46 protein-coding genes and 1 tRNA gene (1 of these 47 running past the window's edge) are annotated in these 57,671 nt (G+C 43.9%); 24 read left to right on the forward strand and 23 right to left on the reverse strand.

The window, feature by feature from the left end:
• Positions 1 to 61 precede the first annotated feature (61 nt).
• Positions 62 to 1,096, reverse strand: coding sequence for a cupin domain-containing protein (locus JMY08_RS09060; protein ID WP_201592975.1), 1,035 nt, complete (start codon positions 1,094 to 1,096; stop codon positions 62 to 64).
• Positions 1,097 to 1,766: 670 nt separating this feature from the next.
• Here JMY08_RS09060 and JMY08_RS09065 point away from each other — a divergent pair.
• The gene (locus JMY08_RS09065; RefSeq protein WP_201592976.1) at positions 1,767 to 3,026 is read left to right on the forward strand and encodes an alkane 1-monooxygenase; all 1,260 of its coding nucleotides are present in this window, start codon (positions 1,767 to 1,769) and stop codon (positions 3,024 to 3,026) included.
• Positions 3,027 to 3,144: 118 nt separating this feature from the next.
• Here the strand turns inward: JMY08_RS09065 and JMY08_RS09070 are convergent, their stop codons facing one another.
• The 4 genes from JMY08_RS09070 to JMY08_RS09085 form a co-directional block, all read right to left on the reverse strand.
• On the reverse strand, positions 3,145 to 3,906 hold the full coding sequence (locus tag JMY08_RS09070; protein WP_201592977.1) for an SDR family oxidoreductase: 762 nt from the start codon (positions 3,904 to 3,906) through the stop codon (positions 3,145 to 3,147).
• 172 nt (positions 3,907 to 4,078) lie between these two features.
• Positions 4,079 to 4,873: an SDR family NAD(P)-dependent oxidoreductase gene (locus JMY08_RS09075; protein WP_010198540.1), complete on the reverse strand. Its 795-nt coding sequence runs from the start codon at positions 4,871 to 4,873 to the stop codon at positions 4,079 to 4,081.
• Positions 4,874 to 4,876: 3 nt separating this feature from the next.
• The gene (locus JMY08_RS09080; protein WP_201592978.1) at positions 4,877 to 5,884 is read right to left on the reverse strand and encodes an NADP-dependent oxidoreductase; all 1,008 of its coding nucleotides are present in this window, start codon (positions 5,882 to 5,884) and stop codon (positions 4,877 to 4,879) included.
• Between the two features lie 221 nt (positions 5,885 to 6,105).
• Positions 6,106 to 7,911: an acyl-CoA dehydrogenase gene (locus JMY08_RS09085; protein ID WP_201592979.1), complete on the reverse strand. Its 1,806-nt coding sequence runs from the start codon at positions 7,909 to 7,911 to the stop codon at positions 6,106 to 6,108.
• A gap of 199 nt (positions 7,912 to 8,110) precedes the next feature.
• Between JMY08_RS09085 and JMY08_RS09090 the strand changes: the two genes are divergently transcribed.
• Positions 8,111 to 9,157, forward strand: coding sequence for a GlxA family transcriptional regulator (locus JMY08_RS09090; RefSeq protein ID WP_201592981.1), 1,047 nt, complete (start codon positions 8,111 to 8,113; stop codon positions 9,155 to 9,157).
• Positions 9,158 to 9,380: 223 nt separating this feature from the next.
• Here the strand turns inward: JMY08_RS09090 and JMY08_RS09095 are convergent, their stop codons facing one another.
• On the reverse strand, positions 9,381 to 10,622 hold the full coding sequence (locus JMY08_RS09095) for an LD-carboxypeptidase (RefSeq protein WP_201592982.1): 1,242 nt from the start codon (positions 10,620 to 10,622) through the stop codon (positions 9,381 to 9,383).
• A gap of 273 nt (positions 10,623 to 10,895) precedes the next feature.
• On the opposite strand from JMY08_RS09095, the gene JMY08_RS09100 reads away from it, so the two are divergent.
• Positions 10,896 to 11,372, forward strand: a complete 477-nt coding sequence (locus JMY08_RS09100) for a YkvA family protein (RefSeq protein WP_201592983.1) — start codon at positions 10,896 to 10,898, stop codon at positions 11,370 to 11,372.
• Between the two features lie 284 nt (positions 11,373 to 11,656).
• On the opposite strand, the gene JMY08_RS09105 is transcribed toward JMY08_RS09100, so the two are convergent.
• Entirely contained in the window at positions 11,657 to 11,962 is a 306-nt protein-coding gene (locus tag JMY08_RS09105) for a hypothetical protein (protein ID WP_201592984.1), read from the reverse strand.
• Between the two features lie 81 nt (positions 11,963 to 12,043).
• Positions 12,044 to 12,598 carry a hypothetical protein gene (locus JMY08_RS09110; protein ID WP_227679643.1) on the reverse strand — a complete coding sequence of 185 codons (555 nt, stop codon included), beginning with the start codon at positions 12,596 to 12,598 and terminating at the stop codon, positions 12,044 to 12,046.
• A gap of 386 nt (positions 12,599 to 12,984) precedes the next feature.
• On the opposite strand from JMY08_RS09110, the gene dnaQ reads away from it, so the two are divergent.
• The 8 genes from dnaQ to JMY08_RS09150 all read left to right on the forward strand — a co-directional run bounded on the left by dnaQ (position 12,985) and on the right by JMY08_RS09150 (position 21,741).
• Positions 12,985 to 14,616 (forward strand): DNA polymerase III subunit epsilon, encoded by a 1,632-nt coding sequence (dnaQ, locus tag JMY08_RS09115; RefSeq protein WP_201592985.1) that lies wholly within the window; start codon positions 12,985 to 12,987, stop codon positions 14,614 to 14,616.
• A gap of 147 nt (positions 14,617 to 14,763) precedes the next feature.
• A complete protein-coding gene (locus JMY08_RS09120) occupies positions 14,764 to 16,446 on the forward strand; it encodes a hypothetical protein (RefSeq protein ID WP_201592986.1) in 1,683 nt (560 codons plus the stop codon).
• Between the two features lie 106 nt (positions 16,447 to 16,552).
• Entirely contained in the window at positions 16,553 to 17,536 is a 984-nt protein-coding gene (gene nudC / locus JMY08_RS09125) for an NAD(+) diphosphatase (RefSeq protein WP_201592988.1), read from the forward strand.
• A gap of 99 nt (positions 17,537 to 17,635) precedes the next feature.
• Positions 17,636 to 18,469 (forward strand): RnfABCDGE type electron transport complex subunit B, encoded by an 834-nt coding sequence (locus tag JMY08_RS09130; RefSeq protein WP_201592989.1) that lies wholly within the window; start codon positions 17,636 to 17,638, stop codon positions 18,467 to 18,469.
• An 84-nt stretch (positions 18,470 to 18,553) separates the two neighbouring features.
• Positions 18,554 to 19,249 carry an endonuclease III gene (gene nth / locus JMY08_RS09135; protein ID WP_201592990.1) on the forward strand — a complete coding sequence of 232 codons (696 nt, stop codon included), beginning with the start codon at positions 18,554 to 18,556 and terminating at the stop codon, positions 19,247 to 19,249.
• Positions 19,250 to 19,354: 105 nt separating this feature from the next.
• Positions 19,355 to 19,951 carry a DJ-1/PfpI family protein gene (locus JMY08_RS09140; protein WP_201592991.1) on the forward strand — a complete coding sequence of 199 codons (597 nt, stop codon included), beginning with the start codon at positions 19,355 to 19,357 and terminating at the stop codon, positions 19,949 to 19,951.
• Positions 19,952 to 20,118: 167 nt separating this feature from the next.
• Positions 20,119 to 21,285, forward strand: coding sequence for a methionine adenosyltransferase (gene metK / locus JMY08_RS09145; RefSeq protein WP_010196152.1), 1,167 nt, complete (start codon positions 20,119 to 20,121; stop codon positions 21,283 to 21,285).
• 84 nt (positions 21,286 to 21,369) lie between these two features.
• Positions 21,370 to 21,741 carry a DUF3144 domain-containing protein gene (locus JMY08_RS09150; protein WP_201592992.1) on the forward strand — a complete coding sequence of 124 codons (372 nt, stop codon included), beginning with the start codon at positions 21,370 to 21,372 and terminating at the stop codon, positions 21,739 to 21,741.
• Between the two features lie 420 nt (positions 21,742 to 22,161).
• Here JMY08_RS09150 and JMY08_RS09155 read toward each other — a convergent pair whose 3' ends face one another.
• The 6 genes from JMY08_RS09155 to JMY08_RS09180 form a co-directional block, all read right to left on the reverse strand.
• Positions 22,162 to 22,500 (reverse strand): RidA family protein, encoded by a 339-nt coding sequence (locus JMY08_RS09155; RefSeq protein ID WP_040642715.1) that lies wholly within the window; start codon positions 22,498 to 22,500, stop codon positions 22,162 to 22,164.
• A gap of 56 nt (positions 22,501 to 22,556) precedes the next feature.
• Positions 22,557 to 23,807: an NAD(P)/FAD-dependent oxidoreductase gene (locus tag JMY08_RS09160; RefSeq protein WP_194618880.1), complete on the reverse strand. Its 1,251-nt coding sequence runs from the start codon at positions 23,805 to 23,807 to the stop codon at positions 22,557 to 22,559.
• A 361-nt stretch (positions 23,808 to 24,168) separates the two neighbouring features.
• A complete protein-coding gene (locus tag JMY08_RS09165; RefSeq protein WP_201592993.1) occupies positions 24,169 to 26,481 on the reverse strand; it encodes a DEAD/DEAH box helicase in 2,313 nt (770 codons plus the stop codon).
• A gap of 33 nt (positions 26,482 to 26,514) precedes the next feature.
• Positions 26,515 to 27,837, reverse strand: coding sequence for an ATP-binding protein (locus JMY08_RS09170; RefSeq protein ID WP_201592994.1), 1,323 nt, complete (start codon positions 27,835 to 27,837; stop codon positions 26,515 to 26,517).
• Positions 27,838 to 27,885: 48 nt separating this feature from the next.
• The gene (locus tag JMY08_RS09175) at positions 27,886 to 30,309 is read right to left on the reverse strand and encodes a TerB N-terminal domain-containing protein (protein ID WP_201592996.1); all 2,424 of its coding nucleotides are present in this window, start codon (positions 30,307 to 30,309) and stop codon (positions 27,886 to 27,888) included.
• A 128-nt stretch (positions 30,310 to 30,437) separates the two neighbouring features.
• Positions 30,438 to 32,618, reverse strand: coding sequence for an ATP-dependent helicase (locus tag JMY08_RS09180; RefSeq protein ID WP_201592998.1), 2,181 nt, complete (start codon positions 32,616 to 32,618; stop codon positions 30,438 to 30,440).
• A 445-nt stretch (positions 32,619 to 33,063) separates the two neighbouring features.
• Here JMY08_RS09180 and ychF point away from each other — a divergent pair, with 445 nt between their 5' ends.
• The 3 genes from ychF (at position 33,064) to JMY08_RS09195 (ending at position 36,625) form a co-directional block, all read left to right on the forward strand.
• Positions 33,064 to 34,155, forward strand: coding sequence for a redox-regulated ATPase YchF (gene ychF / locus JMY08_RS09185; RefSeq protein WP_189581133.1), 1,092 nt, complete (start codon positions 33,064 to 33,066; stop codon positions 34,153 to 34,155).
• A 173-nt stretch (positions 34,156 to 34,328) separates the two neighbouring features.
• Positions 34,329 to 35,750: a deoxyguanosinetriphosphate triphosphohydrolase gene (locus JMY08_RS09190; RefSeq protein WP_201592999.1), complete on the forward strand. Its 1,422-nt coding sequence runs from the start codon at positions 34,329 to 34,331 to the stop codon at positions 35,748 to 35,750.
• 191 nt (positions 35,751 to 35,941) lie between these two features.
• Positions 35,942 to 36,625 (forward strand): TetR family transcriptional regulator, encoded by a 684-nt coding sequence (locus JMY08_RS09195; protein WP_026037055.1) that lies wholly within the window; start codon positions 35,942 to 35,944, stop codon positions 36,623 to 36,625.
• 27 nt (positions 36,626 to 36,652) lie between these two features.
• Here JMY08_RS09195 and gspK read toward each other — a convergent pair whose 3' ends face one another.
• The 6 genes from gspK to JMY08_RS09225 all read right to left on the reverse strand — a co-directional run bounded on the left by gspK (position 36,653) and on the right by JMY08_RS09225 (position 41,829).
• Positions 36,653 to 37,750: a type II secretion system minor pseudopilin GspK gene (gene gspK / locus JMY08_RS09200; protein ID WP_227679644.1), complete on the reverse strand. Its 1,098-nt coding sequence runs from the start codon at positions 37,748 to 37,750 to the stop codon at positions 36,653 to 36,655.
• 42 nt (positions 37,751 to 37,792) lie between these two features.
• Positions 37,793 to 38,626 (reverse strand): type II secretion system minor pseudopilin GspJ, encoded by an 834-nt coding sequence (gene gspJ, locus JMY08_RS09205; protein WP_201593000.1) that lies wholly within the window; start codon positions 38,624 to 38,626, stop codon positions 37,793 to 37,795.
• On the reverse strand, positions 38,623 to 39,114 hold the full coding sequence (gspI, locus tag JMY08_RS09210; RefSeq protein ID WP_201593001.1) for a type II secretion system minor pseudopilin GspI: 492 nt from the start codon (positions 39,112 to 39,114) through the stop codon (positions 38,623 to 38,625). Before gspI ends, gspJ begins: the two co-directional genes overlap by 4 nt.
• 3 nt (positions 39,115 to 39,117) lie before the next feature.
• On the reverse strand, positions 39,118 to 39,930 hold the full coding sequence (locus tag JMY08_RS09215) for a prepilin-type N-terminal cleavage/methylation domain-containing protein (RefSeq protein WP_201593002.1): 813 nt from the start codon (positions 39,928 to 39,930) through the stop codon (positions 39,118 to 39,120).
• Between the two features lie 193 nt (positions 39,931 to 40,123).
• Positions 40,124 to 40,807, reverse strand: a complete 684-nt coding sequence (locus JMY08_RS09220; RefSeq protein ID WP_194618893.1) for a TetR/AcrR family transcriptional regulator — start codon at positions 40,805 to 40,807, stop codon at positions 40,124 to 40,126.
• A gap of 233 nt (positions 40,808 to 41,040) precedes the next feature.
• Positions 41,041 to 41,829 carry a TatD family hydrolase gene (locus tag JMY08_RS09225; protein ID WP_201593003.1) on the reverse strand — a complete coding sequence of 263 codons (789 nt, stop codon included), beginning with the start codon at positions 41,827 to 41,829 and terminating at the stop codon, positions 41,041 to 41,043.
• 310 nt (positions 41,830 to 42,139) lie between these two features.
• On the opposite strand from JMY08_RS09225, the gene JMY08_RS09230 reads away from it, so the two are divergent.
• Positions 42,140 to 42,805 (forward strand): acyltransferase, encoded by a 666-nt coding sequence (locus JMY08_RS09230; protein ID WP_201593004.1) that lies wholly within the window; start codon positions 42,140 to 42,142, stop codon positions 42,803 to 42,805.
• 53 nt (positions 42,806 to 42,858) lie between these two features.
• Here JMY08_RS09230 and JMY08_RS09235 read toward each other — a convergent pair whose 3' ends face one another.
• Entirely contained in the window at positions 42,859 to 44,646 is a 1,788-nt protein-coding gene (locus JMY08_RS09235; RefSeq protein WP_201593005.1) for a GspE/PulE family protein, read from the reverse strand.
• Positions 44,647 to 44,748: 102 nt separating this feature from the next.
• Positions 44,749 to 45,600, reverse strand: a complete 852-nt coding sequence (gene tsaA / locus JMY08_RS09240) for a tRNA (N6-threonylcarbamoyladenosine(37)-N6)-methyltransferase TrmO (RefSeq protein ID WP_201593007.1) — start codon at positions 45,598 to 45,600, stop codon at positions 44,749 to 44,751.
• Positions 45,601 to 46,220: 620 nt separating this feature from the next.
• On the opposite strand from tsaA, the gene JMY08_RS09245 reads away from it, so the two are divergent.
• The 9 genes from JMY08_RS09245 to infA all read left to right on the forward strand — a co-directional run bounded on the left by JMY08_RS09245 (position 46,221) and on the right by infA (position 56,103).
• Positions 46,221 to 46,994 (forward strand): ferredoxin--NADP reductase, encoded by a 774-nt coding sequence (locus JMY08_RS09245; RefSeq protein WP_010199805.1) that lies wholly within the window; start codon positions 46,221 to 46,223, stop codon positions 46,992 to 46,994.
• 140 nt (positions 46,995 to 47,134) lie between these two features.
• Positions 47,135 to 47,220: transfer RNA gene (locus JMY08_RS09250), tRNA-Leu, on the forward strand.
• A 258-nt stretch (positions 47,221 to 47,478) separates the two neighbouring features.
• Complete coding sequence (gene dinB, locus JMY08_RS09255) at positions 47,479 to 48,564, forward strand: DNA polymerase IV (RefSeq protein WP_201593009.1); 1,086 nt, start codon at positions 47,479 to 47,481, stop codon at positions 48,562 to 48,564.
• 178 nt (positions 48,565 to 48,742) lie between these two features.
• Positions 48,743 to 49,948 carry a tRNA preQ1(34) S-adenosylmethionine ribosyltransferase-isomerase QueA gene (queA, locus tag JMY08_RS09260; protein WP_201593011.1) on the forward strand — a complete coding sequence of 402 codons (1,206 nt, stop codon included), beginning with the start codon at positions 48,743 to 48,745 and terminating at the stop codon, positions 49,946 to 49,948.
• A gap of 147 nt (positions 49,949 to 50,095) precedes the next feature.
• Positions 50,096 to 51,862: a FimV family protein gene (locus JMY08_RS09265; protein ID WP_201593012.1), complete on the forward strand. Its 1,767-nt coding sequence runs from the start codon at positions 50,096 to 50,098 to the stop codon at positions 51,860 to 51,862.
• Between the two features lie 57 nt (positions 51,863 to 51,919).
• Positions 51,920 to 53,614, forward strand: a complete 1,695-nt coding sequence (locus JMY08_RS09270) for a FimV/HubP family polar landmark protein (RefSeq protein ID WP_201593013.1) — start codon at positions 51,920 to 51,922, stop codon at positions 53,612 to 53,614.
• Between the two features lie 161 nt (positions 53,615 to 53,775).
• Positions 53,776 to 54,876 (forward strand): asparaginase, encoded by a 1,101-nt coding sequence (locus JMY08_RS09275; protein WP_201593014.1) that lies wholly within the window; start codon positions 53,776 to 53,778, stop codon positions 54,874 to 54,876.
• A gap of 44 nt (positions 54,877 to 54,920) precedes the next feature.
• The gene (gene truA, locus JMY08_RS09280) at positions 54,921 to 55,760 is read left to right on the forward strand and encodes a tRNA pseudouridine(38-40) synthase TruA (protein ID WP_201593015.1); all 840 of its coding nucleotides are present in this window, start codon (positions 54,921 to 54,923) and stop codon (positions 55,758 to 55,760) included.
• Between the two features lie 121 nt (positions 55,761 to 55,881).
• The gene (gene infA, locus JMY08_RS09285; RefSeq protein WP_021814850.1) at positions 55,882 to 56,103 is read left to right on the forward strand and encodes a translation initiation factor IF-1; all 222 of its coding nucleotides are present in this window, start codon (positions 55,882 to 55,884) and stop codon (positions 56,101 to 56,103) included.
• Between the two features lie 403 nt (positions 56,104 to 56,506).
• On the opposite strand, the gene JMY08_RS09290 is transcribed toward infA, so the two are convergent.
• Positions 56,507 to 57,671 carry the 3' portion of a L,D-transpeptidase family protein gene (locus tag JMY08_RS09290; RefSeq protein WP_201593016.1) on the reverse strand. The gene runs 98 nt beyond the window's last position, so the window shows 1,165 of its 1,263 coding nt (coding positions 99-1,263); its start codon lies beyond the right edge, outside the window — the gene reads right to left on this strand; the stop codon is at positions 56,507 to 56,509.

The raw sequence follows: 57,671 nt of genomic DNA on the forward strand, positions 1-57,671 counted from the left end.
TAACACCATTAGAAACAGAGAGACGCTATTTTAACAAAAACCTCTTATCAGGTGTCCTAAATTAGTTGACCACTACAAACCTTGCTGCCAGTCGCAAGCGATAATGACTCAGATATGCCAGCGGCGTGATGCCAACTGACTGTTTAAAGCGCTCATTGAGTCCTGAGCGCGACAGCCCTGATGCTTTCGCTAAACCCTGTAGCGTCCAAGCATCTTCTGGGTAGCGATGCATCAGATAGAGGGTATTTGATAGATAAGGATCTTTTAGGGCAGCCAGCCAATTACCGTTTTCATCTCCATTGCTAGTGGCATTATTTTCACCGCTGTGGTCAGCATCATTGTCTCTTTGCCACGGATGGTTAATCCACGATGGCGTCCTGTCTAGGGTATTATCCGTAGTGTGGTTTATGCTGTCTTTAGACCCTGATGCCATTTCTAGCTGTTCGACATACTCGCGTATACATTCAATCATCAACATGCCAGCCAAGCGCTCAAGCATCGTGGTCTTGCCGGGGCGCTGCAAGCCCACTTCTAATAAGAAAAACTGCAAGCCAATATGCACCACATCATTATAGGCCGAGTGCTTTTGGGTCACTGGCGGTAAACTGGCAGGCAAAGCGGATAACAAAGGTCTGGCCATATCAGCGTCAAACTGACTGCGTACCACAATAAATTGTGCCTCATTATCTTGCACATGCTTACTTTGAGCATGATTACTTTGAGCATGATTACTTTGAGCATTGTTAGTTTGAGCAATAACTTTATGACCGCTATCTGTATTGTCAATCTCTAAGCCAATCTGACCTTCAGTGTGTGCAGGCATGATTGTTTTAGCCGTAATCTTAGACACCGTTGGCGCTGATTGACACGCATAGCTGCCTTGTGTGGTCAACATCATCATATTGTTGGCTGTGATCACTTGCCTGTCATTATTATCATTGCCATAGCACAGATGCACCTCGCCACTGATAACCACGATAAAGGTCAAATAATCCTGTCTACTCTGTACCAGTTGCCAAGAGCCGCGCGCTTTGACAGTGATATATTGCACTTTTTGCAAATGCATCTCATCAAACAATCGACTTAAAATATCCATATTTTAGACCAATACTAGGGTGTGTCATCATTTAGATTGTGAGGCTTAAAATGAGGAAAATTGCAGCCAAACAAGGAAGGAATTACCGTAAATATGAACATATTGACAAGATTTCTGACGATGTTTGGCAAAATTTAGCCATTTTAAGACCACTAAATGTATCCATGTGCTAATTGATGACACGCCCAAACTACTCGCTTTAAAGAGCGTTATCAACGTTAATTACTATAGTAGATACTAAATAAAATGGGTACACGACATTATAATGCGTGACTGATATAAATTTTTTGTAGCCTCTGTATGCGTAGGCACAGCAAGCAAGAAAAATTTTACCAGTCACGCTGGATCTCTTTTATATTGCCCTGACTATATCTATTTATACGCTATACACGCACCTCTAACATAACGAAGTCCGACAATTAAATCTGAATATATTTGCATTTTTGGACGCAAAGTGAGATTTTTTTGTCAATCAACGCCGTTTTAAATGTTATCAAAGATCATAATAAATGATCAGAATCTTGATTGATAATACATAAACGAAATCGTTAAAGGTGGCTATCAAGGAAAGTAGTTATCAAGCACCGCGTAAAATCACGATAAATAATAGACTAGGTAAGTCTGAGACCGTATCTGATTTACAGAGGACTGACTATACAAGGACCGTATAATGACTAAGACATTAGGCGCTAAAGAACATGCCATCATTCAAGATGCAATGGATAACTCACCATGGCGCGACCCAAAAAGGCGGTTTTGGCTGTGTAGTCCATCACTGCCTCTATTAGGCTGCTTGTTCGCGTTAGGATTACGAGATCAAAAGGGCTTTGAGCTTAAAAATACAGCGCTGGCTTGGGGAGGCACTATCTTGATCCACGGTATCATCCCGTTAGCGGATGTGTTGGTCGGTCGTGATGATAGCAACCCACCTGATAGCGCTATGCAAGCGCTTGCCCAAGACCCCTATTATAAGTGGATTGCTCATGCTTTTATACCGCTACAATATATGGCTTTTGGTCTACTAGCCTATCAGTATGGTCAGCGAGAGTTGCCTTGGTATAATCGCTTGGGAGTGGCATTGACGGCAGGAGTCGGCAGTGGTATTGCGATTAATACCGCGCATGAGCTTGGCCATAAGTCTGACCACCTAAACCGTACTTTGGCGCGTATCAGCCTTGCGCCAGCGGCTTATGGACATTTCGCCATCGAGCATAATTTCGGTCATCACCGCTGGGTGGCGACCCCAAAAGATCCAGCCAGTAGCAAGTACAACGAGAGCTTTTGGCAGTTTTTGCCACGCACAGTGTTTGGTGGTCTACGTTCCGCCATAAATATTGAAACTGAGCGGCTCGCCCGTCGACATAAAGGCTTTTGGAACAAAGACAACGAGTTGTTGCAAGGTTGGGCAATGTCGGTGGTAATTTATGCCACTCTTTATAAGGCGTTTGGCAAAAAGATCTTACCCTTTATTGGGTTGCAGGCAGTATATGGCTTTAGTCTGTTAGAAGTGGTGAACTATCTAGAGCATTACGGTCTGCTCAGGGAACAAGACGACAACGGGCAATTTGAGCGCACACAGCCCGAGCACAGCTGGAACAGCAATCACACGGTGACCAATTTGTTTTTGTATCAATTGCAGCGCCATTCTGATCACCACGCGCATCCAAGCCGCGCTTATCAATTGCTCAGGCATTTTGAGGAAGCACCGCAACTGCCGATAGGCTATGCCACGATGATTATGCCTGCCTATATCCCGCCATTGTGGTTTGCTATTATGAATAAGCGTGTCAGAGCACATTATGACAACGATATGAGTAAAATTAATATGCATCCCAAACCATTAAGTCCATTAATGCAGCGGACGACGAATATCATTGAAAAAGGCTTACAGCGATTAAATCGCCTCACATCAAAACGTGCGAGTAGATAAATTTAAAGTAATGAGTTGAAAGTAGTGAACTAAAAGTAATGAACGTTGAGACATAAAAAAACACGTTACTAATGAACGTGTTTTTTATTATAAAAATATAGCGATAGTGATAAACGGATTAAGCCAACATGCCGCCATCAACGACTATCGTTGCGCCCGTGGTATAACTTGAGGCGTCAGAGACTAGATACAATACCGTGCCAGCCATCTCGTCAGGATTAGCCACGCGTCCTAATGGAATCGAATGTAACGCCATTTTTAAGACTTTATCATTGGTGGTCAATGCTGAGGCAAACTTAGTATCAGTTAAACCAGGCAACAACGCATTGACGCGAATGTTCAATGGGCCACATTCTTTGGCAAAAGATTTGGTCATGCTAATCACCGCAGCTTTGGTGATTGAATAGATGCCTTGCTTGTCACCTGCGACCAAGCCATTGACGGAAGCAGTATTTAAGATAACCCCGCCGCCCTGCTCGCGCATCATCTTGCCTGCTGCCGTCGACATAAAGAAATAACCACGAATATTGACTTCGACAGTTTTATCAAAAGCCGCTAAGTCCGTATCTAAGATATGACCATAATAAGGGTTAGCTGCGGCATTATTGACCAAGATATCGATTTGACCGAACTCACTTTTGATGTGCTCAAAAATCGCATCAATCTGATCCATATTTCCGACATGGCACGCAAAGGCACTGGCTTTGTGACCATCAGCGACAATGCTATCGGCGACTGCTTGGCAAGCATCAATCTTGCGGCTAGAGACAATGACGTGCGCGCCTCTTGATGCCAATAGACGGGCGATAGATTCGCCAATACCGCGACTAGCACCTGTGACCAAAGCAATCTTGCCTGTTAAATCAAATAAATCTTTCATTATTATTCCTTATGTTTTGAATTAGCTATTCAGTTTTCAATTTTTTATCGTAAATACTTAATAAATTATAGTCAAAAAACTACAAGCTCATTACAAGGCAGCCGAGCGTAGATAGTACGCATAGTACATCGAGCGAGGCTAACACCGTAATGATTTAGCAGTTATTTGACTATTAAGCCAACATGCCACCATCAAGGGTAAACGCATGACCATTCATAAAGCTGCTTTCATCGCTCGCGAGCCATGCAATCGCGCCGGATACTTCATCAACTGTCCCTAAACGGCGTAGCGGGCTGGCATTAATTGTTGCTTTTTGCGCGCGCTCGCCCATCTTCGCCATGGTATTTTGCACCATAGGGGTGTCAATAAAACTTGGGCATACGGCGTTAAAGCGAATATTGACGCGCGCATATTCATGAGCAGCAGACTTGGTCAGCCCCATCACGCCATGCTTCGCGGCGCTATACGCTGACAGTAATGGTGCAGAACGCAGCCCTGCGATAGAGGCGACATTAATCACATGACCGCCGCCATTGGCTGCCATACAAGTAACAGCAGCACGCATGCAATGCCAGACGCCTTTTAGATTAACGGCAATATTACGGTCAAAGTCCTCATCGCTTAGCTCATGCATCGGTGCAGGCTGATGGTCGATGCCCGCATTATTTACCACCACATCAAGACCACCCAACGTTTCCATGGCAAAGACAAATAATGCACGTACTTCATCACCGCTAGTGACATCGACCTTTTTAAAGACGATACTATTGCCAGCATCTTGACCTTGCTTGGCAACGGCTGCGCCCATCTCTTCGGCCATATCACCGATCACGACTTTTGCGCCGCGACTGGCTAGCAATAACGCACTTGCCGCACCAATGCCAGACGCACCGCCTGTGATTAAAATACGTTTACCAGAAACGTTACTGGCTACGTCTGATGCAATTCCATTTGTATTCAGTGTCATGATTTATCCCTCTACCTTAAGTACCAGTTTGCCGAAATTTTCACCTTTAAAGAGCATCATCAGGGTATCTGGGAAAGTCTCGATACCTTCAACGATATGATCTTTTACTTTCATATCACCTGACTGAATCCAGCCAGCAATTTCTTTCATCGCGATTGGATATTCTTTGATATTATCAAAGACAACGATGCCTTCCATACGGGCACGATTGACCAATAATGACAGATAGTTTGACGGCCCTTTTACCGCTGTGGTGTTGTTATATTGGCTAATCGCACCGCAAATCACGATACGCGCGCGCAGATTAATTTGGGTAAGGACGTCATTTAAGATATCGCCGCCTACGTTGTCAAAGAAGACATCGACACCGTTTGGACAGGCTTGCTTTAAGCCTTTTTTGACATCCTCATTTTTATAATCTACCGCAGCATCGAAGCCTAGCTCATCGACTAAGAATTTACATTTCTCAGCACCGCCTGCGATACCAACGACACGGCAGCCTTTTAGTTTTGCAATCTGTCCAACCAAGCCACCGACCGCACCCGCAGCACCAGAGACGACCACTGTCTCGCCAGCTTTTGGCTCACCTGTTTTTAATAAGCCAAAGTAACCAGTCATACCCGGCATACCGAGCACGCCTAAGTAATAAGATAAGGGTGCAAGGTTTGGGTCGACTTTGTATAACCCAGTACCATCACTGACCGCATACGACTGCACGCCATTATGACCACAGACATAATCGCCGACGGCAAACTTCTCATGCTTACTTTCAATCACTTCGCCCACGGTACCCGCACGCATGACATCACCAATTTGTACCGGCTCGATATAAGATTTGGCATCATTTAGCCAGCCACGCATCGCTGGATCCATCGAGATATATTCAATTTTTATCAGCAACTGACCATCGGTAATAGTCGGTATTTCTGTCTCGGTATAATCCCAAGTCTCCGCACTCGGTGCGCCAACAGGTCTTTCTTTTAAACGCCACTGCTTATTCATTGTTGTCATTATTTATTCCTTTAAATTTTTATAAAAAGCCATTGGTATCGTTTGCTTAAAAAGAGTTTATTCAAAATAAGACAAATATATTAAAAAGCGTTCTTCTGGGATAAATTTTTCTCGCTTGCTGTGCGCTTTGCACTCCAGAGGCTTCGAAAAATTCATCCCAGCATCACATTAGTCGTATTGTTCAGGCATGTTCTTATGTTGAAAACATTCCAAACAATCACTTAAAACCATTCTGCTTGCATATTGGTACATACCGCATTGTCGTTATTTAACAGCTCGATATCGCGATTGATTAACGGCAACTCCCAATCGATAAAGTATTTGGCTGCTTGTAATTTGCCATGATAGAAATTCTGCTTTTCAATATCTGTTGTCTCGCTTAGCAATTGCTCAGCTTTACTGGCTTGGCGAATCCAAATCCAGCTGACCACGATAGAGGCAAAAATATTCATTAGTGCTTGTGCGTTACCCGTTAATGTAAGTGCTTTTTCCGTTTGCAGAATTTTACTTAAATGCACCAATACTTCATGCAGATGACCCATATAAGGCATCAATTTACCGGCAAGTTTAGCAGTCTCGGGCGTGGTAATGCTTTCTAAGTCTTGGGTAATTTCACGTTTTAGAATTTGAATACCAAGACCCTTGTTTTGCCATAACTTACGGAATGACAAATCTAACGCTTGCACACCATTTGTGCCTTCATGAATGGGATTAAGACGATTGTCACGCCAGAACTGCTCGGCTTGATACTCACGCGTATAGCCTGCGCCGCCCAATACTTGAATGCCTAAATCATTGGCTTTGGGACCATATTCAGAGGGCCATGCTTTTAATACTGGCGTGAGTAAATCCAGCAGTTCTGATAGCTCAGCTTTTAGTGTTGCATCTTCACAAGTATTGATACGGTCAATCAGGTTTGAGCCATATAAACACAGCGAGATACCGCCCTCGCTATAGGCTTTTTGCGCCAGCAGCATACGCTTCACATCGCCATGCTGGATAATCGCCGTTGCTGCATCTTCAGGTTTGTTATTCGGTGCAATTCTGCCCTGTGTTCTGTCTTTGGCATAATCGAGCGAGTATTGATAACCACGATAGCCAATCATCGCTGCACCAAAGCCAACCGCGATGCGCGCTTCATTCATCATCTTAAACATATAACGCAAGCCGAAATGCTCTTCGCCGATAAGATAGCCATAGCACTCACCTGCATCGCCAAAGCTTAACGCGGTAGAAGTCGCGCCTCTATAACCCAGTTTATGAATAAGTCCGGTTAAATGCACATCATTACGCTCGCCTACTGATGAATCATCATTCAGACGATACTTCGGCACGGCAAATAAAGAGATACCTTTGACGCCACCAGGACCGCCCGGCACTTTAGCTAATACCAAATGCACGATATTGTCAGACAATTCATGATCGCCTGCTGAGATATAAATCTTGCTGCCTTTGACACGATAGCTGCCGTCGTCTTGTTTTACTGCCGTGGTTTTGATATCGGCAAGCGATGAACCAGCATGTGGCTCAGTTAATGCCATTGTGCCGGTAAATTCACCCGTTAGCATACGCGGCATAAAGGCATTTTTAATCTCATCACTGGCGAAATGTGAGATAACATTAATCGCCGCCGTGGTCAAAAATGGATAAGCCGTCGTTGAAGGATTGGCAGCCATAAAATAGCCTGCCACTGCGGTCATAACCGTTTCGGGTAATTGCATGCCACCATCGTCAAAGCTATAACGACCAGCGATGAAGCCCGACTCACGAAACGCATCAAAGGCGACTTTTACATCACTTATCATGCTGACTTTTTTGCCATCGAACTGTGGCTCGTTTTTATCTGCCACATGGTTATGGGGCAAGAATAAATTGGTCGCGATTTTATTGGCGGTGTCGAGTACCGCATCGAAGGTTTCGCGGCTGTGTTCTGCAAACTTCGGATGCTCGGTTAAATGTTCAGTGCCCAATACATCGTATAGTTGGAACGGTAACTCAAAGTCATTGATAAGCGTATCTGCTGCCATAGTATTCTCGTTAACTCATTAAATTTGGTGATTCATTGATATTAATCTAATTTAACGCCTTGCCGTATTGTCATTTATGACATAATTATGGTCAAATAAGACACCCTCTCTAACCTATAGTGAGTGAGTTTCAAATTACGTATCGTGCAGCTGGTGAATATCAGCCATAAATTTGCATATACTTAAAGGAAGCCAAATTTTGCCCTACTTCAAACCGTTTAAAGTGATTATCGTTGGCTTCGATGGCGTGCTCGGCAGTGTGCTCGCTGGGGCGCTAGATTTATTTTCATTTACTGGCGTCAGCTGGCAACGGTTTTTGGATGAGGCAGTAGAGCCTAGATTTAATGTGCAGATTGCCAGTCTTGGCGGTGTAGATATCAGATGCAGCAACCGTTTAATTATGCGAGCGCATTGCGATATTCAGGAAGTCACAGAGTGCGACTTACTATTAATTCCAACCATTGGCGATTCAATTGATAAAGTATTGAGCCAAAATAGCGATTTAATTCCACACATCAAGCGACTGGCGAATACCAAAGCGGATATCGCTAGTAATTGTAGCGGGGCTTTCTTTTTAGCAAAAGCAGGCTTGCTCGATGGCAAAGTAGCGACCACCCATTGGGGCTATGCCAGTAAGTTTAAGGCAGATTTTCCACTGGTTGATTTGCAAGAGAATCAATTTGTCACTCAATCAAAGAACCCATCAAAGAACCAGCCAAAAAGTGATTCAGCACACCAATCAGGCAATATATTTTGTGCGGCAGGTGGTAGCGCCTTTTATGACTTGGGATTGCTATTGATAGAGCGATATTGCGGGCGTGAGATTTCTACCCAAGTGGCAAAAACCCAGATTATTGATAGTAAAAGAGGCAATCAAAACAGCTATACCAATGTGACGTTGCATAAACCACATTCAGATCAACTGGTTAAGCAAGTACAAGAGTTTATCGAGGAAAACTTCAAGCAATCTATTCAAGTTAGCGGCTTGGCAGACATGGTAAATATCACCCCACGCACGCTAAACAGACGCTTTCAATCCTGCGTTGCGATGCGCCCGATTGAGTATATTCAAGCGGTGAGAATTGAGCAGGCCAAGCGCTTACTGGAATTGGGCGATGTGACGATAAAATCGCTAGCGGAGCAAGTTGGCTATGATGATATTTCCTCATTCACTAGGCTTTTTAAACGCGCTACTGAACTGACCCCGAAAGAGTATCAGGATAAATTTTCGAGACTGGCGATTTAACTTTATAGTAAATGTCTTTTGAAAGTAATACATTGCTGCAGCAAATTTATCACAGCAAAAATTTTATGTAGTTAATTCAATATAAAAACGATACAGCGAGACGAAAAGTTGTTTTGCGCAGCATCTGTCGGCGTAGGCACAGCACGCAAGAAAAACAACTTTTCATTGAGCAACTTGATAGCCATGTAACTGATTTATTTGGATTCGACTATAAACCTAAATTTTATTGCCACAAGCCTTCGACATGAATGGCATCGGCTTTAATCGTTGGATAATCACTAAATACTAACTGATAGCCATCGACTGTATTTGGACTAATCTGACACATCGCGCCAAGTGGAAAGCTGTATTTTTGTCCAATATGGCCAAAGCGCATGCCGCTATAAATCGGCAATCCTGTCAGCTTATGCAATTGACGAATCACGGTGGCGACATCATAACGCTTGTCATAGCTGTCCTCACCTGCACCTGATAACGCGCCAAACACGATGGCTTGCTGACCTTTAAACACACCTGCTAAATACAAATCATACAGCATGCGCTCAATACGATAGGCTTGCTCGCCGACATCTTCTAAAAATACGATACCGCCAGCAATTCGTGGCAAATACTCACTGCCTGCCAGCGCTGACACCACGCTTAGATTGCCACCCCACATAGTGCCCATTATCGTTTTTGGCTCAGAGCTTGCCAAGATACTCGGTAAATTCGGACTGGTTAAAGAGGCGTCTGGTATATTGATAGCCAGATTTGGATTGGTTAATGCTTCCACAAATTGTCGACAGCTGACTTGGTCGGGTTTGGTTTTGCCAAACTCACTATAAAGCATCGGGGCAGCAAGCGAGCTCATGCCTCCTTTTGCCAGTAGCGCACACTGAATAGCGGTCACATCGCTAAAGCCCGCCAGTATCGTGCCACGCTCCTTCATAATACGTCCCAGCGTCGACCAATCCACCATCGGCAATAAACGCACAGCACCATAGCCACCGCGTACCCCAAGTAGCAGTTTCGGTGCTGCGATCGCACCCGTAGCGATGTTTTGCAAATCACTCGCGCGCTGCGAATCCGTACCCGCAAAGCGCAAATATTGGCGCTTAGTAATCATAGGATTGTCCACCTTAAAACCCGCACAAGCCATGCGATCTAACGCCAATTCATTACGCTCGTCACTACCACCGACGTTGGAGCTGGCAAAAAGCCGCGTCTCAATATTCGGCGTGATACAACTCGTTTGCGCCTGCAACGTTTCGGGCGCTGCTTGTTGTGCTTGTCCTGATGGCAGGCTCTCATCCATCAACGCCGTTGGCAGATCATCTTTGGTCAGTTGCGTACTGCTATTTTGCTCAGTAGTATTAGCAGCCAGCGCTTGAGTGATGCTTTGGGTCGCTAACAGCCCTGCCCCTGCGCTGATTCCGACTTGACGTAAAAACTGGCGACGATTCAGCTCAGAAAATTTCTTGGTCATTACTCTACCTTTTATGCCATGCAGTTAAGGTCTGTTGAACAGACGTCTTTAGCACACGTTAAATATTTATTTTTATAACATCTCATAAAACTGGATTATAACGCAGGTTTGGACAATATCGCGTTTTAGGATGGTTTAGCTAAGCTCAACCTATCGTTTCTATAGTCAACAAAACGCTACAGAATCACTCACAGCCTTATTTGGATGAAGTGACGACTCTTGTTATAGTAAAGGGCGTTCAATAGTCTTTAACAAAAAATAAGGAATATAAGTATGGCTGACAAAGAGAAAGATGATAAAAGTCTGATAGACAGCATCAAGCTCATCTTGGGTAAAGAAGATAAAATAAATGACCAGCTCGAAAACGGTCGCGGCCTTGAGCGTTATACCAAGGATTTGCTACTGCTGATGAGTTTAGTTAAAGATTATTATCAAGGCAACTATCGCAACATTCCCTACAAGACCATTTCTGCGGGAGTGGTCGGTCTGCTCTATGTGCTAAATCCTATTGATATTATTCCGGATTTTATTCCCTTTATCGGTCAAATCGATGATGCGTTGGTGCTGAAATTTTGTCTTAAGCTCATGGAAAAAGACTTACGCAAGTACAAAACTTGGAAAGATCAACAAACAGCCTCTAAAGATGAAGAGTCTAGTAAAGACGCTGCCTCAAAGCCGACCAATAAAAAGCTAGAAGATAAAACTAAGGACACTGAAAAAAAAGCCACAAATAAAGAGTCCAAAAAGTAGTGATAGCTTTAAATTAACATTAATACGAAGAAACGGTCAATGAGCTATTCATTGACCGTTTCTTCGTATTAGGGCGTACCCTCAATTCAAGCGATTGTATCTAAATGAGCTAAAAATGGCTAAATTTTGCCAAACATCGTCAAATAGCTGATCAATATCCCGATATTATTTGCGCTATTTTCCTCGTTTTACTGCAATTTATCTCATTTTTATGACCATTTTTAAAATGAGGACACGCCCTAGATTAACGACATCTTTATCTATTTTACTTTTTCAAAATTTTATCAATCCGGCACATCATAACGGGCTTTTTCTGGATTAAGACCGAATGAATATACAAAAGTCGCAACGAGGCTGTTTATAATGATGAACGGCAAATCGATAGCGGTATGTCCAAGCACGTAGCGACCAATGAGCCATGAGACAATCAGCATAACAATAAAGAACCCGCCCAAATACGCCAAGATAGCTGGATGCTTAAGATTGTAAGGCTGCTCAGGTTCAGGTTTTTTGTTTAATACATAGGTTCTTATCGCCCAACCAGCCGCATAAGAAAACCCACCCAACACCACATAACTAAAAAAATTCATATTACCTGACTCTAATGACTTGACTACTTATGAGAAAAGACTGCTTATAACAAAAGATTGTCTATAATCGATGATGTATGCTTAGCTGCTTGTACCGACATTGTCAATAATAATATTGGCATGCGGATTGGCTAAAATATCAGTATTAACATCATCACACTCTACACGATAGATAGTATTGGCACCGCGATAAATATACGACAAATACTCACTGTCCAGTAGCGGATCGATATTGGCATAGACAGGCTTCACATGAGCCAGTACCAGCACTCTATCGGGACGGCCAATGACAGCGTCAACATTATCAGGATCTATAGAGAAAAACGTGGGTATCTCGCTATTTTCAAGCACTTCTAACGGCTCGGCGTCATCCCAGACGCGCCCGCTACTTGCCGGCTCTTTCATTTGCATCATCCATGTGCCACCCTGCTGACTGACTTTTATTTGCGCAGGCTCATCATGACTGACCGTATAGCAGCCTTCAAAGACAGACAGATCTGCTGCCGCTTCAACTACGTCGGTATCGGCTTGGGTGCTAGTATCATTGCAAGCGCTCAACAGTAACGCGCTACTCGCAGTGATACTGACCATCAACAGCGTTAATCTTTTATAAAAAACGTTTGAGCGTAAGGACATAATAGGGTTATCCTGCATTCGTGCATTAAAACTTTTAGGAAGAAAGCTGTCGTTAATCAGTGCCGTTCGTAAATTATGAGGAAAAAGCAGCCACTAAAACTGCCCTTTAAATGACTATCCACGCTACTTTAGGATGTGAGTAGGCTGATACTCATGCCGTCAGAGGCTCGTTTCCTTACAGCAATTCTGCCTATTTTAACAGAAAACGAAAGGCGTACTATTATGATATGTGGTTTTGCGATTTTGTGCATTACGATTGCCCATATCAACGATAGATTTGTTATACTCAAACGCATTTGAATGATGCGCCACCACTGTTTTGATGGCGCTCGAAAAACCGCTTAATTCTATCCTACGTTAATCACTTATTAGGTCATACATTTTTTATGTCAGACAATCGCACTTCTACGCCACATAGCCATAAAGACCACGCGATTGATCCGTTGGCCGCCAAAACAAATACCACGGTGGCCTACACTGACGGCGCCTGTAAAGGCAATCCGGGTGCTGGTGGTTGGGGCGCACACTTGATATTTAGTGATGGGCACACGCAGGATTTATATGGCGGCACGAAAGAAACCACCAATAATCGCATGGAGTTAATGGGTGCGATACAAGCATTGACCCATAGTCCACATGAGCACAATCTCGAGATTTGGACAGACTCTAGCTATGTCAAAAAAGGCATTACTGAATGGATTGAAGGCTGGAAAAAACGAGGCTGGAAAACAGCCAGTAAAAAACCCGTTGCTAATCAAGACCTTTGGCAACAATTAGACGCGTTATGCCAACAGCGCGACGTTGACTGGCATTGGGTGAAGGGTCACGCTGGACATGCAGGCAATGAAAAAGCGGACCAGCTGGCAAACTTAGGCGTAACGTCCAGCAGTGAAGGTTTATCGACAAGAGATGCGCAAGAAATGGCTAAAAAAAAAGAGCAAATAATGCCTAATAAATCGCAAAATACCTCTAATCAAAGCATCTCTAATCAAAGCGCCTCTAGTAATGATGACTGGCTAAAATATGATCCGTTAGGTCTTGATATAGATGACGAGCTTGACGAAGAAGTGTTCGATGAAGAAGTACTTGACGAAGAAGTTCACAATGATGAACCATTCGACAACCCTCTATTAGACGAACAAAGCCATAACAATGCTAGCAAACCAATGAGTACCACAGACATGCCAGAAGCCCAGACGATGACGACTGACACCATAATGAATAATGATAATCCAGACACGCCGACTGATGAGCCAAAATTTGACGGTGACACCAGCCGTGCCAATCCATACTTTAAGCCATTGCTACCCAAGCCAATAAACCGTCACCAATCTGATCGTCAGCTGATTATGGATACCGAGACTACGGGGCTGGATCCGCAAAAAGGCGATCGTGTCATTGAAGTCGGTATTGTCGAGATGATCGGGCGCAAATTCACTGGCGAAAAGCTACACGTTTATATCAATCCCCAGCGCGGTATGGATGAAGAAGTGATTCGCATTCATGGTATCTCTGAAGCGTTTTTAACCGACAAACCCACCTTTGATCAAGTCGCTCAGTCGCTTTACGACTTTATGGACGGTGCCGAAATCATCGCTCATAATGCCACCTTTGATATGAACTTCTTAAATATGGAGTTTGCTAAAGTTGGGATGAATGACTTTGCACAGCGGGTAAAAGTCACTGACTCGCTAGTCATGGCCAAGCAACAATATCCGGGGCAAAAAAACACTCTAGATGCCCTCGTGCGCCGCTTAGATGTTGGTAAACAAGACCGTACATTCCATGGGGCATTATTGGACTCCGAGATTTTAGCCGAAGTCTATCTGGCGATGACTGGTGGACAGGTCACCCTCGCTATCGAAGAAGACTCTCAAGCAGACGGTGGACAGACAGCGCATGCTCACTTTGCCAACTTGGCCTCTTTATTACTAGCATCACCCACTGATGAGACGGCCAATCAGAGTTGGTATAACGAGTTAGCCGAAGAATATTCTGAATTAAAAGCCAACATGTAGCATGTGATTAAAATAACCTTTTATACTGACATTTGGATACTGTATAGTTTTGATTATCATCATGAGCGTTATCGGTTACTCATAAACGCCTGTTAAATCATCGTCTAAATGATCGCTATTTCATCAGTACGTTATGGAAAAATAACTATGAACCAGTCTGCACAAATGAAATTAACTGCCCCAACGCTTAGTGTTACTGACTTTAATCTGCCATCGCTACATCTGTTGCATGATGAAATTATCGTCACCCTTAAAGACACTGAGATTCATCTGAGCGAATTTAACGATGACAATAGTCAATCTCCTTTATTATTAGACTCTATTACTGTGCTAAAGCAGCTGTCTTGTATTTTTGAGTTGATTTCTTTGGTTGGTGCAGAAGTGTTGAATACCGCCATCGTCAATGGCTTACAGCGCCTTTATGACAGTGGTGATAATAACGATACTGCGTTGATTATGGATCTGTCAGAAGCCATCATGACTCTGGATCGTTATGTGGAATTTGTGCTATTGACTGAGTCAGTAGAGCCAACTTTGCTATTACCTATCATTAATAAGCTTAATGCTCATGGACAGCTCACGCCTATCGAAGCAGACTATTTTGCGACATTTGGTAGTAGTAGTGTCATTATTGCCAACCCTGAAAAGAACTTTCAGCCCTTGCACGAGCTTAATCTCGACAGTGAGCTGCTGACCTATGCCTATCGTAGTGGTCTTGGGATTGCACTGCTCAATCAAGATGGCGTAGTGAGCCAAGATGCTCAACAAAATCTAGATGCCATGAGTGCTGCGTGTGCGTTGATAGCCGCTCATAGCAACAGTCTATTTTGGCAAGCCGCTACTGCTGCGGTCACTGATCTCGCGACCATTTTGCCGCTTAACCTCAGCCAGAAGCATACGCTCATTTATCTAGAGCAGCAGTTCCAAAGCTATCTACCCATCATGGACACACGTTTTGCTGATTTAGTCAGTTTTGCTTGTCAGCGCGATAACGAAGCAGCAAAACTGCTGCGTGAACAATATGCGGCCAATCAATTAGAAGGCCCACAGCGCGAGCAAATGAAGCGCTTTTTATTCGGTCCTAATCGTGCGCTGACGGACACGTTGAATGCTATTATTCAGACGCAAATCAATACGATTAAAGAAGATGTCGATAGCTACGCGCGCGGTGATTCACTCAATCCTGCTGACATGCAGACAGCACAAATTATCGAACAGCTGACGGTACTGGGTTCAGCATTACGCTTGTTGGGACTGTCAAATGCGGCGACCAGCCTGAATGCAGCAGCAGATGCAGTAAGCAAATGGCGCATACCCTCACCTGAAGATTTTGATTATCTACTCTTGGCATTGATGCATGCTGAAAACGCTACTATCGCCATGGCCGAGATGCATACCCCAGGGGCGATCTACTTGCCACTCAATAACCCCCATATCTCGTTGCATCAGCTCAATACAGCTTATGATACTTTAATACAAGAAAGCCGTACTGCCATTGCCAGTGCCGAGCAAGCGATTAACGATTACTTATCTGAGCCTGAGCGCGATATGCTCAACATTCAAAACATACCTGAAATGCTACGTCAAGTAGCAGGCGCGGTACGCTTTTTACAACTGCTAACACCAGCCAGTATGCTGAGCCAATTGGCCAACTACATACAGCAACGTATCGAAAGTGGCAAGCGCATTGACGACAGCACCTTAGCTTATATCGCTGACGTGATTATGGCTGTTGATCATCATTTAGATGGTTTTGAGCACAACCGTCCAGTGAGTAAACAAGCGCTTAATGTTGGTCAACGAAGCTTAAGCCAATTACTTGCTGCTTAATGATTTTAGCGGCATCTGTGCTGACGAGTGATTTAAAACTTTTACTTTAAACAAGTTCGTACCTTATTTGCTACGTACTTGATTTAGACCGTTTGGAAACCTGCTTATGACTCGCGCTTTTGTATTTAGTGATGATACTGTACTCTGCCATCAAACGATCAACGGCTGGTGGCCATTGCACATCCAACTACCAACGTTCAATATCAGTGATAGTAACAGTGGCAAAGAGCCACAGCCTACCTATCAAATAGGCAACGTAGCACTACTCGAAAGCCTAGCACCAAGTCACTGGCAGTCTGAGGCTAATAATAGTATCAATGATGGTACAGAGAGTTTGGTTGCGACTGAGTCTGATTCTGGAACTACCGAGGAAGCTGCCACTTTCACTGCGCAAGCAGCCAATGCCATTACCTATGATTATGCAGTAGCGCATGATATCGCACTGCCTATGATTGCAGAGGGCAGCGGGAACGCTTTTGTGCCGTATCGACAGCTTATCACGCAGTTACCTGCCGCCTTATCAGCTCAGATTAGCCAAGCCATACAGCTGTTACGCTGGCAGACAGATACGCAGTTTTGTAGTCGCTGCGCATCCCCAGTTGTTCATGCCACAGCAGATGAGCGTGCCATGGTCTGTCCGGTATGCCTATTACGCCAATATCCCCGTGTCCAGCCTTGTGTTATTACGGCTATCACTCGACCCAATCCGCAGACGGGAGAGATGCAAATTTTGCTCGCCCATCATCACCGCTATGGAGAACAAAAGCGTCCCCTAATGTACGGCTTGATTGCAGGTTTTGTAGAAGTGGGTGAAAGTTTAGAGCATGCGGTCGTGCGAGAAGTAGCAGAAGAGGTCAACATCAGCCTATCAGATATTCACTATGTGAGCAGTCAGCCATGGCCATTTCCTTCTAATTTAATGCTTGGTTTTCGCGCTTCTTATGCGGCTGGCGATATTGTAATACAAGAAGAGGAGCTGTCACACGCCGATTTTTTTGATCTCTCTGATTTGCCCAAAATACCGTTTAAGGGCAGCATTGCCTACGAGCTGATCGCCCAGATTGCTCATGAACAAGGCATCGCACTATAGTAGATTGAATATCTACTATAATACAAGCGCCTCACTTTAATGTCTCTATCCATGTTAATAACGCCAGTCTTGATGACCGATGTTAAGGTTTTTAATTAAATGCAAAGCAGTAGTAATATTCGCCTAATCAATCTGCCCATACTGTTCGATACCTTGAATATCGAAACATTGCCTGCTGATATGCAAGCAAAAATTGCCCTTATTGATGCCTGTCTGCCGCAGACGCAGTGCGGTCTGTGTGAGCATCCAGACGGTTGCCTGCCTTATGCTACCGCTATCGTAGTAGATAACGAGCCGTACAATAAATGTGTGCCGGGCGGTCAACCGGTTACTGATGCTATTGCGCAAATCGTGACTCTTGACATTGATCAAACAACCCTCAAAGCCGCGCCATCTCAGTGGCCGATAGACGCCACATCGACGCGGCCTACCGAGGTACGCGCCGTCATCCGTGAAGATGACTGTATCGGCTGTACTAAATGCATACCCGCCTGCCCCGTCGATGCTATCGTTGGTACTGGCAAGCACATGCACACTATCTTTACGGACTTGTGCACGGGCTGTGAGCTTTGTATCGCACCTTGCCCAGTTGATTGCATTGATTTGGTCACGATTGAGCGCGAGCTGTCTATCTCTGAGCGCGAGGTAGAACAAGAAGACTTAAGGCAGCGCTATCATACTCATCTTAGACGCGTCACCGAGCAGCTTGCTGATAGCAGCAATAGTAGACCTGTAGTCAGTATGGTCGAGGCAAAACTAAATAATGCCGCCAGTCAATCGCTGAATATCAGCGAAGCACAAGCAAAAAACACCATTGCAGCAGCCAAGCTACGCAGTAAAATCAAAAAGCTAGAAAAACAATTAAGTGTTCGTCCAAATGAGAGCAAACAAACGGATCTTGACGCATTGCAAGCCGAGCTTGCGCAGCTATGACCATTTTATAAATACGTGCGTTATATAGTGGATTCACGTTAAAAATGTTCAACAGATCCTAGACTAATTAATAGTAAAAATACCATGAGTAAAACCGTCAAACACAAAACTGCCGATACCCCACCATCGCGGCGCATGCCCAATCGTGACGTCCGTCCCTTCTTTGAAAAGTTGGCAGCGACGATTGATGAGCCAGTGACGGAATTACATTATAAAAGTAATTTTGAACTACTGATCGCAGTCATCTTATCTGCGCAAGCGACAGATGTGAGTGTCAATATTGCCACCCAGAAATTATATCCAGTGGCGAATACCCCTGAAGCAATCTTGGCATTGGGTGAAGAGGGTTTAAAATCCTATATAAAAAATATTGGCTTATATAATGCCAAAGCCAAAAACGTTATCAAAACCTGCCAAGATTTGATTGAGAAGTTTGATAGTACCGTTCCTGATAATCGTAAAGACTTAGAATCGCTCGCTGGCGTTGGACGCAAAACCGCCAATGTGGTCTTAAATACTGCTTTTGGGCAGCCAACTATGGCCGTCGATACGCATATTTTTCGTGTGGGCAATCGTACTGGTCTTGCCACGGGCAAAAACGTATTAATCGTTGAAAACAAGCTGGTCGAACGTATCCCAGACGACTTTATCGTAGATGCGCATCATTATCTGATTTTGCATGGGCGCTATACTTGTCAAGCACGTACACCCAAATGCGGTGCTTGCCCTGTCTATGACGAATGTATGTTTAAGGACAAAGCCAAGTTTTTGGAACTGTAGTTTTAAGGACTATAGCTTTCAAAATTATAGCTTTCAGAATTATAGTTTTAAGGATTACAGCTTTCAGAATTACAAACACTCTTTATTTAGAATTGAGGAAGCCCAATGCATACGCTGACCGCCCTACTATTTGACGATTTTGAGACCTTGGATCTGTTTGGACCTATCGAGATGTTTGGCTGCTTGCCTGAGCATTATCGTCTGCAATTTGCCTCGCTGAGTGGTGGTATCATTCACAGTAAACATGGCGTTGCGATGCAGACGGTCGCTGTCACGGAATTGGCGTATCAGACTGATATTGTATTGATGGTTGGCGGAATGGGTACTCGCCAGCAGATCAATCATAGACCGTTTTTGCAGGCGCTTACCACACTGGTTGAACACGCTGATTGGGCGCTTAGCGTTTGTACGGGTAGCGCATTATTGGCTAAAGCTGGTGTCTTAGATGGCAAGCGTGCAACGTCTAATAAGCTCTCATGGCAATGGGTAATAACGCAGTCTGATAAAGTCCATTGGGTAGAGCAAGCGCGCTGGGTCATCGATGGCAAGTTTTATACTTCTTCAGGGGTTAGTGCTGGCATGGATATGGCGCTTGGCTTTATCGCTGACAGACATGACATAGAGACGGCTCGTCAGATTGCTAACTATACTGAATATCGCTGGCAAGAAAATAGAGATATTGATGACTTTTACCATGGTTAATCCAATCCATGCCCAGTTACTTCATAATACTATCCATCGCTAGAGTTTTAACTCGATTCACGGTAAAATGTCATAATTTTTTGATTCAATTTTGCCTTATTTTTCCGTTAACATTTAATCCTGACTGAGTTTATAGATTACAGTCCTTGCCATTAAGCGATCCAACTATGCGCGAATACAACTTATTTACCTCAGAATCTGTGAGCGAAGGTCATCCTGATAAAATGGCTGACCAAATCTCAGATGCTATTCTTGATGCCATCTTACGTGAAGATCTCCATGCCCGCGTTGCCTGCGAAACCTTGGTTAAAACCGGCGCCGTGATATTGGCTGGTGAAGTGACCACAACGGCAAATATCGACGTCGAACGTATCGTGCGTGATACTGTCAACGGTATCGGTTATCACCATTCTGACTTGGGTTTTGATGGCGAGACGTGTGCAGTTATTAACATGCTGGGTAAGCAATCTCCAGAAATTGCCCAAGGTGTCGATCGTAGCGATCCTGAAGAGCAAGGTGCAGGCGATCAAGGCTTGATGTTTGGCTACGCCAGCAACGAGACTGAAGTATTGATGCCAGCCGCTATTGAATATGCTCATCGCTTGATGGAGCGTCAGTCTGAGCTACGCCGCGCAGGTGATCTGCCATGGTTGCGTCCCGATGCCAAGGCGCAAGTTACCTTAAAATATGATGGCACTCGTCCCGTTGCTATCGATGCTGTCGTCCTATCGACCCAGCATGATCCCAGTATCTCGCAAGCAGATTTGCAAGAAGCGATTATGGAATCTATCATTAAGCAAGTATTGCCAGCAGACCTACTGCATGCTGGCACACGCTACCACATCAATCCCACGGGCAAATTTGTCATTGGTGGGCCGGTTGGTGATGCTGGATTGACAGGTCGTAAAATCATCGTTGATACTTATGGCGGCATGGCACGTCATGGCGGCGGTGCCTTTAGTGGCAAAGACCCTTCAAAAGTAGATCGCAGCGCCGCTTATGCTGTGCGTTATGTTGCCAAAAACATCGTCGCTGCTGGGCTGGCTGATCGCTGTGAAGTGCAAGTGAGCTATGCCATTGGGGTCGCTGAACCGACATCTATCTCGGTCAACACCTTTGGTACCAGCAACATCAGCCATGACGAGATCATTCGCCTGATTCGTACCCATTTTGATCTGCGCCCTTATGGCATTACCCGTATGCTGAACTTATTGCAACCTATGTATCAGCAGACTGCGACGTTTGGGCATTTCGGTCGTCCCGGCTCTGAAACTGCCTTTACGTGGGAAAAAACGGACAAAGCTGAAATCTTAAAAGCAGACGCAGGCTTGTAAAAATACCACGTTATGTCCCTTAGTCTCTTATAAACAGACCGTCTTTATAAATCTAAAATTACCGATACTTATTAGGAGTCGCTTATGTCTCAAGACAATATTCAAGATAACAACATTCAAGACAGCAATGTTGATGCTAGCGTTGAAATCACCCCCGAAATGCAGGCGTTTTATCAACGTGCAGATGCCATCATCGGTATCGCCAACAGTCAGTTGGGTTCTGATGCTCATTCAGGTCAAGTAGGCGCGTCTTTGTTGTATGCTGCCGCACGTTATAGCGCGTCAGTTGCGTCTATTGGCTTTGTAAAAGGTGACGACTTTGCCAAAGAAAAAGACGATATTGTCGAGTTCTATGTCAAACAGTATCGCCAAATGCTAAGCGACAACTTAACCGATTATGCACAAAATTTTGACAAATATGTACAGTTAAACCAAGATGATAAAGTCGATAAATAAGTCTTTTTAAACGCATAAAGCATAGCAATTATGATTTATAGCAGGCTTAAAGATCATTAAACATTAAACCCAAGCCTAATTGTAGGCTTGGGTTTTTTATTAACCCTGAATAGTTAAGCATACAGTCCATTCAATTTAAAAGAAATACAAGGCGACCGAGTGTAGATGTAATACTTCAAGCGAGGCTAATGCTGTCACTCTTTTATATAGTAAAAATACCCCAAAAACACTACGATACTGCTGATATTAATTTTTGTAGCCTCTGCCTGCACAGGCACAGCAAGCAAGCACAATTGATATCAGCCGTGCGTGATGTATCAATATTACTTTTCACTGACTACATATTGAGCACAACACAAAAAAGGACATGATATCGCTATCATGTCCTTTTTATTTAATACAAATACTACGTTCAGTCTACTACTCAGCAGCGATAGCGATCATCTCAACCAATAGCTCAGGACGTGCTAGTGCTGACTCGCCACAAGCACGGGCTGGAGGCTGAATGCCTTCAAACCATTTGTCGTAGACTTCATTCATTGCTGCAAAATCCGCCATATCTTTGATCCAAACCGTCACTGATAGTAGTTTTGATTTATCACTACCGACTTCTTCTAACAACGTTTGGATTTTTTCTAAACACGTTAAAGTTTGTGCTTTGATATCGTCTTCTGCGTTGCCCACTTGACCACATAAATATACGGTCTGGTTGTGGACGACAATTCTGCTCATGCGCTGAGTGCTGTGTAGTTTTTTGATCATTTTATATACCTTCAAATTATTGATTTAAGTCTGTGCTAAATCTATCAAATGCACTATTTTTTCGAAAAACGCTGGGCGCTAAATGGCGCAACATCTACCAATAACGGCTTGTCATGAATCATCTCTTCAACGAGACGTCCTGTCATAGGCCCTAAAGTGAAGCCCTGATGACTGTGACCAAACGCAAACCATAATTTGTCATGCTTATCCGCAGGACCAATTACTGGCTTCATATCAGGCATACAAGGACGTGATCCTGCCCAAGCTTCAGATTCTACTGCGTCTTCTAATGGTAAGATTTTGCGAGCTAGCTTCAATACGGTTTTTAATTGTCCAAAATTCTTTGGCGCATCCATCGTCGTCATCTCAGCGCCCGTCGTGATACGGATACCTTGCTGCATCGGCCCCATCACAAAGCCTTTGTCCATATCAAACATACTGTGATTGATGGTGTTTTTTTCCGTCACTTTGAAATGCTGATGATAGCCACGCATTGGGAACAATGGCAGATTATAACCCAATGGTTTAATCAAGTCGTTCGACCAAGGACCCGCGGCGATGACCAATTTATCACTATAGTACGTATCGTTATCAGTGATAACTTTCCAACCTTCGCCGTCTTGTACGATTTCTTTGACATCGCTTTCTTTGATCGTGCCGCCCATCTCTTGGAAGTTTTTCGCATACGCTTTGACTAGCGAGCTTGGGTTCGATACTTGCCAAGAGTTTTTCCAATGAATCGCCCCAACGAAACCTTCAAAATTGGCGCTAGGTTCCATTGCTTTTAGCTCTTCAAGGTTTAGGACGTTATGTTCAACGCCTTGATTGCGAGCATCAATGGCTGACGCTTGTGCTTCTTTAAACGTCTCTTCAGAACGATGCAACTGTAACCAGCCATCACGCGTGATTAGCTCGTCAGCACCAGATGCTGAAATCATTGTCTGATGCTCACTGGTACAATGCGCGATCAGCGTCTGCCACTCTGATTCGATTTGTTTGACAGTCGCAGGCACAGAGTATTTCCAGTACTGTAGCAGCGCTTGATGGTAACGCAGAATCGCTGGGATACGATAGCGAATGTCAGTGCCTTGGTTCGGTAACACTCTGATCATTTCAGTCAATTGACGAGGAAAAGGATGGGTATGAATGGCTTCACGCTGAATCAACCCAGCATTACCATATGAGGTCTCTGAACCTGGCAGTTTCTTGTCTAGCATCAGTACTTGTGAACTATTTTTTTGTAGATGCCACGCAACTGACGTGCCAACCATGCCTGCACCGATAACGATCACTTCATAGCGCATAACCTATCCTTTTTTTAGGGTGTTAATACAGAGTATCAAATATAAGGGTCTAACAGAATTAGGTGGTAATAGTAACGCATTGAGCCAAATTTTAAACCCTTATCTGACGGACTTTTTTGTTATCTAATACTTTTGGTTATATGTTCGCTAGATAAGTATTTTTAAATGGAATAATGTGGCAATTAAGTGGTCATTGACGGGTTATACGAAAATATATCTAATGAATTAAGGCATCTTTAAAGTCATGAGTAGCAAGTTGCTTAGAAAGTTTAGTCAGTGGAAATTGCATCTTTGTTAGCTTGGATTGGCTATTTATCTGACAATCACATAATTTAAATAATTAAAGAACAACTACATTCTATTATTCATGTTTAGAGAGTCGCTGCAACCAGTCATTGAGACCATTAATATCAAGTGCTTGCGCGCCATAACCAAGCGTTAGTAAATATTCAGGTAAGTATTCATCGAATTTCTCAATCATCTTATTCGGTATATTTTCAGCAAGCTCGGTCGCAGTTGGCAAAGGCTTATGAGTTAAAGCTTTTAAGAATCTTATAACTTGAATCGAATCGACTTTATTAACACATATCACGCCTGCATACACCTCAGTGGAGAAATCATGCTGTATCAGCAAGGCTACCAAGGTATTGACGACTTTATCACCGCGCCACATAAAGATATAAGTATTGCCGTCTTGGTCTATAAGCGGTCGATGACGCAGTTGACACCTATCAAAAGCATCAAGACTCTCTGTGAACAGCTCACGTGCTGTTTTGTCAGCGAAATCTACTTTTTTATCGCCAACTGAAATACGATAATCGCCATGACTTAATATGTCATACATCTCTTGGCGCACTCGGTCATGTATCGACAAACCGCCGCTGTCAAAAGCTGGAGGCACACCGCCACCTTTAGCAGCAATGACATAGACGACTTTTTTATCCATATCTATGTCTGCTACTTGCCAGCGTCTACCCCCAAAAATAATATACTGTTTAGGTATTAGCATAGTTGTAACAGGTAGCGTGCCCAGTGTTTTACTACCTGCCACGAGACGATATTCCTCTGGCGTTTTAAACACCGCATAAAAGGTATAGTGATCAACGATACGCTCGCCTACTATTCCTAACACCAATTGTTGATTGCCAAGCTGGGTAATAAGTTGCATCGCACCCATTTGTGATAATAATAATTTAAAATGAGCTGGTGTTATCTTTTGAAAAGGCCCTTGTCGACATAGCAAGGTATAAATCTGGTCAGCGCGAATACCGCCCCATTGACCGATGGTTGCTAGCACTTGATGCAATAGCGTTGAGAAATGATAGAGGGAAGTATCAGCAGGCTCAAACCATCTACTAGCGATAAGCAATCGTATCATGGCCATTGACTGCACCAGCTCTAAGCGTAGCCTATCCACCAAGCTGGTATCTACATCGATTTGTTGTTCGGTAATAAGCATGCGCAGTACCGACGAACCTCCACGCCTACCCGAGCGCCCAAGTCGTTGTCGCAAGCTTGAAACCGAATGCGGTGCGGTCACTTGTACGACAGAATCGACTTTACCAATATCAACACCTAGCTCCAAAGTCATAGTACAGACGGCGGTAGTTGGTAAATCGTCCTTTTGCAAACGTTGCTCTAAACCTTCTCTCCATTCTTTAGCTAATGAGCCGTGATGAGGAAAAAACTCATTAGGGACAACATTGTGCTCACACTTCTCACTTAGCATCGTGGCTATGAGTTCGGTACGTGCACGGCTATTGGCAAAGATGAGATGATTACCACCACGACAGAAGCGATATAAATCCGCGCATATTTGCGTTAGGGCATCATAGGGAACATCTAGGCTAGTATCTTCAGTATCAAAACTCTCAATATTAATACCTGCAAAACCTTTTTGTTCAGCATCATGACTATCAGAATCGGCCTCAATGTCATCGCTTTGGCGTGTCGACATCACCTGATTAGGCTGTATATATCCTTTTAGCTGTACTTTGACACTTGCGGTCGATTCAACGTCCTCAATAATGACGCAAGGTAAAGCGTTATTGGGGCGTAGCGATAAAGGGACGGTTTCTAAATTGCCCAAAGTGGCGCTAAGCGCGACTCGCGGAATAGGCGCATCTAGCCGTCCAGCCACATGCTCAAGACGGGTCAAGAGTGACAATAGATGCTGCCCACGCTCGCTGCCCAAGAAGGCATGAAATTCATCAATGACAATATATTTGAGCTCGCCAAAAGCTTGTTTTACCCAGCCTACATCTCGTACTAGTAAAGATTCAAGCGACTCAGGAGTGATTAGAATAATCCCTGATGGCGACTTTTTCTGTTGCTTCTTTTTACTCTGTAAACTATCACCATGCCAAGGAGTCACTTGCATATCGAGTAGCTCCGCTAGACTTTGCAAGCGTCGATACTGGTCATTAATTAATGCTTTCAGCGGGCTGATATAAAGAATACCAACGCCCTTGTCTTGATGAGCGATAGCGCTACAAGCAGGCAAAAAGAAAGCTTCTGTTTTACCCGCAGCAGTTGCCGCACTGATAAGCACATCTGTTTGTCCTGATAAAATAGGTGCGATAGCTTTGGCTTGTACTTCGCGTAATCCGTGCCAGCCTTGGTTAAAAATCCAGCGTTGCACACGTTTATCAAGCTCGGTATGGGCATCTCTCAAAGTAATTTTCCGTCCTAAAGTGATATATCAAACTTATAAGCTAAAGTCTGCAAGTCCATCATCTTCATCCATGTCACTAAGGTCGCTCATATCGATGTCCATATCGGATGGCGTCTCAGGGTCGATAGCTACCGAATGAATGAGATGATCCCATGAGATCGTAGGGTTTTGGTCGATGACAGCTAGCATATCTAAAAATGCCTTGATGGTATTACGTGGCGTTCTAAAATAAGCATCACCAATCGTTTGGCTACAGTGTTGCAAAAAAGCTTGTAGTGACTCATCAGGCACTAGATATGCAGACTCATCACCGCCCGCATAAACGTGACGTAGATTTTTCAGCAAGATATAAAGCTCCTCTGGCGTTAGACTAGCTAAATGTAATGCGGGAGATGAGTAATCGATAACCCCTGCCTTCTTGGCAAAGCTGTTGTCCGCTAAACGAGTTTGTAAGGCGTCGTAGCTGTATAAACCCTTGCGCGGATCGAGTAAAAACTCAGGCGTACCCCCTAACAAGAACCCTAAATGCTCAGCTGTACCTTGCAAACAATCATTTAAGATACGCAAGATTTGCTCATAGTTACCTTGACGTGCTTGCGTACTATTAAGCTTGTATAGATTAACCATCTCGTCTAAATTAACGAGCAATCCTTTATAACCAGCTTGGCGGACGAATAAACTCATGATTTTTAGGGAATCATAAAAGGAAGCATCAGAGATAATCGTACGCACGCCTAAGTCTCTTTTGGCATCAGTCTTAGTAGAGTATTCTGCACGTAGCCAACGAATAGCGTTGACTTTTAACTCGTCATTACCTTCTTCGTGTCCTTGCCAATAAGCTTCAATGACTTTTGCAAAATCATAACCGCCTACCAACTCAGTCAATTCAGCTAAATTTTTCTGGATAACGTCACTGATAGCTTCTCCGCTACTGTCCGCTTGTTTGCGTGCTTCAGTAATAAAACGCTCAACTACACTGGCAAGTCCATTGCCATCAGGCTTATTGCGCGTTGATAAGTTACGCATCAGCTCAGAATATAAATTCCTCGCTTGGCCTGACGATGCTTGAATACGTCTGTCAGGCGATAAATCCGCATTCACCGTGACCAATTTACGCTCAAGTGCGATGGCGCGAACCACGCTCAAAAAGAAAGTCTTCCCCGACCCATATTCCCCAATAATCAGCCGAAATGCAGAACCGCCATCAGCCACACGTTCAATATCATCTATCAAAGCTTTGAGCTCATTAATACGTCCCACTTGGATATGCTGAATACCAACTTTGGGGGTAACACCAGCCTTGAGCGACTGGATAATCGCGTCGCGTTCTTTGGCTCTAATTTTTTTACCACTCATCTTTATTCCTTTTTAATCTACTATTTTTAGTGTGCTAGCTTTTATGTGCTATGAATTCAACGCTTTTAACTCGTCTACAATCTCAAAATCAACGACCACTTCATCATCATCTTCTAATACGGGTGCATCAACTTTATCGTATGCCCAGTCGTTAATAGTTTCAATAGCGCCATTTATCATTAGATTTAACGATTCGCATAATTTGTTGACGGCTTCACGTTGCCATACCTCGGCACTAATAAGCTCTTGATACAGTTGACTGTGACTACTATCTAGTCCGTTTATGATCGCCTCATTACAACTATGATTGTCAACAGGCGCGTTACTCTGATGCTCAGTCGCCGTCTTACTGCTTATCTTTAATAGTACACTCTCTTTTATATCATCTTCGCTTTCTTCATCTTCTACAGCAAAGATCTTACTTAGCATCGCTTTAGCCACTGCGGTCTCACGTTCATGTAGCGCCAATAGTTCGGCATCAAAACTAAATGAGCGGCTATTTTTGCCGCTATTGTCTTTGGTTTCGGGTGCATTATTTATGCGCATGTTTACTTTTTTATTCGTCGTCAGCTGATGAATATCACTAGTCACTAACGTTTTATCCAGACCTAAAGCTTGATATAACTTTTCTATTTGTTTAATTTGACTGGGTTCAATATTGCCATTCGCTAAAGCAACGGTAATGATAAAACGGCTAATAAAGCCAATATATTGCGTGTCAAGATCAGCCAATGTCGCTTTTAGACCTGCCATATTTGCTGGGGTATTTAACTGCCATAGCAAATATGCGGTCAGCGATTCTTTTTCAATAGTGGTCAGTTGACTGTCTTGATTGAGCAGCGTCAATAGTGTATCCACTTCCCTTTTATCAACATAACCATTAATAGTCGCTACCATTGCCCCTAATCTCATAGCTAGGCTGATTTGATAGAACGACGAGCTCGGTTCGAAACCTTCACAATGCGCACCATGACCGCAAGCAAATAGCACGGCATAACCGTCCGATTGCAGGCGCGTCTGATGATAACGTTGGTCTGGAGCAATACCAAAACCAGCAAGCTCTACCAAATTAATAATCAGCTCATTTTGCTTTTTACTCAGCGCTTTGCTAGATGTTTGCGGCAAAGTTTCATCCAAATATACCCATAACTCTTTAGTCGTTGTCAGCCCTTCATCGTTTTCTATAATGGACTGTGCCCATGTTTTAAATTTTCTGATAGTAGGGTTGTCACTTAGATAATCTTGCTGATAAATAAGCGTCTTAGGTAATAGCATGATAGCGGCAATATCGTCAGCCGAGCTATCCTCCTTGCCCAAATAACGACTGTAAGCATCTAAAGCATCATTGCATTGTTCAGCGATAGTTATAAGTTTTTTGACAGGCGCTCGCAGGACACTTGGGTCTGGCAAGTCATCAAGCGTAAGCTCTACGCTAACGATAGAACGACTGGCAGCGTTATAGCTGAGCTTGAGCCTAGTTTTATTGGCAGAAACTACGAAACCATTTTGGTAAATATCTTGGTAAAGGATTTCGAATAACGATTTAAACGCTGTTTCACAGCGCTTGGCGGGAGTTTTAAAATTGTATTCATTAGAATATACCAACCACTCCCATGCTAATGACGCAGGAATAGGCAATTGCAACGCTACAGTCTTTGCTAAATGCATCTTAAATTTTAGGTTTTGGCTAGTGAAAGGCGGTGGCGATAAATGCCCTGTTTGCGCTTTATCTTCAAATAACAAGGAGCGGATAAGGGTCATAAATGCTAAGAAATGTGCTGAATAACTGTCGAATGAAGCAGACTGACTGCCATAGACACGATTGAGTCGGGTCACTTCTTCATAGATAGCCATAAACTCAGTGTCAGAGACGACATCATCATTAATGTGCTCAATAATACGACGCTCAAAACCGCTAAAATAAATGAAAATATAGCCAATAGGCGTACTCGTGTGCGCGCGATTTGAGGCTAACCAATCAAGATAAGTTCCTCGGCACTTAGTGGACAGGCGCTCAAAACTTGGCCAATAGCCAAGCGACTCATCAACATGAATTTGCGAGAGACTATGAATAATCTTTGGCGAGCTGGCAGGTAAACTGTCATCGACTAGCGAAGGTTCAGTACCTAACCCCGTTAGCATTTTGAGCTGACCACCAAGATAATAAAAACCGCGCTCAATAGAGCGACCGTTAATATTCAAAGATTCGTTTTCTTTAACCCAACGTCCCAACTGTTTATTGGATGAAGTATTCGAAGCTTTGGATTTAGCAGATGAGATAATAAATGACGCAAACTGATCTGATTCATCATCTTGAGTAGAGCGACTGTTTCTACGTGGTTTGTGAGGATAATCAGGCTTGATATCAGGTGGCAAATCTATAAAGACGGGCTTCGCTGTTTTATTGCCTTGAGCGTCGGCATCATGTTTTTGTCTAAAGAGTGCCTTCACATCTGCAATAAAATTTTTCATTGATGATAAAATCCATACTGAGTAGTGCCAATGTCGTTGTAAAAGAGCGTGTAAACCATATCTATTCTAACAACAAACGTGCATTATTTATGCCTGTATTTTTATATTTATTTATCAAAATAATTGACCTACCACCACACTGGATCGTCACTTTCCCTACTAAGTTTTTTAACGGTCTCTACTGTCACCTCATCTGCTGACAGCTCCGCGATAAATCTTGAAGGCTTATCGAAATACCCTGAATAACTGGCGAAGTAATCAGGTGCGGTTAGATACAATCTGGTCTTGGCTCGACTACAGGCGACATAAAATAATTTTCGTTCCTCTTCTAAATCCTCAAAGTCATCCAACGAGCGATGATGTGGCGTGATGCCATCGACCAATGAATTAACAAACACCACTGGCCACTCCAGCCCTTTGGCACTGTGGATAGTCGAGATAGTGACTTTGTCGCTGCCATTTTCATCCGGCTGACTGGTTGTCGCTACCGAATCATTGGGCGGATCGAGTGCCAAATTTTCTAAGAAATCATCAAGGCTACTGTGCTCTGTTGCCAAATTTTTGAGCACCCGAAAATCCTCGCTACGCTCACGCCAATTCTCTTCAATCGTCTTTAGGATAGGAATGTAAAAATCAAGTACCAGCTCAATGATAGCCTCAACCGACTCCGCTTGTTGCGCTTTGGTCAAAGTCGTATGAAGCGATTCTAACTGCGGACTTTTTTTGCTAAATTTCGGTAGTAATAATGGCTCAAAGGAATTGTTATCAGCATTAATCGCTTGAGTCAAACGCGTCGCGGTGACTGCTCCAACTCCTTGGAACAAGGTCAAAATTCGATGCCAAGCAATGGTGTCATTAGGATTATAAAGAATTTTTATAAAAGCTAAGACATCTTTGACATGACGGCGCTCAACGAACTTAATACCCCCTACCACGATAAATGGAATATGGCGCTCCATAAATTCTAACTGTACATAATTAGACTGAAAAGACGTGCGGCACAGTACCGCAAAATCATTGTAATCGTAGTCTGTCTTGTGCTCGATAATCTTATCGGCTATATATTTGGCCTCTTTCGTTTCATCACTTAAACGGCTAAAGGTTGGTTTGTTGCCCGTTATGCTCGCGTTTGAATACAGCTGCTTTTGATACCCTAATGTGATTTGCGCGGACAAAGCATTGATATAATTTAAAACAGCAGGCGTACTACGATAGTTTTGCTCAAGCTTAATGAGACTCGCCTCAGGATAGGTCTCACCGAAGAGCAAGATATTCTCGTAATTAGCACCGCGAAACGCATAAATACTTTGATTATCATCACCGACTACCATCAGCGAGACCGAGGCTGGCGCACAAATAAGATCAATCAGCTGCTTTTGCGGAATATTCGTATCTTGATATTCATCAACCATAATATAGCGGTAATTTTCTTGTAGCAGCTGACGGAATTTGTCGTTAGACTTTAGATGACGCACCACTTGACTGATAATATCGTCAAAATCATACAAATGATTGGCGCGTTTATACTCATGAAAGTCGACAGCCAATTGCTCAATGATAGGAATATGAATAGCAATATCAGGATAATTATCTTCGATCAAATTACGAATAGGAATGCGCCGATTTCTAGAGGTTGAAAAGATATTCTGTAAGGTTTTCTTGCGTGGAAAGGCCTGTTTCTTAGTTTGCGCAGGGTACTTCTTTTCTTTATAAATCAAGTCAATCGCGTCCTCAGCGTCCCCTGTATCTAGAATCGTGAAGCGCGGATTGATACCCAGTAGCCCTGAATATTGACGCAGCAGCCTATTGCAAAACGAGTGAAAGGTGCCACTGGTGATATCGTTTAGCGCTTTGCTGGTCGGCAAAACATCCTCGGATAACTGCTCGTCAGATAGGGTGTTAGTGAGCAAGGTTTTCGCGCGACTCTTAATCTCATTGGCGGCTTTTCGAGTAAAGGTCAGTAGCAATATTTGCTTAGGAGGCACACCGTTCTCTAATAGATAACTGGTGCGATACGTCAAGGTTTTGGTCTTACCAGAGCCAGCACCAGCGATGACCAATACCTTGCCATCGATAATAGTGGCTGCTAACAATTGGTCAGGATTTAGCTCACTGGCGTAATCTACTTTTAAGCCTAAATCACTATTCAACCTTTGCTTCAGCAGCGCAACATTTGCAGCATCATCAGCGTCGATTAGATTTTCCTCTAGCTTTTTAATCGCTTTTTCAAGACGCGCAAGCTTGGGCTTAATCTCCATAAAGTTCTGCGGATAGTGGTAGCGGTGCGTGTCAAAAATAGTGGGTGTCATTATAGGAATTTGCCTTTCATTTTATTTTAGCCGCCTTTATCTGTATAAAGCACCTAATACGTAGCAGTTCAGAAATTTAGCTAAGAGGTTTTGATGTTAATGATTTTTGCTGCTAATGATTAAGATTGTTAGTAAAGTTTAGCGAGTTATAGGTACTCACCTTTAATGCGCTTGTCAGCCAAATTATTATTTTATAGTACAGCTTACCATAATTGATAAAACAGCAAAATTGCCAGCGATGACTAGGACAGACTCGGACAAAATCTTAGTATACCGCACAACAACCTCACCCCTATTCCGGTAAATTTGCTACAATATGCCCAATTTTGATTTACCATTTAACTAAGTTTTATAATGACTAATTACTGAGTTCTATGGGGACTAAGTAGCAAGTCTTATATTGACTAAGTACCAACTGATTTTATTCATATATTGAGAGCATGTTATGGGTTTTAATTGCGGCATCGTCGGCCTACCAAACGTGGGTAAATCTACCTTGTTTAACGCCTTGACCAAAGCGGGTATCGCCGCTGAAAACTTTCCGTTTTGTACCAAAGATCCCAATACGGGTATCGTACCAGTACCAGACCTACGCCTAAAGAAACTGGCTGACATCGTCAATCCTGAACGTGTACTACCGACGACGATGGAGTTTGTGGATATCGCAGGTCTAGTCGCAGGCGCGTCAAAAGGCGAAGGCATGGGTAACCAGTTCCTAGCCAACATCCGTGAGACCGATGCGATTGCCCACGTGGTACGCTGTTTCGATGATGACAACGTCGTCCACGTCGATGGTCGCGTCAGCCCTATTGATGACATCGAAACCATCAATACTGAATTGGCATTAGCCGATTTAGAAGCCGTTGAGCGCGCTGTGTTTAACTTGACTAAAAAAGCCAAAGGCGGCGATAAAGACGCTAGCGCCATGCTTGATGTGTTCAAAAAAATCGAACCATTGTTAGCAGACGGTCAAGCGGCTCGCGCGGCAAACCTTGATAGCGATGAGAAAAAACTCATCAGAAGCTATGGTTTGATTACCCTAAAGCCAACCATGTATATCGCTAACGTGTCTGAAGATGGCTTTGAAAACAACCCATACTTAGATGCCGTTCGCAACTACGCCACTGGTGAAGATTCTATCGTCATCGCGCTATGCAATCAAATCGAATCTGAAATCGCTCAGCTTGATGAAGACGACAAAAAAGACTTCCTAGCTGAGATGAATATGGAAGAAGCCGGTCTTGATCAAGTAATCCGTGGTGGCTATGACTTACTTGATATGCAAACCTACTTTACCGCTGGTGTCAAAGAAGTACGTGCTTGGACCGTCGCTATTGGCGCAACTGCCCCACAAGCTGCTGGTGTGATTCATACCGATTTTGAGCGCGGTTTCATTCGTGCCGAAGTCATTGCTTATGATGACTTCATCGAGCACAACGGCGAGAAAGGTGCAGCGGCCGCTGGTAAATCACGTTTGGAAGGCAAAACTTACATCGTGCAAGATGGCGATGTGATGCATTTCCGCTTTAACGTTTAACGTTCAAAGTTTAATAAAGCGAATTGCGTGTTTACACAGTCTTAGTAGAGAACAACCAAAAGTCAGCCTTTGTGCTGGCTTTTTTTATTATAATAACGTCTGTTATCTTCAAAAACAGCAAATCCGCTGAAAACAATTATTAAAATAATGATAAAAATAACGGATTATAAACTATGACGGCTCATATTTATCAATCGCTTAACAGCAGTGCACATTGGGCACAACTATTTAGTGCGCAGCGCTTGGGCAGCCACAAAAAAGCTCCAGCGCAAGACAGCGCGCGCTCATCCTTTCATAAAGATTATGACCGACTGGTGTTTTCGCACTCTTTTCGGCAGCTCAATCAAAAAACCCAAGTCCATCCATTGACCAACCAATTGGGCATTCATACGCGCTTGACGCATTCGCTTGAGGTCTCTTGTATTGGACGCTCATTAGGGATAATGGCGGCAGAAAAACTGCATGACAAATTAACCAGCGGTCTACCAGCAGGCGTCTCGCCAGCCGATGTCGGGGTCATTGTTCAAGCAGCCTGCCTCGCTCATGATATTGGTAATCCGCCTTTTGGTCATGCAGGAGAATACGCCATTCGCGATTGGTTTATGCATCCTGACCGTCAGGCTATTTTGCAAAATCTGAGTAATAATGAGCAATTAGATTTACTGGCATACGAAGGCAATGCGCAAGGGTTTCGGCTACTCGCCCGTAATGAGCATCATCCTGATAAGGGCGGTATGCGCCTCACTTGCGCGACGTTGGGTGCCTTTATGAAATACCCTTGGCTAGCGACGCATAGCAATCATGTTTCTGAAAGCACTTCCCCAAGTAATTCGCTCACCAATGTACAAAAATTTGGCTGCTTTTATAGTGAAGCCTCTCAGTTAGAAGAATTGGCAGCGTGTCTGAGCCTACCACGCTCGCAGCAACATGATGGTTTTGCGCGCCATCCCCTCGCCTATCTATTGGAGGCTGCAGATGATATCTGCTACGCGCTGATAGATTTGGAGGATGGTATCAATCTGAATATGCTAACCTATAGCGAGGTCGCCACGATATTTTATGAGTTGATTGGTGAGCGTCCTAGTAGCGTGAGCTTGCCAGCGCATATGTCTGTCAGGCAAAGCCTAGCATCATTGCGAGCACGTGCTATGATGCGCTTGGTCAACACTGTCACCGACGCTTTTGTCGCTAATAGCAAGGATTTGCTGGCTGGTACACTGCAAGGCAGCCTATTTGCACATTGTGATGCAAATGTGCAAAATGGTATTAATCAAGCCAAACAATTGGCGCGTGAGCAAATATTCAATCACCCAAGCAAAGTGCGGATGGAATTGATGGCGAACCAATGCTTGCATCGCCTCTTAGATGCCTTTATACCATTGGCTTGGACAAACGCAAAAACTGCCCCGATGTCATTTGAGCAGCAGCGGCTACAGAAACTACTCCAACCGCACCTTGATGAGCATCGACGGGTACTATCCGATAATATCTATCACAATATTTTAAATATATTGGACTTTATTACTGGGATGAATGATCATGAGGCATATAGATTGGCGCAGGAGCTACAAGGTCATTGGGGTACGATGGTCTAGGACGCGTCCTCATTTTAGAAACGGTTAGAGCATTCATCTCACCCAATGTACTCAGTGTAATATTTGCGCTTAATTGCCCGATACTCACTATAAATGGCTTTGACTATAAATTAACACAAGTTGCGTATTTCAGTCGTATTTCTGCGCTGAAGTGAGTATGATAAACCTCTATCGGATAATTTTGAAATATTATGAGCAGTCGCGAACAAAAGAAACTTCAAACCAGGCACGCCTTCTTTAATGCCGTGCTCGATCTCTGTATGACAGGGCAGTCTTTTAGCTCCATCAGTCTCAGGCAGGTGACACGTGAGGTTGGTGTCGTGCCAACGGCATTTTATCGCCATTTCGATGATATGGAATCGCTTGGGCGGGCGCTGGTGGTTGAAGAATTGGGCGGGACACTCGCCATATTAAGCGACAGTTTACAAATTGGCCGTAGGCGCAGCTTTGATCGCCAAATCGCCAAGAGTATTCAGCTGTTTTTATATATGGTCAGCGAGCAGCCTTGTTATTGGCAGTTTTTGGTCAGCGAACGCTATGGTGGTTCAGAGGCCGTGCGCAAGGCCATTAATGAATTGATCAAAAAGCATGGGCAAAGCTTAGCAGAAGATTTAGCCTTACAGCCCGCCTTTACTCATATTGATGCCTATGATTTACGCTTACTGGCTGAAGCAGGGGTTAATATGTTTTTTTCTTGGATTATCGATTGGTTAGAGCTGACGTATACTGAAGATCATGATGACGAAGCTGATTTGTCTGAAATTGAAAAAAAGAAACAGCTGATGCTGCATAACTGTACTCGTCAAGCACAAATGTTGTTTTATGGCGCATACAACTGGAAGTCTACTGAAGAGACTCGCCTGAGCGACGACTAAGTAATCTCCAAAACCTTTGAGTGCTGATTAAAAACTCGGCCGAAATGCCCACAGACGCTGCGTAATAACCTTAATTGACTTCGCTGCTTTGCTCTTATCGTTATTACCCGCACTGTTGGCATCATTGCCATTTTTATCATTGCTATTAGCATCGTTGCTATTAGCAGCACTACTATTGTCGGTCTCACCATCACCAGTGGCAGCTTTGCTAATCAAGACAGTAGCAAAACGTTGCCGTGTTTGACCAGTATTCGCACTATCTGTCGCTGTGATAAGCGCCATAAAGGCTTGACTGTCAACGGCTAACAATGGCGTTAATGCTGCTCGCTGCTCTGCATTAATGCCTCCCAATTGTGGCAATTGCCACAATTCATCAATAGATGGCAAGACCTGCTTGCGCCTCATCTCGGTCAACCCACGCATCTGCTCGCTAGTCACACCGTCCACCAAAGACGCCAGCAATTCAGGGCTGGCGGTATTGACATTGATAGGCAAATAATAAGGGACGGCAGTAATGTAAGGGCGTAGCGCCGCCAGTACTTCAGCGCCTACTCCTCGAACGTCTTGTAGCTGATCGATGCTAAGAAATGGCTGGTTCGGTAATGTCCCATCTAATGCCCCGCTGCGCTGCTGCGAATATACCACGCTCTCATCACCGCCATCTTGATAGACCTCACCATCTGCATCTTGATAATCCAGTACCGCAATGGCAATATCGGTCTCTAGATTTAATTGTGTTAAGAGTCTTTGAAAGACAGCCAAGTCTGCCGTATTAACAGCACCATTCTGATATAAGTTATTAATATTAAAACGACTGGCCTCGTCGCGCAGTTCGATGCTGATGCTATGATTATCTAAGGCATAAGGCGGTATTGGCTGCGCCCAAATATCTTGCTCGCTATCCGTATCATTGAGCTTATTATCCGCACGAATCAAGGTGACTGCCAACTGCTGACCGGCATTAATGTCTTGTAATAACTGATTCTGATCAAATAATAAGCCACTACGCCTGATAGCAATTTTTTGACTGGCAAGCATCGCCCCTGCGACCACCGTAATACTAACCACCAGTAGCAATATAGTCAGCAGCGCTACCCCGCGCTGAGAATGCGCTGTCATTGACATAAGCGACCTCTCTGATTGGTACAAGGGCACATTTTCAATACCTTATAAATTAGCATTGCCCACACCAGCGTTAGCAGTATTGCTACCATTAGTATTATCGTTATTGCTGCCATTATCGTTGCTGTTATCACTTTTACTATTAGGTGTATTTTGCATACTACTACGAGGGAATGGCTGCGGCGCAAGTGCCCATTGCCAAGTGATAGGCATATCTTGATAAGTGAAGCTGACGGCAATACCTTTTGGTAATAACTTAGCCTCAGCTTGGCTACTCGCTGTATTAGTCATTTGCCCAGACGCGCTATTCGTATTGTTGTTATTGTTATTATTTTCGTCAGGAAACTTTGTCGCTATCTCTGGTAAATAGGCCTGCCAGCGTGCTGCGGTCACCCCTTCCAACAATACACTATCCAAACTAACGCTATCAGGCCCCGTTGCGAGGCTGGTATATTGACGGCGAATTAAACGCTCATCGGCAAAAATATATTCGACGTGCTGCATACTGGTACTGCTTTGGTAGCGTGGGTCAGGATCTGCAAAGCGTACAAAGCTGACACGCTCGCCATCTAGGCTCATAAAAGGCTCAGGCTCTATCGCATTGTCTTGGCTGCTTTCGTTGCCACTATTTGCGACACTAATATCTTGAGTACGGGCATCTTGCGTCGTGGGTAACTGATAAGGAATGATTTGCCCCATATCTTGTTGTAGCTGCAAATAGGCATATTGCAAGACAGCCAGATTATCAGCATGAAATTGTGCGCGCTCACGGGCGCGGTTCACACTATCAAACACTTGCCAACCAGCCACTGCCAACATCGCAAATATTGCCATAGCAACCATCAGCTCAAGTAAGGTAAAGCCGCGCTGCTGTCTCACGGGTTACCTCCACTTGAATTTGGGTTCACTAAATCCAAACTACCCACATCTTGTTCTGGATTACTCAAAACCACCTTAATATCCGTCACTGTGTTGCCTGTCTGTCCATCGATAATAGGCGCGACAGCGATAGTAACTTGTTTCAATGCTGGGGTAATGGTATCACCGACTGTCATCACTACTTGCCAATCCCGACCTTGCGCATTAAGCGTTTGGCTGCGATTAGCAGTCAGCCATGTCTCTTGAATCTGTAGATCAGCCGCCGCATTTTGAGCAACGAAATGAGCCAGCGTACGGGTACGCAACACATCAACCGAGCTGAGATACGCACTGCTGGCACGGCTAGCAGCGACAGCGACGACGGCTAAAATCGCTAATGCGACCATCACTTCAATCAAGGTAAAACCGCTTTCACGTGTCGACTTTAAGAAGGTATCTTCGCTAGGCCTAGTAGCCGAATTGATAGGCAATTTTGATAACTTAACCATCAGCTACAGTCCTTGTCCTAACGACATACTACCGTCCGGCATGATGGTAATTACCTCACCCACCAAACGCGAATTATGACGTACTTCGATCGTTACAGGCGTTGCTTGCCCGGTGCCAAACCAGAGTATTTGAGGTACCGTCTGATCAGTAAACCAAGGCTGTAGCATCTGATTCTGTCCAGCATTTACAGCGTTGCTAGCATCTAAGCTTTGCACACTCAAACTAACCCCATCAGGCATTTCAGGCAACGTGACTTCTGGTTCAATCTCCCAACTTGGCGTTGGTATTTCGCCTTTCGTACCCGACAAATCTGTAGACAATTCCATAACATTTTTGGGACGGCTGTCCTTACCGTCTGAGGTGATATCAGCGGTTTGATAGGCAATATAAGGATTCGATAAGGTGACGATGACCGGATTTACTTGACTTTGTTTATTTGCTTGTAAGCTTAAGCCCATTGGCTGCATACGCTCAGCGGATAACAGCCGAACGTAACTCAATGAATCGGTAAGGTGTTCATAAAAGGCACGGTTTTTTCGGGACTCACTACTACCAACTGACAAGCTCATCATGCCAGCAAAGATGGACAGAATCACCACCACTACCACGATTTCAACAAGGGTAAAACCAGCTTGCGCATGGGTGTTTTTTGATATTTTAGAGGATAAAACGGGAGGAGTTTTTACTATAACGACATTGCAGCCGGTACGAGCGACCGAACTATTAGCCTTTTCAGTATATAGTGAGTGTTGACTTGCTAAGCCTAAATGGCAAGCGACCACTGAACTGGACTGAGTCTTAGCAGTGACCGGCATATTGCACCTATTGGCCTATGATTAGGGTCTGTTATATAAAGTAGTAAACATAGCAGAGTGATAGATATTGTAGGCTTACACAGAGCGTAATTTCTTGAGAGTTCTCATCACTCAAACCTTGGCAACTTTGGCGTGTTGCAATAAGAATATTACAACACGGATGCTTTTAAATTTATGTAAATGCCTACAGGCCCTAGTAATTGGTGTTGCGATGTTCTTCTGACTCAGTATCAATTTGCTCTACCAGCTCTTGCATATCTTCATCCATGACTTCTTCGTCGTCGGCAGGATAGTGACTAGGCAACTCAAGCATTTGCTGGACAAAAGCATAACGCAGAGTATCACGGCGACCCAAATAACGCTGATAAAAGCTTGAGTTTAATAGTCCCGCACCGCCTTGACCCATCGCCCAAATAGAGGACAAATAGTCACGCGTACTCAAGTTACTGTGCTCATCTCTCAAATAAGCACTGATGATATCAATCAGACGCTTCATACGCTGACGACGAATATCATACAGCTCACCAAATAAGCGATTGAGACCCGTCACCGATGCTGCTAAACGCTCTTCGATTTGATTGAGTAGCATGGCTTTTTGTGGATTAAACAGTTGCTGAAAAATCATACGAGCAACGCCTGCCGAAGGACAATCATCAATTCGATTAATCTCAAACAGTTGCTCTTCATAGCGAATAATAATACGCAAATAGAGCTCATCTTTACTGGAGAAATGCTTATATAGCGTCCCTTTAGCTAAGTCCAGCTGATCCGCCAAACTGTCTAAAGTGATATCACCATCGCCTGACTCAAGTAGCAATTGCTCTGCCATCGCTAAGATATTTTCTTCTCGTGCCTTGAACTGATGCTGACGACTCATAATCTCTCCTAAAACCTGACAAGATTAAACATATGACCCTCGAATGGATTAGTGCGTCGGCGACAAGCGTATGAGGTCATACAAAGTCTACTCGAAAACCACCAAAGGAGATATGCTTATGTTTGCTAAATAGTCATTAATAATCATATGCTTACGCTCGGGATAATAAGTACAAATAGCGTAAAGTAATAAGACTATCTAATAAATGACTGAGTGGTCATAGCATAACGATTTTAATGGTACTGTGCCAGTAAATTTTCAAAGTTTTTTGCGGTCAATGCCCCAACCTCATCACTACTACAACCATACATATCTGCCAAACAACTTGCCACGTAGGGTACATAGGCTGGCTCGTTGGGTTTACCACGTTTAGGCACAGGTGCTAGATAAGGACTGTCGGTTTCGATAAGCAGTCGGTCTCTAGGCATGTTTTTTGCGGCATCTTTGATGGTTTGTGCGCTTTTGAAACTGACAATACCTGAAAACGAGATATAAAACCCTAAATCTAGCGCCCGCTTGGCTGTCTCCCAATCTTCGGTAAAGCAATGAATAATACCGTGCTCAGCGCCCTCTGCCTTTAAGATATCAATCGTATCTTCTTTGGCATCGCGCATATGTATGACGAGTGGTTTTTTTAAACTTTGACTGGCATGAATGTGACGTGCAAGGCTGGCTTGCTGCTCTTTTTTATTTTCAGTTGACCAATAATAATCCAGCCCCGTTTCCCCAATCGCCCATACATGGTCGGCATCAGCCGTTTCGATCAGACGTTCGACCGTCGCTGATTGCAAGATACTGATATCTTCACAAGGATGGATACCGACGCTCATGCCAAGATTTAGCGTCTCATCGCCATAGAAGCTAACGATATGGGCAATCTCGTCATATTCAGCAAAATCACACATAATCGCCATTGCCCGAGTGACATTGGCGGCTTTCATTGCGTCAATCGCACCAGACAATTGACCATCATACTTGGTTAAATCTAGACGATTAAGATGGCAATGGCTATCAGTAAACATAAACACTCTCGTTAATAAAAATGAATAAATAAAAATATTAGGGATAAGTCTTCAAAGTGACAGTCGTATTGGTAACAATCGTATTAGTAATACTCGTATCTATTGTCCCAAAGGCAGCTGTTTTCAAGTAAAGTTTAGCGGTACACTATCAGAGGTATGGTTAATCGTGTCTGAAACGGTATCAAAACTGACTATAGTTTTGACATGAGCCTTGACATGATTCTTGATATAAAGACAGCTAACCAACCATAAAAGCCATGCGCTAGCGAAAACATTACGCCTTCTACTCACTTCTCATAAGCCTTTTATTATGAACCACAAAAAAACCATCAGCCTTTCTCCGATCATAAAAGCATTGTTACCCAAACGGTTATACAAAAAGCGGTTTTTATTACAAGATAAAGGGTACGATAATCATATTAGTATTGCTAAAGACGCACGCATCATTGGTAATTCAACCATTACCATTCGCAAAGGCCATGACAATCAAATCACTATCGGTCAGGGTGGCAAATTTAATCAGTTAAAAATTGACATCAATGGCAACCATAATCAAGTCACGATTGGAGAGCACGTTAAGTTTTCGGGGCAATTATTGGTTGTCGGTAATCATCTGCATATTTATATCGGTCATCATACCACCGCCATCGATTGCTATATTTTGGCTCGCGATAAAAGTGTGACCATTGGTCAATCATGCATGATATCACGTGGTATCGAAATTCGAGCGACTGACGTTCACAAGGTCTATGATATAGACACTAACGCGCGAGTGAATAAAGCACATACAGACGTCATTTTAGGAGACCATATTTGGATCGCCGCCAATGTGACCATCTCTAAAAACGTCTCTATCGCCAGCGGTTGTATCATTGCAGCTGGGGCATTTGTCAATAAACCAGTCGAGACGCCCAATTGCATGATTGCTGGTACACCAGCCAAAATTATTCGCCAAAATGTACGCTGGGAGCGTTAAATAATCAAGTCATAAAGCGACGTTTTACCATAGCGAGCATTGGCTATTTAAGGTCAATGCAATGGCACCACTCGCATCACCTCTTCTAAGGTCGTCACGCCTTCACTGATGCGCTTTGCGCCCGATAAGCGTAACGGCTGCACACCTTCGCGATACGCTTGCTGCTTTAGCACGTCCAAATTGGCATCAGCGGCGACCAGTTTTTTGAGCTCATTCGATAGCGGCATAATTTCATACAGACCGATTCGACCTTGATAGCCTGTATGACGGCAATGCTCGCAGCCCTGTGCCACATAAATTTGTGCTGGCACGGGCGCGCGCCAAGGCTGAACCAATTCCTGCCATTGAATTGCAATTTCACTATCTGCAGTCACGTCCAGCGCTTTTTTGCAGTGCGGACATAATGTCCGTAGTAGACGCTGTGCCATGACGCCTAATATGGTCGCTGAGGTTAAAAACGGCTGAATACCCAAATCATGCAAGCGAGTGAGTGAACTTGGCGCATCATTGGTATGCAACGTCGAGAGCACCAAATGCCCAGTCAGTGATGCTTGCACCGCCATATTGGCAGTCTCAGCATCGCGAATCTCACCAACCATAATGATGTCTGGATCTTGCCGCATCAACGAGCGAATACCATCAGCGAAGTGTAGATCAACCCCCGGATTCACCTGCATTTGGTTAAAGGCTGGCTCAATCATCTCGATAGGATCTTCAATCGTACAGACGTTGACCTGCTCAGTGGCGAGCTGCTTAAGCGTACTGTATAACGTCGTGGTCTTACCTGAGCCAGTCGGACCCGTGACCAAGATAATGCCGTTTGGATGCGCAGTCAGCTCATGCCAAGTATCAAGCTGCTTACCTGACAAACCAAGCTGAGCAAACGAGCGCACCAGCACTTCTGGGTCAAATACCCGCATGACCAGCTTTTCGCCAAAGGCAGTCGGCATCGTCGATAGACGCAGCTCAGTTTCCAGACCTTTTGGCGTACGGGTTTTTAAGCGGCCATCTTGAGGTTTGCGCTTCTCTGCGACATTGAGTCGTCCTAAGATTTTAATCCGCGCCGTCACCGCGACGATAATCGCCAGCGGCATCTCGTAGACGGTATGCAACACGCCATCAATACGAAAACGCACTTTTCCGGTCTCACGGCGAGGCTCTAAGTGGATATCACTGGCGCGCTGCTCAAAGGCATATTGCAACAACCAATCGACGACTTTGACAATATGCTGGTCATTGGCATCAGGGTTGGTATTGTCACCCAATTGCAATAACGCCTCGACATTGGTGACATCCGCCGCTGCCCGCTTGTGGATGCTATTTGCTCCTGCAATCGCTTGCGTGACTTGATAGAACTCTTGCCGATAGCGGTTGATCTGTTCAGGATTGATAAATACCGTACGAAAGCTTTTGGACTTAATGAGCTTTTCAATATTGCTATGCCAATCACTATAAAAAGGCTGGTCGGTGCCAATGACAACTTCATCAATCGTCACCTCAATCGGCAAAATATGCTGTGAGCGCGCATATTCAAAAGACATCAACTGCGTAACGGCTGGCACATCAACTTTTAAAGGATCGATACGCACGAGCGGCATATCTGCTTTGACAGCCAACCATTCATTGAGCCATGGCAGTGTCAATTTCTGTTGTTGCTCATTATCCAAAGCATGTCCATTGGGTAAGCCAAATTCACTAATCGTTAGGAGCGGATGCTGCGCCTTATCACGGCGACTGGTAATCACCAAATTGTAGCCACGCTGATCAATCACCTTATCCGCCAATAATTCATCTAGGCACCAACGCAAATCAATCACGATCGAATACTTTTGAGCAGACATATTTTTCTTCTTTTATTAGAATTTTTTGCAAACCAACTGTTTTATGATGTCGATAAATTGGTATAAATAAAAACGACATAAAGAACGCGCTACTCTCTCACGCTACAAAACCACTGCTACAACGTCCGTTATTTGCAACTGTCCCGATTCTATTAACTGAAAACTGACATCGACAGACTTATAGCGCATAACAAACTGTTTATTTATTTCCTCACGGCGATAGGCAGGACGTGGATCTTGTGCAATTAATGCTTTGATAGCATCGAGGTCAGATCGTATGAGTTGCGTTCTTACCTTGTCAATGACTGCCGCTACCGTATATGGTTCGCTAGGTTCTTTATAAGGCTGTTGATTGACCACCATTTGTGTAAATTGATGGTAAGCAAACTCCGTTATAGTCACATCTAATGACATGGGCGCAGAAGGCGCAAAGCCACTTTTTGCATGCACTAATGCATCACTATAAGCCACATAAGGTTTGATATCGATAATGGGCGTGCCATCTATCATATCAGCACCGCTGATAATAAGTAACACTCGACCTTGTACTATTTCAATACGCTCAAACTTGACCACAGACAATCCCAAAGCGGATGGTCGGTACATACTGCGACTGGCAAATACGCCTATTTTCTGATTACCACCAAGCCTTGGTGGTCGAACTTGCGGACGAAAGCTGCTGTCTGCTTTATTTACCTGTTTATCTTTAGTCGCTTGATTGATTTTATCCACATAATTATGATGAAACTGCCAACTGATCCAAATATGACTAAATGCTTCCAAACCAATAAATGCCGCTGGCGTGTCATAAGGCGCTAGCATCTCAATCACACTGGTCAAGGCCACCAAATTCGGTTGCCTTGGCGCGCCAAATTTCTGTGAAAGCGGCGCACGATGATAGCCAATAATAGGTGCTCGATGATGGTCATCCAAAGATGCATTATGGTCAGACATATATCCACTCCAATGATGGCAAACGGCCTTTATCAAGACAATTGTCCCAATCATACAAAATTACTCACTAACGATATTCCATTTTATCATGCTACATAGCGGCCGCTAGACAGATTTTTATTTTAAAGTTTGGTATTATGATCGAGAAATTTATTGAGAATGGCTTGCATTCATACGACAGCGGTATTGCTCATGAGGATAAAAACCCTCGCTATTACTGTACAATTCCTAGGGCGTGTCCTCATTTTAAAAATGAGGATAAAAGTGAGGTAAATTGCAGTCAAACAAGGAAAATAGCTCAGATAATATCGAGATATTACCTAGCTAATTGACGATGTTTGGCAAGATTTAACCACTTTTAGCCCATTTAGATCGCTATCGGTTGAATTGAGGACACGCCCTAGTATGAAAGTGGAAAACACCTTATAAATTGATTCATAAATTTATGACCTTATTGGTTTATAGATAACAGATATTTCAAAGTATGAGCCGTTATTATTAGCAATTTTGATGATTACCCATTTATATATTGTTAGCCCCCAAAACATATCATTGAAAATTTCAATTTAATACTCATTTACACTTAACGATAAAAATAGTGATTTATTAACGAGGACTTTATGTCAAAACTTCGCACCGAAACGGTCACAGAGGTTCATCATTGGAATGATGCCTTATTTAGCATCAAAACCACACGTGACGATGGTTTGCGCTTTCGCAATGGCGAGTTTGCGATGATTGGTATCGTTGTCGATGGCAGACCACTCTTGCGCGCTTATTCGATTGCTAGCCCCAACTACGAAGATCATTTAGAGTTCTTCTCTATCAAGGTTCCAGATGGTCCTTTGACGTCACGCCTACAGCACATCAAGGTCGGCGATGAACTGTTGGTCAGCAAAAAGCCCACGGGTACGCTTGTCTTAGATGATTTACTACCAGCCAAACACCTTTATATGCTGTCGACTGGTACTGGGCTTGCGCCATTTTTGGCCTTGGCACGTGATCCTGAAGTCTATGAACGCTTTGATAAAGTCATCATGGTGCATGGTGTACGCCATGTCGATGACTTGGCTTATCGTGACATGTTCGAAAATGAGCTGCCCAACGATGAAATCTTTGGTGAATGGTTCCGCGAGAAGTTTATTTATTATCCAACGGTTACTCGCGAAGAATTTAGAAACCAAGGCCGCGTTACCGATTTGATGAGATCAGGCAAACTCTTTGAAGATATTGGTTTACCGCCAATTAACAAAGACGATGACCGTGTCATGATATGTGGCAGCATGCCGTTCAATGCGGAAGTCTCTGAGATTCTAGATGGTTTCGGTCTCACTGTGTCACCACGCATGGGCGTTCAAGCCGACTATGCGGTCGAAAGAGCGTTTGTCGGTTAATATTAATTTGATTAAAAGCACAATTATTATAAATAATTCTTGACGCTCAAAAATAGGCTGCTATAATACGCAGCCTATACAGAGTTAACCCTGTAGCCCAATTCAATAAAGTTCGCATTATAAACTTTATTATCTAACATGCCAGTGTGATGGAATTGGTAGACATGACGGATTCAAAATCCGTTGCCTATAAAGCGTGTCGGTTCGAGTCCGACCACTGGTACCATTTTTAAAATAAAAAAGCCTCCCTAGTCGGAGGTTTTTTTATGCCTAACAATAACTCATGCAGCAGCTCTTTACTGATATATAGTCGATACAGACAGCTGCATTAATAAAAGCACATTAACGCTCAAAATCTTCCAATAAAAGTTGCTGATTGCCGTTATTCCTTTTGCATGAATAGGTTCAAAAATGTTGCTGTAACTCGTTCATATACCTAACAATCAATACCAAAATAACCATAAAATCAGGTAAAATAGTGGTCATGACCGCTTCTATAAACCCTAGCCCGCGTAAGATTATTCACATCGACATGGATGCCTTTTATGCCAGTGTTGAACAGCGCGACTTCCCTGAGTTACGCGGCAAGCCCTTGGTAGTGGGCGGCGACCCAAATGGTCGCGGTGTGGTGGCAGCGGCGAGTTATGAAGTGCGCAAATTTGGCGTGCGGTCTGCAATGTCCTGTTATGAGGCACGCAAACGCTGTCCAGACGTGGTGTTTGTGCGACCACGCTTTGACGTCTACCGTGCTGTCAGCAGTGATATCCGCAGTATCATGCACCGCTTGACACCGCATGTTGAACCCTTATCTCTAGATGAAGCTTATCTCGATGTCACTGGCTTGCAATTCCAGCAAGGTTCTGCGACTTTGATGGCCAATTGGCTACGGGCGAAAATCTTAGAACAGACCGGATTAACTGCCTCTGCGGGGGTATCGTTTAATAAGATGCTGGCAAAAATTGCTTCTGATATCAACAAACCGAATGGCACAGCGATTATCACCCCAGCCGATGCTGATGCGTTTATCAGTACGCTACCTATTGAGCGTTTTCACGGTATTGGTAAGGCAACTGCTACGCGCCTCCATGCGATGGGCGTGAGCAATGGTGCTGATCTTCGACGCATACCAGCCGCCGTATTGGTGCAGGAGTTTGGCAAACGCGGCCAGTTTTATCACGATATTGCTCATGGTCGTGATGAGCGCCCTGTCAAATCTGAGCGCACGCATAAATCTGTGGGTTCTGAGACCACATTCCGAGACAATTTAAGTGATAATGACGCACTAAGAGCCCAAATCTACGAGCAAAATGACGATGCGTTTGGACAAATGCAAAAAAAACAGCTGATTGCTTATACCATTACCCTAAAAATAAAATACGCAGATTTTACTCAAATTACGCGCTCACACACCTTATCGACGGCATTCTCCAATGCTAACTCTGCTCATTATTGGCTTGATAAGCTATTTTTAGACATTCCACGTGACCTTCCTATTAGGTTGGTTGGGGTTACTTATTCTTCATTAACTCCTGCCACGCAATTACTGCCACAGTTAAACCTTTTTGAATAACCTAATGAATTTCTAGTGTTAAAGCAGTAAGCTGCTGTCTATTGTTTGTAGTAAATGCTTAGGCTATTTTAATAATTAAAATAGCTTTTATACCAGTTTATCCTTTCGCAAACTATCCCTTCATATGCTCATTTCTGCTACAATTACGCCAAAATTCCTATCTATTCAAAGACTGATTATGACTGACTCTCGCCCTGTAGCTGCCGATAGTAATACCGCCATTCATACTGATACAAACGCTGATATATTAGACTATTTAAGCGTAGACGATTACGATTATGAGCTACCAGATACTCTGATTGCTCGTTACCCGTTGTCAGAACGCTCCGCCTCAAAATTATTATATCTGCCTGCCGACCATCATGGTGATAAGATCAGTCAAGCCGAAGATCGTTTATTTGCTGAATTACCTGATCTATTAAATGCAGGCGATTTGATCGTATTTAACGATACCAAGGTCATGAAAGCGCGCTTGTTTGGTCAAAAAGATACCGGCGGCAAGGTTGAAGTATTGATTGAACGTTTGGTTAATATCTCGGATTTGGACATAGCAACTTTGCATTTAATGGCGACAGATGAGCAGCCAGTTACGAGAGAATATGTCGCGCTTTGCCATGTGAAAGCCAGTAAAGCCCCCAAGCTTGGTCAGCGACTGGCGCTTGCGGATGGTCACATGGGCTGCGTGATGATTGGTCGCCAAGACAATTTATTTATCCTAGCGTTTGACGCGCCTATTTTGCCTCATTTAGAGCTTTATGGTGAATTGCCCATTCCGCCCTACTTTGAGCGTCATGCCGATGCCACGGACAATACCCGTTACCAAACGGTCTTTCATGATCCAGCCAAACTTGCCAGCGTTGCCGCACCCACAGCCAGTCTGCATTTTGATGAGAGTGTGTTAAGCAAACTTGCGGCAAAAGGGATTAATACAGCGTTTGTCACCTTGCACGTTGGCGCTGGTACTTTTGCCCCTGTAAAGACAGATAACTTGCTCAACCACACCATGCACAGCGAATACGCGCATCTACCGCAACCGACCGCCGACCTTATCAATCAAACCCATGCGAATGGTAAGCAAGTCATCGCTATTGGTACGACGGTGACGCGCGTACTCGAAACAGCGTATCAAAAAACAGCAGCTGACGGCAAAGCACTTGCTAGCTGGTCAGGCGACACCGATATCTTTATTTATCCTGGATTTGAATTTGGGGTCATAGATCGTTTATTGACTAACTTTCACTTACCCAAGTCTACCCTATTGATGCTTGTATCAGCATTTGCAGGCAAGGCCGCTATCGAACAGGCGTATCAACATGCTATCCAAGCTGAATATCGCTTTTTTAGCTATGGCGATGCGATGCTCCTTGACAAAAAAATCAGGTAATACCTTTAAAGTTGCAACATTATTGGGCATTATTAGTCAACGTTACTTTTTAGTAGCTACTAAAAAGTAACGTCTATGAAATAAACTGGTAAACTAAAGCGTATTTTGTTATAACAGCACAAGTAACTTACACTCTAAGGGCTGCACATGTCTCGTCATTTATCTCATCGCTTGACTACTGTAAATTGTGCGGTGTCGATGGCGTTACTTTATTCAATAGGCTCTATTGCTATATCGTCTAGCGCGCAGGCAGCAACGATCGGTAAGACTGTCGTAACCTCTGCGCAGCACGAGCCCTTAGCCGCAAGTATAATAGTGACTGACATTAAAGCCGCTGACTTTTCCGCCAGCTTAGCGAACCCTATTATTTATCAACAAATGGGGCTTACGCCAACGGATTCAATGACAGTGAGTTTTAGACCCACGTCAGCGAGCAGCGGGCAAGTTTTGATCAACACCACGCAGCCCGTTTCTAAGCCTTTTGCCGATGTGGTCTTAGCCATTAATGACGGTGGTCAACGCAATGTCATTCCTAAGACATTGCTCATGCCTCTTGATGACAGTATACCTATTAAGCCATTTAACAAACCTTCTAAAAATATCGTGACCGGTGCAAAGAAACCCAATCTGCCTATCATTTCAGCTACCAACGCCAAACCGTTGACGGTTAGAAAAGGTGCGCCGCCACCACTGATATCAACACCTAGAGCGGCGACAGCGACAGTTACCTCAAACTTGCCAGTAATAGCCACCTCTGCACCGCAGAGCAATCGTCCTATTTATTCCCCAAGTCGCTTGGATAATGGGCGTTTGAATGCTAGCAACAACGTCATGACAACGGCTGCTAGCGCTGTAGATATCAGTCCTGTTGACAAGGCAACTAGCAACCCTGTCGAAAACAAAGTAATGATCAATAAAAGCATGGCTGACAGTACAACGGCAAATAATAATAAGACAATTGCTGGAATCACTGACAAACAGTTCGATATTTTAAATATACAAATCATAAGACAGATACAGCCTAGCAATAAGACCAGTACTGGCATCATGGCCAACGCTCCTGCATCGCCAATGCCGAATAACAATGCTGCCAGCACTGCATCAATGGCAAAATCAGATTCTAATAGCGCTATTACTACTACTGCACCAAGCAGCATCCCCTCTAGCGCTGTTGCCGCAGGGTCGACTACAGTGAATAGCAATACTGCCGCTACAATTAACACAGCAACCAATCGCGCTACTAGCACGTCCGTTGACTATCAAGTACAGCGCAACGATAGCTTATGGGTTATTGCCCAGCAAATTGCCCAAAAAAATAACCTAGACGTTCAAACGGTCATGAAACAAATTCAGGCACAAAACCCGAATGCTTTTATCAATAAAGATGCAGATCAACTAAAAGCGGATGCTAAGCTGAGCTTACCCAATTATGAAGTCGTACCATCACAGCAAAACTTGGAAGCGGCTATTAATGCTCAAAGACAATATAGACTGAGCGCAAACACCCCTACCGTCAAGAAAACAGCGCCCCCAAAACCAGCGGCTAAAACGACAACTGAGACAGCGTCTGAGACGACTCAAGCAACTCAAAACTCTGAAAGCCCTAAGAATCCAGCCGCCACTAAAACCCAGACATTACCAAAAGCGCGTTTTTCTGTACTCGCACCTAGTTCTAATACTGATAAAAATGGCAACGCCGACGGTAATAATGCTAAAGCAGCAACGGCCACGGGCAATGGTCTCAGTACAGAGACCTTAGCAACGCTCAAAGCCTCTAGGCAAGGAGCTGCGTCACAAGCACAGCGCCTGTCAAAAACCAACAATATGCTTGACGGTTATACTAGTAAATTGCAATTACAAAACCAAAAACTGGCGGAGCTTCAAGCTCGTCTCAAAAAATTACGCAATCAATAATTGCCTGACTGATCAGCGCAGTGTGCTGCAACAGTGATCGTAGGCGTGGGAGTAACTATGGACAATATGCTATATATCATCGCCGGACTGGTACTTATTTTAATCATAGCCGTCTTGGTAATGCGCAAGAACAAGGCGCAGAAGCCATCAGCACCTACGGCTGTGCAGGCCGACAAGAATTTGGCAGCCAGCAACCCAGCGACTACATCTGGGGCCAAGCAGCGCAGTCCTACGCAGCAAAATGCTGACAACGAAGGCAAATTTGATAACCTATCGGTTGCGCAGCGCTTTATAAATCAACAGCGCTATGACAAAGCCATTGAAACACTCAGTCGTGGTCTCATAGAAAAACCCAATGACAGTCAGTTATTGCTGAAGCTCTTAGGTATATACGCAACTACCAATCAAACGGATGACTTTTATCGCGTCTATGATGACATTAAAAGTCACAGTGACCCAAAAAGCATCGCACAAGCCGATGAACTAAAATCATTACTCACTGAAGAGCAAAACCAAGCAGCACAGTATGCGGTAGCGGCAAAAGATACTCAAAATACTGACTTTGAAAGTTTGGATTTTGACTTACCTGCCAGCCAAGTCGTCAATACACCGACTGTTCAAGATACGGTTACTGCTGAAGATAGCGCTACACCTCTAATCGATGAACCTACCGAAAAATCAGGACTGTCTGATGACTTTAATGATGTCAATCCTACCACTGAAAATGTCGATGACACGTTTGACCTGACACTTAATGACCTAGAAAATGATGGCGACGAGCCAACCGCTACTAGCGTTATGCCTGTCAGTCAGGTCGACATCGTCGAAGAGGAAAATCTGACTCTAGATGCTAGCGATACTACGCCTATCATTCAAGACAACGATATCAGCGACTTTGATTTTGGCCTTGATTTGCCTGAGCAGACGGATAATATTACTGAACCTTCTGTCAGCTCCACTACTGACAGTGCGCCTCAAGACATCATGTTAGAAGATGAAGACTTTGTCTTAGATTTTTCAGACTTAGAGGCTGGTGTGGATACAGATGCTGCCAAGGCGACTGGCGAAACTACAACAGATGTGACTCAGAATAGTGACGACGACTTTGTATTGTCTTTAGACGATATCGATGAATCAGTTGCTATAGACAATGTCTTAGAAAGTGAACAGCCTACTCTTGCAGAAGATAATGATCTAGGTGATTTTATCCTTGAAGAGAACAACTTTAAAGACAATGACCTTGAAAACAATGATCTTGAAAACGACAGCTTTGAAAACAATAATTTCGAAAGCAATGACTTTGAAGACAGTAGCTTTGAAGACAGTAGCCTTAAAGATCAGCCACTTGATAATAATGCTTTAGAAAATACTCACATTGAAGCGTCAAGCATGGCACCAACTGCGCCATTGACGTTTGATGAAGATACATTAGCAAACGATGATTTCGACTTGCTAGCAGATGCACCAACGGCGACGACTCCAGTCGATGCTGAGTATGATGTAAGTACAGTGGACAGTGAGATTGTTACTTACAATGAAATCGAAACAAAAGAAGATTTCTCTTTACGTTTTGCCGCAGACTTTGATTTTGTTAAAACCTTGGATAGCAATCAAGTCACTTTAGACTTGGCTGGTCAATATTTGCAATTGGGTGAATATGACAGTGCCAAACGTTTGCTAAACGAAGTCATGACTCAAGGTAATAGCGAGCAACAGCAACAAGCTCAAATGCTACTTGACCGCACTGCATAGTCAATAACCTCTTCTAATATCAGCAAGTATCCTCTAATCATTTAGAATAAATACTTGCTGATTTTTTTTGCATTTAGCCTTTATACTATCTATCATCATATTACCTATCATTACCAAGCTCTCTCGTCTCTTTTTTTGCCTTCATTGACTGTGCCAATATTATGCCATCACCTGCTATGACAAAAAACTTATCCGACCCCATTCAACTCATTTATGCTGGTGGCACTTTTGGTAGCTACGGACGACCCTTAGCACCTTTATCAGCAGAAATATTTCTACCCACATTGCAACAACTGCTAGTTGAGCAAGATAGTTCGGGCAATCTACCTCAGATTTCATGGCTCGACAATACCCTAATTAAAGACAGCAGCCAGCTCACACCCAGTGACTTTATACATTTTTACACGCTCCTGATGAACGCCTATGCACAAGGTGACAGACGCTTTGTATTAATCACTGGTACTGACACTTTAAGTTATTTAGGGGCATTTTTAGCGGAAGCTTTTGCGGGCAGCGATATTTGTGTCGTTGTGACTGGAAGTATGCGCCCATTGTTAGACAGTGAGGTTTTGCATAACTATAGCGTCGATGCGAACAGTGACGCGTGGGATAATCTGACGGACGCCTTAAAACTGGCAGCAGCTGGTGAATCTGGTGTTAAGATCTGCTTTAGTGGTGAGTCATGGCCAGCACAAACGGTGCAAAAGATACACAGTCACGATCTGATGGCATTTACTGGACATTCTCGAGCCGCTTATCCGGCCAATAGCTATATCAGAACGTTACCAGATACACGACGGCAGCATTGGCTGGATGACCAGTACGATATAATTAATGCTATTCAAAGTCGCGCTGAGCAAGTCCGCATCCATGCTTTATACTGTTTGCCTAATGACACTGGGGTGATGAGCAATCAGCTACAAGCATTATTGTCGCAGCCGCCATCTGGCATTATGCTATTGGGGTTTGGTGCAGGCAATGTTCCTTATTCAGACGCATTAGCAGCAGCTCTACAGCTTGCTTATGAGCATGGACATATGGTGATATGTGCCAGCCAATCGCCTTTTGGGGGAGTGAGTGACAGTTATGCTGCTGGTAGTTGGCAGTATGACTATCATGTGATAGCCGGTGGGCGCTTAACGATTCCCGCTATTTACGCTCGCTTATTGTGGCTATTACTGCGTTATGACAGTCCTGCAAGGCGTCGACAGCGCTGGTTAAATAATGTCACTCAAGCTGGTACGACCATCAAAAAACGCTAACTGACCATTACCTCCTACTCAACTGTATACACTCTGAACACACCATGACTGAGATTAAGCATATAGCGTCTGACGATTCACCCTTTTATACCTTAGCGATTGCGGTTGAGTTTTTGGGTACTCATTACCACGGTTGGCAACGTCAACGAGAAGTGCTCGGCGTCCAACAAGCGCTAGAGACTGCCATCGGTAAGGTCGCCAACGAACCGGTAGAAGTAATCGCTGCTGGTCGTACCGATGCCAGCGTGCATGCCAGCAATATGATTGCCCATTTTACTACCCGCGCTTATCGACCTTCAAACAATTGGTTGCGCGGTGTCAATAGCCTGTTGCCCGATGACATCGCCCTCCGCTGGATTCAACCGATGCCAGCGGACTTCCATGCGCGCTTTGGTGCCATTGCTCGCCGCTATCGTTATATCACTCTTAATCAAGCACAGCGCCCCGCTATTTTGAATCATCAAGTAACGCACATCTATGAGCCACTTGATTTGGCAGCGATGCAGTTAGCTGCTGCCGATATTGTTGGTATTCACGATTTTAGCAGCTACCGCGCGGCCGCTTGTCAATCTAATCAGCCAGTACGAACCGTCAGTCATGCTAGGTTATTTGCTCATGGTCAGTTTATCGTTTTTGACATCCAAGCAGATGGCTTTTTGCACCACATGGTGCGTAACTTGATGGGCACCTTATATGCCATCGGCAAGCACCACTTAGAACCGGCAGATTTTTTACGTATTTTAGCCAAAAAAGACCGTACGATTGCACCGCCTACCGCCTCTGGAGATGGTTTATATTTCATTAACGCCTACTATCCTGAACGATTCCAGCAGTTATTACCGGATGCCCCTCTGACGCCCATTTGGTTGAATTTACCTGACTAGATTGATATAAGCTGGTATACATAACGGTTACAAGCTGTCAAGTAAAAACCTATGGCTGTATTGCTTTAATCAGCAAACTTACGTATAATGTCGGCTTATTTTTAATTGATTGATACAAATTATGGCAAAAGACGATATTATTGAATTTGAAGGCGAAGTTATTGATACCCTTCCAAATACATTGTTTAAAGTTCGTTTAGAAAACGGACACGAGATCATTGCGCACATCTCAGGTAAGATGCGTAAGCATTACATTCGTATCTTGACTGGTGATAAAGTTAAGGTCGAAATGACACCTTATGATTTGTCCAAAGGTCGCATTACTTATCGTGGCAAAAACTAATATTATTATCAACTAGAATGGTTATAACAGCGTTTGTATCGAAACCTTTCATTTACGAATAAACGGTTTTGGCTAATATAAATTCTTGAGTGGTTTAACTGATAATAATAATGACACTGCTAACCTACTCATTATTGCCTATCATATTCTAGTTGCTGGTTTTGCCATAAAAAATACCGCTATTTAACAGCGGTATTTTTTATGGCTTTTAAGATTTGCTAGGGCGTGTCCTCATTTTAAAAATGGTCATAAAAATGAGATAAATTGCCGTCAAACGAGGAAAATAGTGCAAATAATATCGGGATATTAATCCGCTATTTGACGATGTTTGGCAAAATTTAGCCATTTTTAGCCCATTTAGATACAATCGCTTGAATTGAGGACACGCCCTAGTACTGAACCGTTACTTAAACTCTACTGTCGCGCCATTTTGAATCACGCCTAACAGCGCTAACGCATCCCAGTTAGTCAAGCGCACACAGCCTGCTGAGGCTTGGCGACTGATACGAGCAGGATCTGGCGAACCATGAATACCATACGAGGGTTTGCTTAGCCCAATCCATACCATTCCCACAGGATTATTAGGACCGGGAGGAATAATCGCCTTACTGCCGTCATCGGCAGTATAGGTATAATTGGGCTCATGCACTTTTACTTCTACGGTGTGCGTGCCTGTTGGCGATGGTGTCGCCGTGCTACCTACAGTGGTTGGATAGCTGGCAACCAAATTGTCCTGGGCATCATAAGCATAGAGGGTTTCGGTCACTCTATCAGCGACCACGCGGCTGACAGGCTTGGTATTAGGGTTGCCAGGATTGTAAACGGTGATGGTTTCGCCTGCGCTAAAACTGGCAGTGGGATTGAGCGATTTTAGATACTTTTCACTAATATGAAATTTTTCTGCCAGCCCTTCGGTCACACTTTCGTAATACATCCCCTCGAGCTTGGCTTTTTCTTTTGCCGCTGCTGGGATAGTGGTGGTTTTAATATTGACGTCCGCCTCAGTCAGCTGATAGCTCACCAATACTGGTTGCGCCATCAGCTTGTCGTTTTTAGTTAATGCTTGCCACGTTTCTGTATTTAGCGTTTCTGTGACCGTCAAGCCATTGGCTTTTTGGAATGCTTGCATGGCTTTGCGGGTATTCTTGCCCCAATAACCGTCAACAGAACCCACGCCACTGTGCTGCCAATTTAATAATGCTTGCAGTTTGGTGCCAGTATTGCGATTAATATTCATCCCCGCCTGCCAATTGGCGCTATTCACTTTTTGAGCAATCTCTGGTAAATTTTCTGTGCTATATTTAATCGTGGGTAAAAATTTATTCAGTGATACGGTAGTTTTACTCTTGCCTGTCAGCTTTTGACTAACGCCATTGGTCACTGGACTCATGTCAGTGGACTTATCTTTCACTGTACTACTAGTCGCTTCCATGGCAGGTGTATTGGTAGCAGATTCATTAGCAATAGTGCTATTAGTACTATTAGTGCTGTTAGTGCTGTTAGTGCTATCGCTAGTCTTAACAACATTACTACTGCTACTTGATGGCGTGCTTTCATCGGTCGCTGTC

Origin of the sequence: Psychrobacter sp. Pi2-51 (genome assembly GCF_904846665.1) — a bacterium.
GTDB lineage: Bacteria > Pseudomonadota > Gammaproteobacteria > Pseudomonadales > Moraxellaceae > Psychrobacter > Psychrobacter glaciei.

Excerpts from the sequence above, each read along its gene's own strand:
- JMY08_RS09060 (WP_201592975.1), bottom strand. The coding sequence starts at position 1,096 with ATGGATATTTTAAGTCGATTGTTTGATGAGATGCATTTGCAAAAAGTG.
- JMY08_RS09065 (WP_201592976.1), top strand. The coding sequence starts at position 1,767 with ATGACTAAGACATTAGGCGCTAAAGAACATGCCATCATTCAAGATGCA.
- JMY08_RS09070 (WP_201592977.1), bottom strand. The coding sequence starts at position 3,906 with ATGAAAGATTTATTTGATTTAACAGGCAAGATTGCTTTGGTCACAGGT.
- JMY08_RS09075 (WP_010198540.1), bottom strand. The coding sequence starts at position 4,873 with ATGACACTGAATACAAATGGAATTGCATCAGACGTAGCCAGTAACGTT.
- JMY08_RS09080 (WP_201592978.1), bottom strand. The coding sequence starts at position 5,884 with ATGACAACAATGAATAAGCAGTGGCGTTTAAAAGAAAGACCTGTTGGC.
- JMY08_RS09085 (WP_201592979.1), bottom strand. The coding sequence starts at position 7,911 with ATGGCAGCAGATACGCTTATCAATGACTTTGAGTTACCGTTCCAACTA.
- JMY08_RS09095 (WP_201592982.1), bottom strand. The coding sequence starts at position 10,622 with ATGACCAAGAAATTTTCTGAGCTGAATCGTCGCCAGTTTTTACGTCAA.
- JMY08_RS09100 (WP_201592983.1), top strand. The coding sequence starts at position 10,896 with ATGGCTGACAAAGAGAAAGATGATAAAAGTCTGATAGACAGCATCAAG.
- JMY08_RS09105 (WP_201592984.1), bottom strand. The coding sequence starts at position 11,962 with ATGAATTTTTTTAGTTATGTGGTGTTGGGTGGGTTTTCTTATGCGGCT.
- JMY08_RS09110 (WP_227679643.1), bottom strand. The coding sequence starts at position 12,598 with ATGTCCTTACGCTCAAACGTTTTTTATAAAAGATTAACGCTGTTGATG.
- dnaQ (WP_201592985.1), top strand. The coding sequence starts at position 12,985 with ATGTCAGACAATCGCACTTCTACGCCACATAGCCATAAAGACCACGCG.
- JMY08_RS09120 (WP_201592986.1), top strand. The coding sequence starts at position 14,764 with ATGAACCAGTCTGCACAAATGAAATTAACTGCCCCAACGCTTAGTGTT.
- nudC (WP_201592988.1), top strand. The coding sequence starts at position 16,553 with ATGACTCGCGCTTTTGTATTTAGTGATGATACTGTACTCTGCCATCAA.
- JMY08_RS09130 (WP_201592989.1), top strand. The coding sequence starts at position 17,636 with ATGCAAAGCAGTAGTAATATTCGCCTAATCAATCTGCCCATACTGTTC.
- nth (WP_201592990.1), top strand. The coding sequence starts at position 18,554 with ATGAGTAAAACCGTCAAACACAAAACTGCCGATACCCCACCATCGCGG.
- JMY08_RS09140 (WP_201592991.1), top strand. The coding sequence starts at position 19,355 with ATGCATACGCTGACCGCCCTACTATTTGACGATTTTGAGACCTTGGAT.
- metK (WP_010196152.1), top strand. The coding sequence starts at position 20,119 with ATGCGCGAATACAACTTATTTACCTCAGAATCTGTGAGCGAAGGTCAT.
- JMY08_RS09150 (WP_201592992.1), top strand. The coding sequence starts at position 21,370 with ATGTCTCAAGACAATATTCAAGATAACAACATTCAAGACAGCAATGTT.
- JMY08_RS09160 (WP_194618880.1), bottom strand. The coding sequence starts at position 23,807 with ATGCGCTATGAAGTGATCGTTATCGGTGCAGGCATGGTTGGCACGTCA.
- JMY08_RS09170 (WP_201592994.1), bottom strand. The coding sequence starts at position 27,837 with ATGAGTGGTAAAAAAATTAGAGCCAAAGAACGCGACGCGATTATCCAG.
- JMY08_RS09175 (WP_201592996.1), bottom strand. The coding sequence starts at position 30,309 with ATGAAAAATTTTATTGCAGATGTGAAGGCACTCTTTAGACAAAAACAT.
- JMY08_RS09180 (WP_201592998.1), bottom strand. The coding sequence starts at position 32,618 with ATGACACCCACTATTTTTGACACGCACCGCTACCACTATCCGCAGAAC.
- ychF (WP_189581133.1), top strand. The coding sequence starts at position 33,064 with ATGGGTTTTAATTGCGGCATCGTCGGCCTACCAAACGTGGGTAAATCT.
- JMY08_RS09190 (WP_201592999.1), top strand. The coding sequence starts at position 34,329 with ATGACGGCTCATATTTATCAATCGCTTAACAGCAGTGCACATTGGGCA.
- JMY08_RS09195 (WP_026037055.1), top strand. The coding sequence starts at position 35,942 with ATGAGCAGTCGCGAACAAAAGAAACTTCAAACCAGGCACGCCTTCTTT.
- gspK (WP_227679644.1), bottom strand. The coding sequence starts at position 37,750 with ATGTCAATGACAGCGCATTCTCAGCGCGGGGTAGCGCTGCTGACTATA.
- gspI (WP_201593001.1), bottom strand. The coding sequence starts at position 39,114 with ATGGTTAAGTTATCAAAATTGCCTATCAATTCGGCTACTAGGCCTAGC.
- JMY08_RS09215 (WP_201593002.1), bottom strand. The coding sequence starts at position 39,930 with ATGCCGGTCACTGCTAAGACTCAGTCCAGTTCAGTGGTCGCTTGCCAT.
- JMY08_RS09220 (WP_194618893.1), bottom strand. The coding sequence starts at position 40,807 with ATGAGTCGTCAGCATCAGTTCAAGGCACGAGAAGAAAATATCTTAGCG.
- JMY08_RS09225 (WP_201593003.1), bottom strand. The coding sequence starts at position 41,829 with ATGTTTACTGATAGCCATTGCCATCTTAATCGTCTAGATTTAACCAAG.
- JMY08_RS09230 (WP_201593004.1), top strand. The coding sequence starts at position 42,140 with ATGAACCACAAAAAAACCATCAGCCTTTCTCCGATCATAAAAGCATTG.
- JMY08_RS09235 (WP_201593005.1), bottom strand. The coding sequence starts at position 44,646 with ATGTCTGCTCAAAAGTATTCGATCGTGATTGATTTGCGTTGGTGCCTA.
- tsaA (WP_201593007.1), bottom strand. The coding sequence starts at position 45,600 with ATGTCTGACCATAATGCATCTTTGGATGACCATCATCGAGCACCTATT.
- JMY08_RS09245 (WP_010199805.1), top strand. The coding sequence starts at position 46,221 with ATGTCAAAACTTCGCACCGAAACGGTCACAGAGGTTCATCATTGGAAT.
- dinB (WP_201593009.1), top strand. The coding sequence starts at position 47,479 with ATGACCGCTTCTATAAACCCTAGCCCGCGTAAGATTATTCACATCGAC.
- queA (WP_201593011.1), top strand. The coding sequence starts at position 48,743 with ATGACTGACTCTCGCCCTGTAGCTGCCGATAGTAATACCGCCATTCAT.
- JMY08_RS09265 (WP_201593012.1), top strand. The coding sequence starts at position 50,096 with ATGTCTCGTCATTTATCTCATCGCTTGACTACTGTAAATTGTGCGGTG.
- JMY08_RS09270 (WP_201593013.1), top strand. The coding sequence starts at position 51,920 with ATGGACAATATGCTATATATCATCGCCGGACTGGTACTTATTTTAATC.
- JMY08_RS09275 (WP_201593014.1), top strand. The coding sequence starts at position 53,776 with ATGCCATCACCTGCTATGACAAAAAACTTATCCGACCCCATTCAACTC.
- truA (WP_201593015.1), top strand. The coding sequence starts at position 54,921 with ATGACTGAGATTAAGCATATAGCGTCTGACGATTCACCCTTTTATACC.
- infA (WP_021814850.1), top strand. The coding sequence starts at position 55,882 with ATGGCAAAAGACGATATTATTGAATTTGAAGGCGAAGTTATTGATACC.